Annotated in this window: 50 protein-coding genes, 5 pseudogenes and 4 riboswitches; of the genes and pseudogenes, 31 read left to right on the top strand and 24 right to left on the bottom strand. The window is 72.9% G+C overall.

The window, feature by feature from the left end:
* Positions 1–105: 105 nt before the first annotated feature.
* A complete protein-coding gene (locus tag ACWD4P_RS09605) occupies positions 106–948 on the top strand; it encodes a siderophore-interacting protein (RefSeq protein WP_449779203.1) in 843 nt (280 codons plus the stop codon).
* Positions 949–1,174: 226 nt separating this feature from the next.
* The gene (locus tag ACWD4P_RS09600; RefSeq protein ID WP_449779202.1) at positions 1,175–2,770 is read left to right on the top strand and encodes an AMP-binding protein; all 1,596 of its coding nucleotides are present in this window, start codon (positions 1,175–1,177) and stop codon (positions 2,768–2,770) included.
* A gap of 144 nt (positions 2,771–2,914) precedes the next feature.
* Here ACWD4P_RS09600 and ACWD4P_RS09595 read toward each other — a convergent pair whose 3' ends face one another.
* The gene (locus ACWD4P_RS09595) at positions 2,915–4,261 is read right to left on the bottom strand and encodes an MFS transporter (protein ID WP_449779201.1); all 1,347 of its coding nucleotides are present in this window, start codon (positions 4,259–4,261) and stop codon (positions 2,915–2,917) included.
* Between the two features lie 415 nt (positions 4,262–4,676).
* Between ACWD4P_RS09595 and ACWD4P_RS09590 the strand changes: the two genes are divergently transcribed.
* Complete coding sequence (locus ACWD4P_RS09590) at positions 4,677–5,549, top strand: helix-turn-helix domain-containing protein (RefSeq protein WP_449779200.1); 873 nt, start codon at positions 4,677–4,679, stop codon at positions 5,547–5,549.
* Positions 5,550–5,781: 232 nt separating this feature from the next.
* Entirely contained in the window at positions 5,782–6,297 is a 516-nt protein-coding gene (gene lspA / locus ACWD4P_RS09585) for a signal peptidase II (RefSeq protein WP_449779199.1), read from the top strand.
* A 181-nt stretch (positions 6,298–6,478) separates the two neighbouring features.
* On the opposite strand, the gene ACWD4P_RS09580 is transcribed toward lspA, so the two are convergent.
* The 3 genes from ACWD4P_RS09580 to ACWD4P_RS09570 are packed head-to-tail and all read right to left on the bottom strand — an operon-like array spanning position 6,479 to position 8,842.
* Entirely contained in the window at positions 6,479–6,874 is a 396-nt protein-coding gene (locus ACWD4P_RS09580; protein WP_449779198.1) for a GntR family transcriptional regulator, read from the bottom strand.
* 52 nt (positions 6,875–6,926) lie between these two features.
* The gene (locus ACWD4P_RS09575; protein WP_449779197.1) at positions 6,927–7,901 is read right to left on the bottom strand and encodes an ABC transporter permease subunit; all 975 of its coding nucleotides are present in this window, start codon (positions 7,899–7,901) and stop codon (positions 6,927–6,929) included.
* Positions 7,898–8,842 (bottom strand): ABC transporter ATP-binding protein, encoded by a 945-nt coding sequence (locus tag ACWD4P_RS09570; RefSeq protein WP_449779196.1) that lies wholly within the window; start codon positions 8,840–8,842, stop codon positions 7,898–7,900. The genes ACWD4P_RS09575 and ACWD4P_RS09570 overlap by 4 nt, the downstream gene beginning before the upstream one ends.
* Positions 8,843–9,212: 370 nt before the next feature.
* On the opposite strand from ACWD4P_RS09570, the gene ACWD4P_RS09565 reads away from it, so the two are divergent.
* The 4 genes from ACWD4P_RS09565 to ACWD4P_RS09550 all read left to right on the top strand — a co-directional run bounded on the left by ACWD4P_RS09565 (position 9,213) and on the right by ACWD4P_RS09550 (position 13,190).
* A complete protein-coding gene (locus ACWD4P_RS09565; RefSeq protein ID WP_449779195.1) occupies positions 9,213–9,446 on the top strand; it encodes a hypothetical protein in 234 nt (77 codons plus the stop codon).
* 190 nt (positions 9,447–9,636) lie between these two features.
* Complete coding sequence (locus ACWD4P_RS09560) at positions 9,637–12,228, top strand: DNRLRE domain-containing protein (RefSeq protein ID WP_359829263.1); 2,592 nt, start codon at positions 9,637–9,639, stop codon at positions 12,226–12,228.
* Positions 12,225–12,470: a hypothetical protein gene (locus ACWD4P_RS09555; RefSeq protein WP_359829264.1), complete on the top strand. Its 246-nt coding sequence runs from the start codon at positions 12,225–12,227 to the stop codon at positions 12,468–12,470. The genes ACWD4P_RS09560 and ACWD4P_RS09555 overlap by 4 nt, the downstream gene beginning before the upstream one ends.
* A gap of 171 nt (positions 12,471–12,641) precedes the next feature.
* Positions 12,642–13,190, top strand: coding sequence for a hypothetical protein (locus tag ACWD4P_RS09550; RefSeq protein WP_359828173.1), 549 nt, complete (start codon positions 12,642–12,644; stop codon positions 13,188–13,190).
* 197 nt (positions 13,191–13,387) lie between these two features.
* Here the strand turns inward: ACWD4P_RS09550 and ACWD4P_RS09545 are convergent, their stop codons facing one another.
* Positions 13,388–13,771: a hypothetical protein gene (locus tag ACWD4P_RS09545; RefSeq protein ID WP_449779194.1), complete on the bottom strand. Its 384-nt coding sequence runs from the start codon at positions 13,769–13,771 to the stop codon at positions 13,388–13,390.
* A 483-nt stretch (positions 13,772–14,254) separates the two neighbouring features.
* Between ACWD4P_RS09545 and ACWD4P_RS09540 the strand changes: the two genes are divergently transcribed.
* The 3 genes from ACWD4P_RS09540 to ACWD4P_RS09530 are packed head-to-tail and all read left to right on the top strand — an operon-like array spanning position 14,255 to position 17,963.
* Positions 14,255–14,854, top strand: coding sequence for a 2Fe-2S iron-sulfur cluster-binding protein (locus ACWD4P_RS09540; RefSeq protein WP_449779193.1), 600 nt, complete (start codon positions 14,255–14,257; stop codon positions 14,852–14,854).
* The gene (locus ACWD4P_RS09535) at positions 14,851–15,858 is read left to right on the top strand and encodes an FAD binding domain-containing protein (protein WP_359828176.1); all 1,008 of its coding nucleotides are present in this window, start codon (positions 14,851–14,853) and stop codon (positions 15,856–15,858) included. The genes ACWD4P_RS09540 and ACWD4P_RS09535 overlap by 4 nt, the downstream gene beginning before the upstream one ends.
* Positions 15,855–17,963, top strand: a complete 2,109-nt coding sequence (locus ACWD4P_RS09530) for a xanthine dehydrogenase family protein molybdopterin-binding subunit (RefSeq protein ID WP_449779192.1) — start codon at positions 15,855–15,857, stop codon at positions 17,961–17,963. Before ACWD4P_RS09535 ends, ACWD4P_RS09530 begins: the two co-directional genes overlap by 4 nt.
* Positions 17,964–18,056: 93 nt before the next feature.
* On the opposite strand, the pseudogene ACWD4P_RS09525 reads toward ACWD4P_RS09530, so the two are convergent.
* Positions 18,057–18,740, bottom strand: a pseudogene (locus ACWD4P_RS09525) (MmyB family transcriptional regulator); the annotation flags it as partial.
* Between ACWD4P_RS09525 and ACWD4P_RS09520 the strand changes: the two are divergent.
* Complete coding sequence (locus ACWD4P_RS09520) at positions 18,663–19,139, top strand: hypothetical protein (protein ID WP_359828179.1); 477 nt, start codon at positions 18,663–18,665, stop codon at positions 19,137–19,139. The pseudogene ACWD4P_RS09525 and the gene ACWD4P_RS09520 sit on opposite strands and share 78 nt — an antisense overlap.
* A 59-nt stretch (positions 19,140–19,198) precedes the next feature.
* Here the strand turns inward: ACWD4P_RS09520 and ACWD4P_RS09515 are convergent, their stop codons facing one another.
* Positions 19,199–19,375: a helix-turn-helix domain-containing protein gene (locus ACWD4P_RS09515; RefSeq protein ID WP_449779191.1), complete on the bottom strand. Its 177-nt coding sequence runs from the start codon at positions 19,373–19,375 to the stop codon at positions 19,199–19,201.
* 424 nt (positions 19,376–19,799) lie between these two features.
* Positions 19,800–19,983: riboswitch (cobalamin riboswitch) on the top strand.
* Between the two features lie 213 nt (positions 19,984–20,196).
* Here ACWD4P_RS09515 and ACWD4P_RS09510 point away from each other — a divergent pair.
* Genes ACWD4P_RS09510 through ACWD4P_RS09490 form a run of 5 tightly spaced genes read left to right on the top strand, consistent with a single transcriptional unit; the run spans position 20,197 to position 25,571 of the window.
* Positions 20,197–21,711 carry a CoA-acylating methylmalonate-semialdehyde dehydrogenase gene (locus ACWD4P_RS09510; RefSeq protein WP_449779190.1) on the top strand — a complete coding sequence of 505 codons (1,515 nt, stop codon included), beginning with the start codon at positions 20,197–20,199 and terminating at the stop codon, positions 21,709–21,711.
* Positions 21,708–22,856 (top strand): acyl-CoA dehydrogenase family protein, encoded by a 1,149-nt coding sequence (locus ACWD4P_RS09505; RefSeq protein ID WP_449779189.1) that lies wholly within the window; start codon positions 21,708–21,710, stop codon positions 22,854–22,856. Before ACWD4P_RS09510 ends, ACWD4P_RS09505 begins: the two co-directional genes overlap by 4 nt.
* Positions 22,856–23,920 carry an enoyl-CoA hydratase/isomerase family protein gene (locus tag ACWD4P_RS09500; RefSeq protein ID WP_449779188.1) on the top strand — a complete coding sequence of 355 codons (1,065 nt, stop codon included), beginning with the start codon at positions 22,856–22,858 and terminating at the stop codon, positions 23,918–23,920. Before ACWD4P_RS09505 ends, ACWD4P_RS09500 begins: the two co-directional genes overlap by 1 nt.
* Positions 23,917–24,801: a 3-hydroxyisobutyrate dehydrogenase gene (gene mmsB / locus ACWD4P_RS09495; protein ID WP_449779187.1), complete on the top strand. Its 885-nt coding sequence runs from the start codon at positions 23,917–23,919 to the stop codon at positions 24,799–24,801. Before ACWD4P_RS09500 ends, mmsB begins: the two co-directional genes overlap by 4 nt.
* Positions 24,798–25,571 carry an enoyl-CoA hydratase gene (locus ACWD4P_RS09490; protein WP_449779186.1) on the top strand — a complete coding sequence of 258 codons (774 nt, stop codon included), beginning with the start codon at positions 24,798–24,800 and terminating at the stop codon, positions 25,569–25,571. The genes mmsB and ACWD4P_RS09490 overlap by 4 nt, the downstream gene beginning before the upstream one ends.
* Before the next feature lie 183 nt (positions 25,572–25,754).
* Here ACWD4P_RS09490 and ACWD4P_RS09485 read toward each other — a convergent pair.
* Positions 25,755–26,273 (bottom strand): annotated as a pseudogene (locus tag ACWD4P_RS09485) (HoxN/HupN/NixA family nickel/cobalt transporter); the annotation flags it as partial.
* Positions 26,274–26,506: 233 nt separating this feature from the next.
* A riboswitch (cobalamin riboswitch) is annotated at positions 26,507–26,628 on the top strand.
* Between the two features lie 100 nt (positions 26,629–26,728).
* Between ACWD4P_RS09485 and ACWD4P_RS09480 the strand changes: the two are divergent.
* On the top strand, positions 26,729–27,796 hold the full coding sequence (locus ACWD4P_RS09480; protein WP_449779185.1) for a peptidase: 1,068 nt from the start codon (positions 26,729–26,731) through the stop codon (positions 27,794–27,796).
* Positions 27,797–27,825: 29 nt separating this feature from the next.
* Positions 27,826–28,314: a flagellar hook-length control protein FliK gene (locus tag ACWD4P_RS09475; protein ID WP_449779184.1), complete on the top strand. Its 489-nt coding sequence runs from the start codon at positions 27,826–27,828 to the stop codon at positions 28,312–28,314.
* 63 nt (positions 28,315–28,377) lie between these two features.
* Here the strand turns inward: ACWD4P_RS09475 and ACWD4P_RS09470 are convergent, their stop codons facing one another.
* Entirely contained in the window at positions 28,378–28,716 is a 339-nt protein-coding gene (locus ACWD4P_RS09470; protein ID WP_449779183.1) for a hypothetical protein, read from the bottom strand.
* Positions 28,717–28,769: 53 nt separating this feature from the next.
* Between ACWD4P_RS09470 and ACWD4P_RS09465 the strand changes: the two are divergent.
* A pseudogene (locus ACWD4P_RS09465) lies at positions 28,770–29,430 on the top strand (adenosylcobinamide amidohydrolase).
* Here ACWD4P_RS09465 and ACWD4P_RS09460 read toward each other — a convergent pair.
* Complete coding sequence (locus ACWD4P_RS09460) at positions 29,418–30,782, bottom strand: hypothetical protein (RefSeq protein WP_449779244.1); 1,365 nt, start codon at positions 30,780–30,782, stop codon at positions 29,418–29,420. The pseudogene ACWD4P_RS09465 and the gene ACWD4P_RS09460 overlap by 13 nt on opposite strands.
* Positions 30,783–30,958: 176 nt before the next feature.
* Positions 30,959–31,093, bottom strand: a riboswitch (cobalamin riboswitch).
* A 41-nt stretch (positions 31,094–31,134) separates the two neighbouring features.
* A riboswitch (cobalamin riboswitch) is annotated at positions 31,135–31,280 on the top strand.
* A 180-nt stretch (positions 31,281–31,460) separates the two neighbouring features.
* Here ACWD4P_RS09460 and ACWD4P_RS09455 point away from each other — a divergent pair.
* From ACWD4P_RS09455 to ACWD4P_RS09430, 6 genes are read left to right on the top strand one after another with little or no spacing between them, the layout of a single operon-like run.
* Positions 31,461–34,277: a prenyltransferase/squalene oxidase repeat-containing protein gene (locus ACWD4P_RS09455; protein ID WP_449779182.1), complete on the top strand. Its 2,817-nt coding sequence runs from the start codon at positions 31,461–31,463 to the stop codon at positions 34,275–34,277.
* On the top strand, positions 34,274–35,377 hold the full coding sequence (locus tag ACWD4P_RS09450) for a hypothetical protein (protein ID WP_449779181.1): 1,104 nt from the start codon (positions 34,274–34,276) through the stop codon (positions 35,375–35,377). The genes ACWD4P_RS09455 and ACWD4P_RS09450 overlap by 4 nt, the downstream gene beginning before the upstream one ends.
* Positions 35,378–35,387: 10 nt before the next feature.
* Entirely contained in the window at positions 35,388–36,575 is a 1,188-nt protein-coding gene (locus ACWD4P_RS09445; RefSeq protein WP_449779243.1) for a CbiQ family ECF transporter T component, read from the top strand.
* A 4-nt stretch (positions 36,576–36,579) separates the two neighbouring features.
* Entirely contained in the window at positions 36,580–38,223 is a 1,644-nt protein-coding gene (locus ACWD4P_RS09440; protein WP_449779180.1) for an ABC transporter ATP-binding protein, read from the top strand.
* Complete coding sequence (locus ACWD4P_RS09435) at positions 38,220–39,077, top strand: ECF transporter S component (RefSeq protein WP_449779179.1); 858 nt, start codon at positions 38,220–38,222, stop codon at positions 39,075–39,077. Before ACWD4P_RS09440 ends, ACWD4P_RS09435 begins: the two co-directional genes overlap by 4 nt.
* 18 nt (positions 39,078–39,095) lie before the next feature.
* The gene (locus tag ACWD4P_RS09430) at positions 39,096–39,413 is read left to right on the top strand and encodes a hypothetical protein (protein ID WP_449779178.1); all 318 of its coding nucleotides are present in this window, start codon (positions 39,096–39,098) and stop codon (positions 39,411–39,413) included.
* Between the two features lie 220 nt (positions 39,414–39,633).
* Here ACWD4P_RS09430 and ACWD4P_RS09425 read toward each other — a convergent pair whose 3' ends face one another.
* The 3 genes from ACWD4P_RS09425 to aceA all read right to left on the bottom strand — a co-directional run bounded on the left by ACWD4P_RS09425 (position 39,634) and on the right by aceA (position 43,539).
* Complete coding sequence (locus ACWD4P_RS09425; RefSeq protein ID WP_449779177.1) at positions 39,634–40,500, bottom strand: 3-hydroxybutyryl-CoA dehydrogenase; 867 nt, start codon at positions 40,498–40,500, stop codon at positions 39,634–39,636.
* 27 nt (positions 40,501–40,527) lie between these two features.
* Complete coding sequence (gene aceB, locus ACWD4P_RS09420; RefSeq protein WP_449779176.1) at positions 40,528–42,138, bottom strand: malate synthase A; 1,611 nt, start codon at positions 42,136–42,138, stop codon at positions 40,528–40,530.
* Positions 42,139–42,246: 108 nt separating this feature from the next.
* Positions 42,247–43,539, bottom strand: coding sequence for an isocitrate lyase (aceA, locus tag ACWD4P_RS09415; protein WP_449779175.1), 1,293 nt, complete (start codon positions 43,537–43,539; stop codon positions 42,247–42,249).
* 351 nt (positions 43,540–43,890) lie between these two features.
* Between aceA and ACWD4P_RS09410 the strand changes: the two are divergent.
* Positions 43,891–45,281 (top strand): annotated as a pseudogene (locus tag ACWD4P_RS09410) (short-chain fatty acyl-CoA regulator family protein).
* Between the two features lie 76 nt (positions 45,282–45,357).
* Here the strand turns inward: ACWD4P_RS09410 and ACWD4P_RS09405 are convergent.
* From ACWD4P_RS09405 to ACWD4P_RS09390, 4 genes and pseudogenes are all read right to left on the bottom strand, one after another.
* A pseudogene (locus ACWD4P_RS09405) lies at positions 45,358–45,657 on the bottom strand (lantibiotic dehydratase); the annotation flags it as partial.
* A gap of 3 nt (positions 45,658–45,660) precedes the next feature.
* Complete coding sequence (locus tag ACWD4P_RS09400; RefSeq protein ID WP_449779174.1) at positions 45,661–45,951, bottom strand: hypothetical protein; 291 nt, start codon at positions 45,949–45,951, stop codon at positions 45,661–45,663.
* Between the two features lie 87 nt (positions 45,952–46,038).
* Positions 46,039–46,209, bottom strand: a complete 171-nt coding sequence (locus ACWD4P_RS09395) for an FxLD family lanthipeptide (RefSeq protein ID WP_380729071.1) — start codon at positions 46,207–46,209, stop codon at positions 46,039–46,041.
* Positions 46,197–47,159, bottom strand: a complete 963-nt coding sequence (locus tag ACWD4P_RS09390) for a TauD/TfdA family dioxygenase (protein WP_449779173.1) — start codon at positions 47,157–47,159, stop codon at positions 46,197–46,199. Before ACWD4P_RS09390 ends, ACWD4P_RS09395 begins: the two co-directional genes overlap by 13 nt.
* A gap of 176 nt (positions 47,160–47,335) precedes the next feature.
* On the opposite strand from ACWD4P_RS09390, the gene ACWD4P_RS09385 reads away from it, so the two are divergent.
* The 3 genes from ACWD4P_RS09385 to ACWD4P_RS09375 all read left to right on the top strand — a co-directional run bounded on the left by ACWD4P_RS09385 (position 47,336) and on the right by ACWD4P_RS09375 (position 48,967).
* Complete coding sequence (locus tag ACWD4P_RS09385; protein ID WP_449779172.1) at positions 47,336–47,764, top strand: NUDIX hydrolase; 429 nt, start codon at positions 47,336–47,338, stop codon at positions 47,762–47,764.
* Between the two features lie 3 nt (positions 47,765–47,767).
* Complete coding sequence (locus ACWD4P_RS09380; protein WP_449779171.1) at positions 47,768–48,412, top strand: helix-turn-helix domain-containing protein; 645 nt, start codon at positions 47,768–47,770, stop codon at positions 48,410–48,412.
* A 258-nt stretch (positions 48,413–48,670) separates the two neighbouring features.
* Positions 48,671–48,967, top strand: a complete 297-nt coding sequence (locus ACWD4P_RS09375; protein WP_449779170.1) for a hypothetical protein — start codon at positions 48,671–48,673, stop codon at positions 48,965–48,967.
* Here the strand turns inward: ACWD4P_RS09375 and ACWD4P_RS09370 are convergent.
* The 3 genes from ACWD4P_RS09370 to ACWD4P_RS09360 form a co-directional block, all read right to left on the bottom strand.
* Positions 48,898–49,815, bottom strand: coding sequence for a glycoside hydrolase family 15 protein (locus ACWD4P_RS09370; RefSeq protein WP_449779169.1), 918 nt, complete (start codon positions 49,813–49,815; stop codon positions 48,898–48,900). The genes ACWD4P_RS09375 and ACWD4P_RS09370 overlap by 70 nt on opposite strands.
* Positions 49,816–49,918: 103 nt before the next feature.
* Positions 49,919–50,164: a trehalase-like domain-containing protein gene (locus ACWD4P_RS09365; RefSeq protein ID WP_449779168.1), complete on the bottom strand. Its 246-nt coding sequence runs from the start codon at positions 50,162–50,164 to the stop codon at positions 49,919–49,921.
* Between the two features lie 87 nt (positions 50,165–50,251).
* Positions 50,252–50,587 carry a hypothetical protein gene (locus ACWD4P_RS09360; RefSeq protein ID WP_449779167.1) on the bottom strand — a complete coding sequence of 112 codons (336 nt, stop codon included), beginning with the start codon at positions 50,585–50,587 and terminating at the stop codon, positions 50,252–50,254.
* A 228-nt stretch (positions 50,588–50,815) separates the two neighbouring features.
* Here ACWD4P_RS09360 and ACWD4P_RS09355 point away from each other — a divergent pair, with 228 nt between their 5' ends.
* A complete protein-coding gene (locus tag ACWD4P_RS09355) occupies positions 50,816–51,025 on the top strand; it encodes a hypothetical protein (RefSeq protein WP_449779166.1) in 210 nt (69 codons plus the stop codon).
* A 94-nt stretch (positions 51,026–51,119) separates the two neighbouring features.
* Here ACWD4P_RS09355 and ACWD4P_RS09350 read toward each other — a convergent pair whose 3' ends face one another.
* From ACWD4P_RS09350 to ACWD4P_RS09335, 4 genes are all read right to left on the bottom strand, one after another.
* A complete protein-coding gene (locus ACWD4P_RS09350) occupies positions 51,120–51,578 on the bottom strand; it encodes a DUF4279 domain-containing protein (protein ID WP_449779165.1) in 459 nt (152 codons plus the stop codon).
* A gap of 37 nt (positions 51,579–51,615) precedes the next feature.
* Positions 51,616–52,401 (bottom strand): IS21-like element helper ATPase IstB, encoded by a 786-nt coding sequence (istB, locus tag ACWD4P_RS09345; protein WP_449779164.1) that lies wholly within the window; start codon positions 52,399–52,401, stop codon positions 51,616–51,618.
* Positions 52,398–54,029, bottom strand: coding sequence for an IS21 family transposase (gene istA, locus ACWD4P_RS09340; RefSeq protein WP_449779163.1), 1,632 nt, complete (start codon positions 54,027–54,029; stop codon positions 52,398–52,400). Before istA ends, istB begins: the two co-directional genes overlap by 4 nt.
* 69 nt (positions 54,030–54,098) lie before the next feature.
* Positions 54,099–55,388: an MFS transporter gene (locus ACWD4P_RS09335; RefSeq protein ID WP_449779242.1), complete on the bottom strand. Its 1,290-nt coding sequence runs from the start codon at positions 55,386–55,388 to the stop codon at positions 54,099–54,101.
* Positions 55,389–55,442 lie beyond the last annotated feature (54 nt).

The following is a 55,442-nucleotide window of genomic DNA, read 5'->3' as shown; positions in this document are numbered from 1 at the left end:
CCGGCGCCGGCCGGCGGTGCGGGTCTCCCGCCCGGCCACCCGACCTGCTAACTTAGGTGAGCCTAACCAACTGATCGACCTGACAGCATGACCAGGGGGGACCCCATGACCGACCAGCCGATCCGCAGGACGCCGCGCGTCCGCGAGACGCGGGTTCTGCGCACCGAGCGGATCACGCCGCACATGGTGCGCCTGGTCCTCGGCGGCGAGGGGCTGGAGGACTTCGACGCCACGGAATTCACCGACCACTACGTCAAGGTGCTGTTCGCGCCCGCGGGCGTCGACTACGCGGAGCCGTTCGACCTGGCGCGGATCCGCGAGGAGTACCCGCGCGAGCAGTGGCCGGTCACCCGGACCTACACCGTGCGGGCCTGGGACCCGGCACTGCGCGAGCTGACCATCGACTTCGTGGTGCACGGTGACGAGGGTCTGGCCGGGCCGTGGGCGGCCCGGGCGCTGCCCGGTGAGACGGTGCGCATCCTGGGCCCCGGCGGCGGCTACGCCCCGGAGGCGGACGCCGACTGGCACCTGCTCGTCGGTGACGAGAGCGCGCTGCCGGCGATCGCGGTGGCCCTGGAGCGGATGCCGGCCGACGCCGTGGTGCACGCCTTCATCGAGGTCGCCGACGCCGCGGAGGAGCAGAAGATCGTCTCGCCCGCCCCCGTCGAACTCGTCTGGCTGCACCGCGGTGAGCGCCCGGTGGGCGAGGCCCTCGTCGAGGCGGTGCGCGGGCTGGAGTTCCCCGCCGGCACGGTGTCGGCCTTCGTCCACGGGGAGGCCGGCTTCGTCAAGGAGCTGCGGCGCCAACTGCGCGTGGAGCGCGGTGTTCCGCGCGAACGGCTGTCCATCTCCGGCTACTGGCGGTTCGGCCAGGACGACGATGCCTGGCGGGCGGTCAAGCGCGAGTGGAACGCCCAGGTGGAGGCCGAGCAGGAGCGGGTCGACTGACCCCGGATCCGGCGCGCGGGCTGTCGAGGAGACCGGCCGGATGCCGGCGGTCGGTTTCCTCGGGCTGGGCAGCGGGACACAGGTGGACAGCGGGACACGGGCGAGGACGTACTCGTTCCAGCGGTCTCGGCGTGGGTAGTTGACGGAGGACGGACATCCCTCCGTGCACGAGTCGTCCCGGACCCGGGGCGTCGCGTGCCTCCTCGCCACAAGGAGACCAGCAGCGATGAACACGTCCGAGGCGCGCCCGGCCGACCCCGCCGGCGACGGCGGCCCCACCGGTGACCCCGCGTTCCGCAACTACGTGGAGATCGTCCTCGACGGACTGGCGGACGAACCGGGGCAGGCCGTCCTGGTCAGCGGCGAACGACGGCTCGGCGCCGCGGAGTTCCGCTCCCTCGTCTACCGGCTCGCCCGTGCCCTGCGCGAGCGGGGCGTGGAGCGCGGCCGCACCGTGACCCTGCTGTGCGGCAACATCCCGGAGACCGTCGCGGTCCGCTACGCCGTCAACCTGCTGGGCGCGCACTTCAACCACCTGTACATCCGGCTGGGCGTCGACGTCCAGGCCCGGATCATGGCCGACGTCGAGACCTACGCCTTCATCGTCGACCCCCGCCTCGCCGAGCGCGCCGCGCTCCTCGCGGCCGCGGTGCCGGTCGAACACGTCCTGGTCCTCGGCGAAACCGGCGACGGGGAGGCAGAGTTGGGCGACGACCTGCTCGCCCTGGCCGCGTCCCGGTCGGACGAGCCGCTGGCCAGTGCCGCCCGGCCGGACGACCTGTGCTTCATCCGCCACTCCGGCGGCACCACCGGCCACCCCAAGGGCATCCGCAGCACCTTCGCCCGGATGCAGGGGAACTGGCTCCGCGCCGTGCTGACCGGTGAGCAGCGGCGGGACCTGGTGTGCACGCCGCTGTCGCACGCGGCCGGATTCGTCGCCGACGGCACCCTCGCCAACCGCGGCACGGTCGTGCTCCACTACGGCTTCGACCCCGGCGAGATCCTGGCCACCGTCGCCCGCGAGCGCATCACCGACCTGTTCCTGCTGCCCCCGCTGCTCTACCAGGTGCTGGACCACCCCGACGCCGGAACCACCGACCTCTCCAGCCTCCGGCAGATCACGTACGGGGGCACGCCCTCCTCGCCGGTGCGCATCGCCGAGGCGGTCCGCCGCTTCGGCCGGGTGTTCCAGCAGGCCTACGGCCAGTTCGAGGCCGGCATCGTCAGCGTGCTGTCCGCCGCCGAGCACGACCCCGACCGCCTCGACCTGCTGCGCACCGCCGGCCCGCTGGTCGACGGCGTCGAGGTGGAGATCCGCGACGAGGCCGACCGCGCGCTCCCGACCGGGGAGCTCGGCGAGATATGCGTCCGGTCCGAGTTCGCGATGGAGGGCTACTGGAAGAACCCGGAGCTGACCGCCGAGGTCCTGCGCGGCGGCTGGGTGCACACCGGCGACCTCGGCCGGCTCGACGAACACGGCTACCTCTCCGTCGTCGACCGGATCAAGGACATGATCGCCGTCGTCGGCGGCCACGTGTACACCACCGAACTCGAGGACTTCCTCCACACCCACCCCGGTGTACGGCACTGCGCCGTCTACGGGGTCCGCGGCGAGGGCGGCCACGAACGCGTCCACGCCACCGTGGTGCCCGGCCCCGGGGCGGACGTGACGGCGCAGGAGCTGCGGACGCTGGTCCGCGACGGCCGGGGCGAGATGTACGTGCCCGACGTCATCGACTTCGCCGACGTGCTGCCCCTCACCGACACCGGCAAGCCCGACAAGAAGGAACTCCGCCGCCTCGCCACCCCGGAGAGCTCATAGGCCTGTACGGACCGCACGGACCGCACGGACCGCCGGCTGTCCCGGCACGGCCCCGTACGGGAGCGGCGCGCGCTCGCGCCGTCCCCGTACGAGGCCGCCCCGCTTGCCGGGCGGGCGGGTGCGGAGGCTCCCCGCGCGGCGGTGTCAGGTGCCCCGCTTCGCGAGGCGGGCCGCGGCGGGGAGGCCGACGAGGAGCAGCAGTCCGGCCGCCGCGGCGTAGGCGAGGTGATGGCCGCGCAGCGGCAGGACGCCGTGCTCCGCCGCGCCGACGGCCTGGGCGACGCCGGCGAGAACGGTGGGGCCGATGCCGCTGCCGATCTGCAGGGCGGTGGCCGTGACGGCCGAAGCGGTGCCGTGGGCCTGGTCCGGCACGTCGCGCAGGCCGGTGACGGTGATGGCGGGGAAGGCCAGGCCCTGTCCGATGCCGGTGACGACCAGGCCGGCCAGGACCGGGCCGCCGTAGGGGCTGTGAGCCCCCGTCGCGCACCACATCAGCACGCCGCCGGCGGTGAGCAGGATGCCCGACGCCAGGAGCGGGCGTGGTCCGCGGGTCCGCATCAGCCGCCCGGAGACCAGCGCGGCGGCGGCGACGGCCAGGCTGACGGGAAGGACCGCGAGGCCCGAGGACGCCGGGGACATGCCGCGCACCTGTTGGAGGTAGAGCGGCAGCAGGAACAGCGAGCCGGTGACGCAGAAGTAGAACGCGCCGGCCACCGCCGCCGCGGTTCGCACGCCGCGCGTGCGCAGCAGGTCCCGGTCCAGCAGGACCGCGTCCCCGCCGCGGGTACGGCCGCGGCTCCACCACGCGTAGGCGGTGGCCGCGGCGGCCACCGGCATCGCGATCGCGAGCGGGCCGCCTCCGGGGCGGGAGCCCAGGTCCGCGCTGAAGACGGTCAGGACGATCGCCGCCACCAGCGCCGCGGCCCCCGCCAGGTCCAGGGGGCCCCGGCGCCGGTGTGCGCCCAGCGGCAGCCACCGCACAGCGGCCGCGGCGATGAGCGCCGCCGCCACGGCCTGCAGGGCGAACACCCAGCGCCACCCGAAGGCGCTGGTGACCACACCGCCGAGGACCAGGCCGGCTCCGTAGCAGCCCGCCTGCGCGGCGGAGAACACGCCCAACGCGCGCGAGCGCGCCGGTCCGCCGGGATACACCGAGGTCAGCAGGGCCGTGGCCGCGGGCATGGTGATCGCCGCCCCCGCTCCCTGCAGGACCCGTCCCACCACGACCACCCAGAACACCGGTGCCGTGAACGCCAGCACGGCGCCGGCCGCCACCAGCGCCAGGCCCCCGACGAGCACCCGCCGACGCCGAAGCCGGTCCGCCATGGCTCCGCCGCACAGCAGCAGGCCCGCGAACGCCAGCGCGTAACCGGTCACCGCCCAGGAGAGGTCCTGCGCCGACGTGCCGAACCGCGTGCCCACCGAGGGAAGCGCACTGTTGAGTACGGCGACACCACCGGCGTCCAGGCCCGCCGCCGCGCTCAGCACCACCAGGGGCGCGTACCGGACCGGCCCCGGGCCACCGGGCGCCGGACCATCGGGCCCCGGATCATCGGGCCGCGGCGCCCCGGGACGAGTGCGCACCGCCGGATCGCCGGACACCGCCGAGGACGAGGCGGGCGGGGGTGAAGCGGAGGAGGCTGAGGCGGGCGAGGGCGAAGCGGGCGAGGACGGTTCACTGGGACGTACGGGCATGTGCGGGCTCCAGGGACGACGGACGCGCGGACCCACCGACACGGCGGATCCGGCCCGTCGGTCACCAGGGCCGCCCGCGTCGTGCGGCACCAGCGGCAGCCAGTCTGAGCCGCAGCGCGCACCGCGACGAGACACCGCCGCGGGCAGGCACTCCCGGGGGTGGCCCTGCCAGGGCTACCCCCGGCCGCGGGAGGAGCCCGATACTCGACGCATGGCACCGTCAGCGGCACTCCCCGAACTGGCCCACTTCCTGCGCACGCGTCGGGCCCGAATGACCCCGGAAGCCGCCGGCCTGCCCCGAACCAGCACCCGCCGGCTGAACGGACTGCGCAGAGCCGAGGTCGCCACCCTCGCCGGCATCAGCCCCGAGTACTACACCCGGCTCGAACAGGGCCGTCAGCGCCGCCCTTCCCCCGACGTCCTGGACGCCCTCGCCGGCGCCCTGCAACTCGACGCGGACGCCCGCCGGCACCTCCACCGCCTCGCCACCGACAGCCCGGCACACCGAGCCGGCCCGGTCGTCCGCACGGCCCCGGGCGTCCCGGAAGCGACCCTGCGGCTACTCGACTCCCTCACCCCGTGGCCCGCCCACGTGGTCACCCCCATGCGCGACATCCTCGCCTGGAACGACGCCGAGGCCTGGCTGCTCCTCGACTACGCCGAACTCCCCTCCGCGCAGCGGAACTTCGCCTGGTTCGTCTTCTGCGACCCCCGGGCGCCCCGACTCCTCACGGACTGGGAGAAGACAGCGCGCGGCAACGTGCACCGCCTGCGCCACGCGCTGGCCGCCGACCCGCACGACGAACGCGGCAGCCGGCTGGTGGCCGACCTGACCGCGCACAGCAGCCGATTCGCCGAGTTCTGGGAAGAGCACGACGTCCGCGGACCGGCCACCGGAACCCACGGATTCCGCCATCCGCGGGCAGGACGGCTCGACCTCGACTACACCGCCTACGTCATCCCCGGCACCCACGACCTCGAACTCGTCGTCCTGACCGCGGACGAGGACTCGCCCACCCACAGGGCGCTGAAGCAGGCCGCGGCGGAACGCCGAGCCCGCGACCGGCATCCCCCACGGACCTGACCCGGAATCGGTCCCGCCCACGTGGACGACGCGGTCGCGCCGGGGCGGGTGCGTGCCGCCGAGATCCGCGACCTGTACGCCCCCGTGGCTCTGGTGCACCGGACATCCCGGCTTGGGGGGCGTTCGTACGCAAGCCGCCGGCACCTAGAATGCCGCCATGACTGGCTTACTGCGCCCACGGGTTGCGCGAGGAACTTCCCTGCCCGGTGGCGCGCCCCGACGACTGGGAACCATGGCAGCCGTAGCCCTCACGCTGCTGGCGTCGGATCTCATCACCAAACAGGTAGCGCTGACGCATTTCTCGGGGACCGATCCGACCGAGGCGTTCGGCGGGCTTCTGAAGTTCACGCTGGTGTTCAACTCGGGTGGGGCGTTCTCCGTCGGTGCGGGGGAGACCTGGTTCTTCACCACGGTGAAGTTCCTGGTCCTCATCCTCCTGCTGGTGATGGCGCCCCGCGTCCGCACCCCCGTCTGGGCGGTCTCCTTCGGACTGGTCATCGCCGGGGCGGCCGGAAACCTCGTCGACCGGCTGTCCCGAGGCCCCTCCCCGTGGGAGGGAAGGGTGGTGGACTGGATCCAGCTGCCGTACTGGCCGGTCTTCAATCTCGCCGACTGCGGCGTGGTGTGCGGCAGCGCCCTGGTGATGTGGACCTTGACACGGGGCATCCGCCTGGACGGCACGATCGAGCCCGAGGCGTCGACCGCGCCGGGGGGACCGGAGCAGGCCGCCGACGGGCGGGACCAGTAGGCCCGACGGCACGGACAAGGCGGGGTCAGGGGACGGTACCGGTTCCACGGTGCCGTCCCCGTCCGTGTACCGGGCAGGCGGCGGTTCAGCCGTCCCGGCGCGGCGGCCGTCGGAGGGAGCGCGGCCCGTGCGGCCGTGCCGGGTGCGGGCCGTCGTCGGCCGGGCCCGGTGGGAGCCGCCGTCAATCCTCCTGCCGGGACGCGAACGCCGCCGCGTGCGCCGCCAGGAAGAGCGCGGTGACCTCGTCCCCGTCGAGCCCTTGGGCTCTGGCCTCCTCCATCCACGCGGCCAGCGAGGCCCGCAGCTGGGAGGCGGGGCCCTCCTGGGCGGGTGCCAGGGTGCGGGTGATGAAGGTGCCGGCCCCTTGCCTGACCTCGGCCAGCCCCGCCCGTTCCAGCTCCCGGTACGCCTTGAGGGTCGTGTTCGGGTTGACCTTGGTGTCCGCCGCGACCTGAGCGGCCGTCGGCAGCCGGTCACCCTGCTCGAGGGCTCCCATCCGCAGCGCCTGTTCCACCTGTTGCACGATCTGGAGGTACGTGGCGACCCCGCTTCGCCGGTTGATGCGGAACACGACCATTCTTCTCACCTCCCGTTTCGTTCTGTCGGAACCATACGCACATCCCGTACGCCTACAGTTTCGCGGACGCCCGCCACAGCGTGAACACGGTGAGGACCGCGGTGGCCGCGAGCAGGAGGCCCGCGCCGGTCCACTGCATCGCCGGCATCTGGTCGAAGCCGAGGTACTCGATGACGTCGTTGACGATGCCGTGCTCGCGCAGGCAGGCGTCGGCCGAGGCCTCGGTCGATTTGGCGCAGGTTCCCCAGCCGTAGAGGTGGCCGTCGGCGGAGCCGATCCAACTGTCCAGTTCGTACGGGTCATTGAGCTGTTCGCGGATGCCGCCGCGGTACGGGTAGCTGAACGTCCGGGACGGTGCGAGGTGGGCGCGCAGCAGTCCCCAGGCGGTCTGGAAGGCCATGGCGAAGGCGAAGGTGATCGCCATCGCGGGGAGGACCCGGCGCAGCAACAGGCCTGTGGTGACGCCGGCGGCGGTGAGGAAGAGGCACAGGGCGGGGAGCATCGGGCCGGTGTGGTCGAAGACGGCTCCGTCGTACCACCGGCCCGGGAACACCGTGCGGTAGGGCTTCCACCACCAGGTGAAGAACGCCGAGAGCACCGCACCGGCCAGCAGTGCCGCGGCGTAGCACCAGGCGAGCTTGACGGTGAGCCACCGGCGGCGGGACACCGACTGGGTGGTGACCAGCTGCAGGGTGCCGCGTTCCTGGTCGCTCGCGATCAGCGGGGCGCCGAGGAAGACACCGAGGAGGACGGGCAGCATGCCCAGGGCGGTGATGGTGAGGCTGATGCGTTCCGAGCCGGGCACCGGCATCGGCGGCTGGTCGTCCGGCCAGCCGAGCGCGTCGAGGATCCCGGCCAGGTGGTGGCGCTGGTAGACGATCCAGGCGGAGCCGAGCACGACCGCGCCGGCCACGGTGAGCAGCGCCGCCCGGTGCTGGCGCACGACGAGCCAGTTCAGCCCGCCCAGCAGCCGGCGCCCGGGCGTGTGGGCGGCCGGGCGGGGCGTGTCGGTCAGGGTGGTGCTCATGCGGTGGGGTTCCCTTCGGCCTCGTGACGGGCGCCGGGTGTGTGGGGGGGAGGCGCGTCCGGCGAGCGCAGGTGTGCCAGCAGCACTTCCTCCAGGGTGGGTTCCGCCACGGCCCATTCGGGGCGCAGCGGGCCGTGAGGTCGGATCAGTGCCTGGAACTGCCGTCCCTGGACGCGGTGGTCGACGACGGTGTGCGGGGCCAGGGGAGCGAGTGGGTCGCCGTCGGCGACGCGTCCGGTCACCAGCAGGTGCGCCGGGACGATGGCGTCGGTGTCGCCTGCCAGCCGGACCCGCCCCTCGGCGAGGACCAGCAGGTGGTCGCACATGTCCTCCAGCTCGGACAGCAGGTGGGAGGACATCACGACGGTGATGCCGCGCTCGGCGGCCTCGGCCAGCATCAGGGAGCCGAGGTCGTGGCGGGCCAGTGGGTCGAGGTCGGCCATCGGTTCGTCGAGCAGGAGCAGGTCGGGCCGCTTGCCGAAGGCGAGGGCGAAGGCGACGCGGGTGTGCTGGCCGCCGGAGAGGGTGCCGATCCGGGCGTCCGTCGGTATCCGGCCGGCCTCGACGATCCGCTCGGCCGCGGCCATGTCCCAGGCGGGGTTGAGCTCGGCGCCCAGGCGCAGCGTCTCCGCCACGGTGAACCCCTTGAACAGCGGCTTGTCCTGGCCGAGGAACGCGGTCCGCGGCCTCGTCGCCGCATCTCCGGCCGGGACGCCGAAAATTCTCAACTCGCCTTCCGTCGACTGGATCTGCTGGGTGGCGAGGCCCAGGAGAGTGCTCTTCCCGGCACCGTTGGGGCCGACGAGCCCGCAGATCCGTCCGGCTGGCAGCCGGAACGAGCAGTCGCGCAGTGCCCAACCGCGGCGGTAGCGCTTGCCCAGGCCGCGGGCTTCCAGGGCCCAGGCGTCGGGCGAGCCGCTCGGAGCGAATGCGTCTGCCATGCACACACCCTCAATTCCACTAGTCAATTAATGGAATCATGGTCTTGCCGGTGGGAGAGTGTCAAGGCGGTCGCGAGGGACAGGAGGTGCACGGGGCCGCGGCGGGGGGAGAGGTGCGGGGGTGCGGGGGCTGCGTGGCCGTCTCGTTCCACAGCGTCGCGGGAGCGCTCGACGGCCGAGGCCGAGGCGGCGATGGGGGATGCATGGGTTCAGGCGCGGATCTCGTGAAGTCGATCGCGCTTCCGTGCGCGCGGTGACGCTCCGTCACCTCCAGGTGAATGCTTGGTCGCGTGTGAGGGGATGTTCCTTTCTGCTTCCGCATCTCGCAGGGGTGCGGGTCGAGTGCACGGATGTGCGGGACGGGCGGGTGATGATCGAGTTCGCCGAGCGGATTGGGGGGCTGACCTGCCGCTACGGCCGGCGGATGCCTGGCCTTCAGCGGATCCTCGCCGTCGAGCGGCCGCAGAGCCGGGCCGGGCCGTTGGTCCGCGTCCTGGCGGAGCTGTTCCGCTCGGCGCGACCCGCCGGAGGAGTCGGCGATCCGGCAATCCGGCGATCCGGTATGAGTGCGTGGTTCCCGTATTTCGAATCGGAGATCCTCTGACCTTTTGGCACATGTCAGAATCACTGTCAATAGCTTGAATTTGCCTGTTCTTTGTCATTCCTTTAATCTCTTGGCGCTATTGATCACGGGTCGCTCCCCTCGGGTGAGGGGAGCGACCCCGAGCGCAAGGACAGACATGTCGTCGATACGACGTAGGCATCGCCGAGCCGCCGCCGCGGGAGGTGTCTCGGTGCTGGCAGCACTCGCCGTGCTCGGTTCGTCCGTTCCGGCCCTGGCCGACGAGGGGGACGCGGCCGTGCGCGAGGCCGTCCTGGAGGCCACGCGCGTCAAGAACCCCGTGGGTGAACCCGTCACCGAGGCCGTCACCGCCGAGTCCGCCCTGCTCGCGGCGCAGGTGTTCGGCCGCCGGGTGGAGGTGCTGGACCGCAGGACCGAGACGTCCACCACGTGGGCCGACCCGGAGGGGACCCTGACCACGACGGTCAGCGCCGGCCCCGTACGGATGCTGCGGGACGGCCAGTGGGTCGACGTGGACGCCACCCTGCGGCGGCAGGCCGACGGCGGGATCGCCCCCGGGGCCCACCCGGGGGACCTGCGCCTGGCCGGCCCCGGCGGCGCCAGGGCCCTGTCGGCACCGGCGGCGGCCGACGCCCCGGCGTCCGCCGCACGCGACCTGGTCACCCTGGGCACCGGCGACCGGAAGATCGGCGTGCAGTGGAAGGGCGGCCTGCCGGCCCCCGTCCTGGACGGGACCAGGGCGACCTACCCGGACGCGCTGCCCGGCGCCGACCTGGTGGTGGAGGCCACCCGTACCGGCTTCGAGCAGTTCCTCACCCTCAAGCAGCGCCCCACGGGCGACGTCGCGCCGATGACGCTGCCCCTGAAGCTCCCCGGTCTGAAGGCGGAGCAGCGGGAGGACGGCTCGGTGGTCTTCAGCGACCGCGGGAGCGGCGAGCCGGTCGCCACCATGCCCGCGCCGGTGATGTGGGACGCCCAGGTCGACGAGCGCTCCGGCGAACGCAAGCGCAGCGCCCGCGTCCCGATGACGGTCACGCAGGACGGCGACACCGTCGAGCTGCGGCTCACCCCGGACCCCGGCTTCCTGGCGGACCCGGCGACCCAGTACCCGGTGACCATCGACCCGGCCACGGACACCCTCTCCGTCATGTTCGACACGTTCGTCCAGGGCGGCGACACCACGGACCAGTCGGCGTCCACCGACCTCAAGCTGGGCTGGCCCGGCGACTACGCCGGTTCCACCAAGCGCACCGCCCGCTCCTTCCTCACGTGGGAGACCGGACAGTTCGCCGACGCCCTCGTCACCGACGCCAAGCTGGAGCTGTACAACTACCACTCCTGGTCGTGCGACAAGCGAGGCTGGGAGGTCTGGGCGGCCGACGCCGCCGACACCTCCAGCCGCTGGACCAAGCAGCCCGCGCTGAAGCAGAAGTTCGCCACCTCCACCGAGACCCGCAGCACGGCCTGCGGCAACGCGGGCTGGGTCGGCGCGGACGTGACCTCGCTGGCCAAGACCTGGGCGAGCGCCAAGGCCGCGACCGGTTCGGTGGCGCTGAAGGCCGTGGACGAGAACGACACCTACGCCTGGAAGCGCTTCTACTCCTCGGAGGCCACCGAGGACAGGATCCCGAAGCTGACCGTCACCTTCAACTACCGCCCCAGGACCGGCAGCAACCTCCAGGCCGGCCCGCCCTTCCACAGCGAGGGCGGCGTCTACAAGGTCAACAGCCTCACCCCGACGCTGCGCTTCACCACCGAGGACGTCAACGAGGACGACAAGGTCCAGGGCACGTTCGAGGTCAAGGACAAGGCGACCGGCGAGGTCGTCACGCAGTTCAACTCCGGGTTCGTCCGGGCCGGCGGGACCGCGTCCGCCACCGTCCCGGCGGGCAAGCTCGTCAGCGGCCACGCGTACACCTTCCGGACGACCACCTTCGACGGGCAGCACTACGCCAACGGCTGGTCGGAGCCGGTGACGTTCACCGTCGACACCGCGTGGAAGCCGGGCGCGGCCGTCGACGCCCTCGGCGCGGCCAACGCCGTCCTGGACGCGGCCGACATCACCCCCGCCACCACCAGCGACAGCCGGTACGCGGCCATCGCCGAGACGGCGACCGGTACCGTCACCGTGCCCCGGGACCCAAAGGCCCCCACCGAGGTCAAGCCCGACGACATCGCCGCCGTCGGCATCGGCTCGGCCGCCCGGCAGCAGGGCGTGAACATCGGCGGCAGCGTGGTGTACGCCGACGCCGCCTCCGACGTGGACACCGTGGTCCAGCCCACCCTGGAGGGCGGCAGCCGCACCCTGCAGGTCATCAAGAACGCGAACGCGCCGCACGAGTACCGCGTCCCGGTGACCCTGCCCGCCGGCACCAGCCTGCGCCAGGAGCCCGACGGCTCCGTGGTGATCGTCCCGGCGAACCCGGACGAGCCGGTCGCGGCCATCCGGGCCCCGTGGGCGAAGGACGCCCACGGCAACGACGTCCCCACCTCCTACCGGCTGGAGGGCGACACCCTGGTGCAGCGGGTCGACTTCACCGCGAGCACGGCCTTCCCGGTCGTCGCCGACCCGTGGTGGAACCCGTGGAGCTGGAACTGGAAGCGCACGGGCAAGGTCGTGAAGAACGCGGCCAAGAAGTGCGGGATGGGGGCGCTGTCCGCCTACGTCCCCGTCCAGGCCCACCACGTGAGCGTCAACATCCAGCGTGCCCGCAACGGCCTGCGACTGGTCAAGTTCGCCGGCGGCCCCTGGGGCTACGTCACCATCGCCGGGGCCGGCTGCCTGATGGGCACGCTGTCGTGAGCGGCCGCGAGCGGGTGCGCCTGTCGGCCCTCCTGGGCATGACCGGCGAGCGCGGGCCGGCGGGCCCCCGGGCGGCGGCCGTGGACGTGGCGGTGGTCCTGGCCGCCCTGGTCGCCACCGCCCTCGTCTGCCGCGTGGCGGGCCTCGGTGCCTGGCCCGCGATCCTGCTCGGCGGCTGCGCGGGAGCGGCCACCACGCGCCTGGGCCTCGGCGCCCGCCTCGCACGCCGCAGACGGCACTGAGCGCGGGGTGGCGCCGGTCACCGACCGGCGCCACCCCGCGTGGCGAATCGCCCCGGCGAGGCGCGCCAACGACAGGGGGTGAAGGCCGGGTGGGCGTCGTCGCGCGCCCTTGACAGAGGGTCACGGGCTGAGAACCCTGGTGCTGTATTCCAGGGACATGAGGGACACGGCATGCCATGGTTTGACGAGAGCGGGCGCCACCGGGGTTTCCCGGCGGCGGTGTTGGCGGACGGCGGCGAGCCGGCGCCGTTGCCGGACGGGCGCACCACCTGGTGGCTCTACAACGGTGCCGACGGCCCTCGGGCCGCTGCGGTGCGCGGTGGTTGCAGTTGTGGCTGGCGGGGGGAGCGGGTGCACCCGTTGGACTTCGGTGACGACCAGGCGACCGAGGCGGTAGGTGAGGAGACCGGGCCGTTCGCGGACTGGGAGCGGCACGTCGATCTGGCCGAGGGTGTGGTGGAACACGAGGTCGAGGAACTGGTCGCGGCGCTGGTGAACCGGATCTGCGACCTCACGGACAGCAAGCCGTACGCCGCCGTCCGTGCGGCCGCCCGGTTCGAGCGCGCCGCGGGTGCGACCGCGCTGCTGGCCGGCCGCAAGGCCCGCAGCAACCTGATGACCTGGGAATACATCGGCCGCGCCTTCGGCTGCGGGCCGGCAGAGGCGATGGCGCGGTTCGGCGAGACGCTGCCCGACGTCGACCCGGGCGATGAGGCGTAGGTCGTCGGCCTTCACGTGTCGCGCGGGCGGCCGGAGCCGGGCTCCGACGGGTCGCCGACGAACTCCTGCTGGAGCACGGCGAGGACGGCTCCGCCGATGCCGTCCTCCCCTCGCCGGCCCCGGCGGTGCGGCCCGCGACGGTGAGATCGCTCACGACCGCGGTGCCGCAGCGCCGGCGAACCGTCCTGGACCGGGAGTCACTGGTCGGAGTAGCTGAGGTCCCCCACCGTCCAGCTGCTGATGTCGGCGATGGCGATGCGGTACATGCCCCCGGTGTGGGGTAGGCCGTAGCTGCCCTGCAGGATGCGGGCGACATGCAGATGCAGATGCGTCGGCCGCGCGACAGAGGGCGCCACGTCGTTGCCGTCGCCGGTGGCGGGTGCCGCGAACAGCGCGGCGAAGGGCTTCAAGTGCTCGGACGCGGCGAGCACTTCGGCCACCCGCTCGTTCCACAGGCTCTCCGGCGCAAGCCGACCGGTGATCACCGCCCCGGGGACGACCACGGTCAAAGGCATCTGGTTGCTGTGCTCGGACTCCACCATCGCGGCGATGTCGACGAGCAGCCCATCAGGGTTCGACATGAACCCGAGGATAGTCCCTGCCGCAAGTCGCCCGCGGCGTGCGCGTGGCGGGGGCGGCCGAACCCCGCTTTGATCAGCGGCCCCGAGCAGGGAAGGCTGCGGCCCGCATCCGGAAGCCCGTGGAGTGCACCGGGCCGTCGTCGTACCGCCCCTGTGCCGTACCGTCCCGGTGCCGGCGGGCTCCGGTTCCGAGCGCTGCGCGCCGACGGCCCCGGCAAGGGGCGACGGGTGTGCTCGGCCCGCCGGATACGGTCACAAGAGAGCAAGCACGGGCAGCTCACGGTCCGGACGGCGGCTCCCCGGGGGCGCCATCCGGACCCACCCGGCGACCCGCTCACCAGCCCGGCGAACCGCGGGACCCGGTCCGAGAGCCGCCCCGCCGCACCCCCGCGGCAGGCCTTCCGGACCGTCTGGCTGCCGCCACGGGTGTGACGGAGCGCCGCACGCCGTGTGGGCGCGGCCGGGCCGGGGGAGCCTCGTGCGGTGGAAAGGGACATCACCGTACGGGTCGACGGCACCGCGCACCGGCTGGTCGTCGACACGCGCACGACGCTGCTCGACGCGCTGCGGGAGCGGCTCGGTGTGACGAGCCCGAAGAAAGGGTGCGACCACGGACAGTGCGGTGCGTGCACGGTGCTGTCCGGAGGGCGCCGCGTACTGGGCTGCCTCACGCTCGCGGTCACCCAGGACGGCGCCGAGGTGGTCACCGCCCAGGGGCTCGCCGACGGCGGCCTGCACCCGGTGCAGCAGGCCTTCATCGACTGCGACGCGCTCCAGTGCGGCTACTGCACCCCCGGCCAGGTGGTCTCCGCGGTCGGGGCGCTGGAGGAGTTCGCGCAGGGCTGGCCGAGCGCCGTCACCCGGGGCGCCGGCGCACCCCGGCTGGACCGCGCCGAAGTGGCCGAGCGGATGAGCGGCAACCTGTGCCGCTGCGCCGCCTACGTCAACATCGTCACCGCCGTGCTGCAGGCGGCCGGGCAGCCCCCGACGGGGCAGCCCCCGACGGGGCAGTCCCCGACGGGACAGTCCCCGACGGGGCAGCCCCCGGCCCGTCCGGTCACCGGGCCGGGGGTGTCCGGATGAGACCGTTCGACCACCACCGCCCCGCGGACGCCGCGGCCGCCGTGCGCAGCGTCGCCGGCGATCCGGACGCGGTGTTCCTCGGCGGCGGGACGAACCTGGTGGACCACCTCAGGCTGGGCGTCGTGCGGCCCGCTCTGGTCGTCGATCTCGCCGGAGTCCTGCCTACCGGGGTCGAGGAACTCGGCGGGGGAGCCCTGAGGATCGGTGCGGGGACGACCAACAGCGCGCTCGCCGCGCACCCCCGGGTGCGCGAGTCGTTCCCGGTGCTGTCGCAGGCGCTCCTGTCGGGGGCGTCGGCGCAGCTGCGCAACATGGCCACCACCGGCGGCAATCCGCTGCAGCGCACCCGCTGCGCCTACTTCCAGGACGTCACCACCCCGTGCAACAAGCGGGAGCCGGGCACGGGCTGTTCCGCGATCGGCGGATGGACCCGCCACCACGCCGTCCTCGGCGCGTCCGAGCACTGCATCGCGGTCCATCCCTCCGACATGGCGGTGGCGCTGGCCGCGCTCGGGGCACGGGTACGGGTGCTCGGGCCGGGCGGTGAGCGCACCATCCCGTTCGTCGACCTGCACCGGCTGCCCGGCGACACCCCCGAGCGCGACACGGTGCTCGAACACGGTGAGCTGATCACGGCGATCGACCTGCCGGCGCAGCCGATCGCCCGCCGCTCGGCCTACCGCAAGGTGCGCGACCGGGCCTCGTACGCGTTCGCCCTGGTCAGCGTGGCCGCGGCACTCGACGTCCGGGACGGGGTGGTGGTGGACTCGCGGATCGCCTTCGGCGGCGTGGCGCACGCGCCGTGGCGTGCGTACCGGGCCGAGGAAGTGCTGCGGGGTGCCCCCGTTTCGGAAGACGCCTACCGGGCCGCCGCGGACGCCGAGCTCGCCGCCGCCCGGCCGGCCGAAGGGCTGGGCGGCGGCAACGCGTTCAAGATCCCGCTGCTGCGCCGCACCCTCGCCGCGACCCTGCGCGGTCTGGCCGGAGAGGACACTTCCCAATGACGTTCCCGGACGAGCCGGCCGCCGTCGGCCGCGACCTGCCCCGCCGGGACGGGGCCGTCAAGGTCCTGGGCACCGCCACCTACGCCCACGAGACCCCGTTGGCGGACGCCGCACATCTGCACGTCGTCCAGGCCGGCGTCGCCCGGGGGCGCGTGACGGAGCTGGACACCGCCGCGGCCGAGGCGCTCGACGGGGTGGCCGCGGTGCTCACCCACGACAACGCGGAGCGCCTGGCGTCCACCGAGGACCGGGAGCTGGCGGTCCTGCAGGACGCGGAGGTCGCCTTCCGGGGCCAGGTCGTCGCCCTCGTCGTCGCGGACAGCTCCGAGGTGGCGAGGCATGCGGCCGCGCTCGTCCGGGTCGGTTACGAGCAGCAGCCGCACGACGCCGAACTGCGGGCCGACCGCGAGGACCTGTACGCGCCGCGGAGGGTGAACCCGGACCACCCCACCGACACCGTCGAGGGCGACGTGGACGCCGCGATGGCGGCCGCGCGGGTGAGCGTCGACGAGACGTACAGCACCGCCAGGTGCCACAACAACCCGATGGAACCGCACGCCACGGCGGCCCTGTGGGATCCGGCGGGCGAGGGCTTCCTCACCCTGTGGGACTCCACCCAGGGGGTCCACCCGACGCGGTCCACCCTGGCGTCGGTGTTCGGCCTCGAGGAGGCCCGGGTCCGGGTGGTCTGCCCGTACGTCGGGGGCGGGTTCGGTTCCAAGGGGCAGCCGCACGTCAACGTGGTGCTCGCCGCGATGGCCGCGCGGGCGCTGCCCGGCCGGCCGGTCCGGCTGGCGCTGACCCGGCAGCAGATGTTCGCCCTGACCGGCTACCGCACCCCGACCATCCAGCGCTGCCGGCTCGCGGCCGACCGGGACGGCAGGCTCACCGCCGTCGCGGTCGACGTCGTCGAACAGACCTCGCGCATCAAGGAGTTCGCCGAGCAGACCGGCGTCCCCGCGCGCATGATGTACGCCTCGCCGAACCGGCGCACCACGCACCGGCTGGCCGCCCTCGACGTGCCGGCGCCGTCCTGGATGCGCGCCCCGGGCGAGTGCCCCGGGATGTTCGGCCCCGAGGTGGCGATGGACGAGCTGGCCGAGCGCCTCGGCATGGATCCGGTCGAGTTGCGGATCCGCAACGAGCCCGCCGTCGAACCCGGTTCGGGCAAGCCGTTCTCCAGCCGCGGCCTGGTCGGCTGCCTGCGGGAGGGCGCGGAGCGGTTCGGCTGGTCGCGGCGCGATCCCCGGCCGGGCGTGCGCCGCCGGGGCGACTGGCTGGTCGGCACGGGCGTGGCGGCCTCCACCTACCCGGTCAGCCGGATGCCGAAGTCGACGGCGACGATCCGGCGGGAGGGCGGGGGTTACGTGGCCGAGATCGGCGCGGCCGACCTCGGCACCGGCACCTGGACCACGCTCGCGCAGATCGCCGCGGACGCGCTCGGCGTGCCGGTGGCCCGGGTGGAGGTGCGGATCGGGGACACGGACTACCCGGTGGCGTCGGTGGCCGGGGGTTCCTCGGGCATGACGACGTGGGGATCTGCCGTGGTCGAGGCCGCGCGCGCCCTGCGCGACCGGTACGGGGCCGAGCCGCCGGACGGGGCGCAGGCCTCCGGCAGTGTCGGGCCGCCGGACGAGCGCTACGCGATGCACGCCTTCGGGGCGCAGTTCGCCGAGGCGCGCGTCCACGTGGACACCGGCGAGGTGCGGGTGCCGCGCCTGCTGGGAGTGTTCGCCGCGGGCCGGATCATCAACCCCCGCACGGCGCGCTCGCAGTTCGTCGGCGGGATGACGATGGGGCTGTCCATGGCCCTGCACGAGAACGGCGTGCTCGACCCGCGGACCGGCCACGTGGTCAACCACGACCTCGCCGAGTACCAGATCACGTCGAACGCGGACGTCGACCGCATCGAGGCGCACTGGCTCGCCGAGCACGATCCCCACGTCAACGCCATGGGCTCCAAGGGCATCGGGGAGATCGGCATCGTCGGGACGGCCGCCGCGGTGTCGAACGCCGTGTGGCACGCGTGCGGGGTGCGGGTGCGTGACCTGCCGATCACGCTGGACAAGGTCCTGGACGCCTTGGAGGAGCGGGCCGGGCGGTGACACCGCAGGACCGCGGAGCTCTCCGGGGCCCGCGGCGGGCCCGGCCGGCGGCCGACGGACGCCCGTGACCGGCGGTGGGCGGGCGTCGGTGAGTCAGTCGAGGGTCCGGGCGTCCACCGGGCGACGGGCGGCGCCGTGGTCCGCGGCCAGGCCCGCGAGCAGGCGCAGTCCGTCCTCGGTGGGGCTGCCGGGGGCCGCCGACAGCACGAGCAGTTCGATGCCCGGCTCGCCAGGCAGCGCGAAGTTCTCCTGGTGCAGTTCCAGCAGTCCGACCATGGGGTGCCGGTACGCCTTGCGTCCGTGGGTGCGGGCGCGCACCTCCGCGCGGGCCCAGAGGCGGCGGAAGCGCTCGCTGCCCATCGCCAACTCGCCGACGAGCGAGGCCAGGTGAGGGTCGTCGGGGTACTTTCCGGCGGCCAGGCGCAGGTGCCCGACCACGTCCAGGGTGCAGTTCTCCCAGTCCGCTTACAGGCCGTGCTCGGCCTCCTCCAGGATGATGTGCCGGGCGATGTTCAGGCCCGGCATCGGGCGGCCGAAGAGGAGTCCGGCGAGGCCGTTCCCGGCGAGGACGTCCAGGCGGTGGTTCATGATCAGCGCGGGAGCGCCGGCGACCAGGTCGAGGACGCGCAGCAGCTCCGGCCGGACCCGGGTGCCCGGCGTCGTCGCGCGGCGGCGGCGCTGCCGCGCGAGGCGGTGGAGGTGCCCGCGTTCGGTCGCGTCGAGGTCGAGGACGCGGGCGAGCGCGTCGAGGACCTGCTCGGACGGCTGGGTCGCGCGCCGCTCAAGCACCGCAAGAAGGGCGACTACCGGGGCGTCCCGCTGACGGTCCGGACGCGGCTCAGCCTGCTCTCGTACGCGGATATCTACGGCACCATCGACGGCTACTTGCTCCGCCACCCGCTGGACATCGCGAAGCCGTACCCGTCCTACTACCTGCAGAACCAGTGGGACCGGATCAAGCGGGCCGGCGAGACCGACATCCCCGAGGGGATGACGCTCTACGGCCTGAGGCACTTCTTCGCCTCGAACTGCCTCAGCCACAACATCCCGATCACCGACGTCGCCGAGTGGATGAGGCGCAAGAGCATCGATGTGACGTTCAAGATCTACCGCCACTTGATGCCCGGCTCCATCGGCCACGCCGCCCAGGTCCTCGACCTCGGCCTTGCGGCCTGAAACGCGTCGGGCGCCCTGCTCTGGTGTGGAGCAGGGCGCCCGAGGCGTCTCGGTCTGGCTCACCTGACGGACATCCGTTGCTGCTTCACCCAGGTCTGGACCTCTGTGACCTTGAACTGCAGCTTCGCGTTCCGTCCTTGTCCGAACCGGTACGGGACGAGGCCTACTTGAGGGGCTTCGCGATAGACCCACTGAACAGACATGTTCAGGAATTCCGCCGTCTCCTTGACGGTCATGAAACTGCGACGACACGGGCTCCTCCAGAGGAGTGGACGGTCGCACGGCTGCGTGCGGAGCCCAAGATTCCAGCGCGTCCGGTGGTTTGGCCGTACCGGTGCCTCGTGATACATCCGCAGGGCATCCTGGGACGTCGCTTCTTGTGTGGTCGGCAGGACTCCAGTCGCCGAACGGGCTCGTGTTGCCGCATCGGCCACTCCGATGATGAGCGCGTGGTCGTTCTACCGCCGACGGGCGGCCTGGCTGACGGCGGGCAGGTTGAATTTTCGCGCGGTGCGGGTGAAACCTCACCCGGCCTCGTGCACGCAGACCTGCCCCCCTTGGGCCTCTTGCAGACGGCTTGCAAAGGTAGTCGAGCCGGGCCCGGCGGGGTGGGATCCCGATGGCGCAACGCGCGCACAGAGCTCTGGACTTACTAGGACGTCCAACTATATGGTCGATGGTAGGTCCGCGGTGTCAGGGAAGCCGGTGTGAGTCCGGCACGGTCCCGCCACTGTGACCGGGGAGTTCGTCCTCGCAGATGACGGCCACTGGCAGCCAGCCGGGAAGGCCTGAGGGCGTGCGGTGATCCGGGAGTCAGGATACCGGCCGCGGGTGATCCGTGTTTTCCACGAGGATGGAGACGACACGCATGACTCCGGGCTGCTCCCGTTCCGCTGCTCCTGGTTGTCCTGTGCCGACGACTGCCGGGGCCCATCTGCTCTGACGGTTCGTCATGCCACCGCCACCGTGACGCCGCGGGGCCGCACCCCTGTGCGCCCGCCCGTCGGCGGCGGCCTCCATTCCTCCTCTCCCCGACCCAGTTGAGAGTAGGAACCCGATGGTCCGAGAACTCACCCACTTCGTCGCCGGCAAGCCCGTCGCCGGCAAGCCCGTCGCCGGCACCTCCGGTCGCTTTGGCGACGTGTACGACCCCAACACCGGGCGCGTCCAGGCCCGGGTGCCGCTGGCGAGCCGCGCCGAGGTCGAGGCGGTGATCGCCGACGCAGCGCAGGCGCAGCCCGCGTGGGCGGCCTGGAACCCGCAGCGGCGGGCGCGGGTGCTGCTGCGCTTCCTCCAACTCGTCGAGCAGGAGAAGGACGAGTTGGCCCGGCTGCTCTCCGCCGAGCACGGCAAGACCGTGGCCGATGCCCACGGGGACATCCAGCGCGGCCTGGAGGTGGTGGAGTTCGCCGCGGGGATCCCGCACCTGCTGAAGGGCGAGTTCAGCGACAACGCCGGCACCGGTATCGACGTCTACTCGATGCGTCAGCCGCTCGGCGTCGTCGCCGGCATCACGCCGTTCAACTTCCCCGCGATGATCCCGCTGTGGAAGGCCGCGCCCGCGCTGGCCTGCGGCAACGCCTTCGTCCTCAAGCCCTCTGAGCGGTGCCCGTCGGTGCCGCTGCGGCTGGCCGAGCTGTTCCTGGAGGCGGGGCTGCCGCCGGGCGTCCTGAACGTCGTGAACGGCGGCAAGGAGGCCGTGGACACCCTGCTGGAGGACCCGCGGGTGCAGGCCCTCGGCTTCGTCGGCTCCACGCCGATCGCCCAGTACGTGTACGCGACGGCCGCCGCGCACGGGAAGCGGGCGCAGTGCTTCGGCGGCGCGAAGAACCACATGATCGTGATGCCGGACGCCGACCTCGACCAAGCCGCGGACGCGCTGGTCGGCGCCGGCTACGGCTCGGCGGGGGAGCGCTGTATGGCGATCTCGGTGGCCGTCCCGGTGGGGGAGCGGACCGCGGACGCCCTGGTGGCGAAGCTGGTCGAGCTGATCGCCACGCTGAAGGTCGGGCGCTCGGACGACCCGGCGGCGGACTTCGGCCCGCTGGTGGGCCGTGACGCGCTGGAGCGGGTCCGCGGCTACCTGGACCTCGGAGCCGAGGAGGGCGCCGAACTCGTCGTGGACGGGCGTGACTTCCGGTTGGAGGGGCACGAGGACGGCTACTTCCTCGGCGCCTCCCTGTTCGACCGGGTGACGCCGGACATGCGGATCTACCGGGAGGAGATCTTCGGCCCCGTCCTCACGGTCGTGCGCGCCGCCGACTACGAGGAGGCGCTGCGGCTGCCCAGTGAGCACGAGTTCGGCAACGGTGTGGCCATCTACACCCGCGACGGCGACACCGCCCGGGACTTCGCCCGCCGGGTGACCACCGGCATGGTCGGCGTCAACGTGCCCATCCCGGTGCCGATCGCCTACCACACCTTCGGCGGATGGAAGCGCTCCGCGTTCGGCGACCTCAACCAGCACGGGCCGGACGCCATCCGCTTCTACACCCGCACCCGGACCGTCACCTCGCGCTGGCCCTCCGGGGTCAAGGAGGGCGCGATCTTCACCATGCCGACGATGGGATGAGCGCGATGCACGACCTCACCGAGGACCAGCGCGCCATCGCCGAGACGACCCGGGCCTTCGCCGAGGAGTACCTCGCGCCGCACGCCGTGGAGTGGGACCAGTCCAAGCACTTCCCGGTGGACGTGCTGCGCAAGGCCGCCGACCTCGGCCTGGCCGGCGTGTACGTCCAGGAGGGCATGGGCGGCTCCGAACTCTCCCGCCTGGATGGCGTGGTGGCCTTCGAGGCACTCGCCGGTGGCTGCCCGTCCATCGCCGCCTACCTGTCCATCCACAACATGGTCGCCTGGATGATCGACCGCTACGGCACGCAGGCGCAGCGCGCTCGCTGGCTACCCGCACTCTGCACGGCCGAGCACCTGGGCAGCTACTGCCTCACCGAGCCCGGTGCCGGCTCCGACGCCGCCGCGATCGCCACCCGGGCCGTGCGCGACGGCGACCACTGGGTGCTGGACGGCGTCAAGCAGTTCATCTCCGGCGCGGGCGCCTCGCAGGTCTATGTGGTGCTGGCCCGGACCGGTGCCCCCGGGCCGAAGGGGATCTCCGCGTTCGTCGTGGAGCGTGACGACCGGGGGGTCTCCTTCGGGCCGAACGAGAAGAAGATGGGCTGGAACGCCCAGCCGACCCGCCAGGTGGTGCTGGACGGCGTCCGGCTGCCCGCCGACCGCCTGCTCGGGGCCGAGGGCGAGGGCTTCCGGATCGCCATGAACGGGCTGAACGGCGGCCGGCTCGGGATCGCCGCCTGCTCCCTCGGCGGCGCGCAGGACGCGCTGGAGCGCGCCATCGCCCACCTCGCCGACCGTGAGGCGTTCGGCGCCCGGCTGCTGCACGCCCAGGCGCTGCAGTTCCGGCTCGCCGACATGGCCACCGAGCTGGAGGCCGCCCGCGCCCTGGTGTGGCGGGCCGCGGCCGCCCTGGACCGCGGCGACCGGCGGGCCCCGGAGCTGTGCGCGATGGCCAAGCGGTACGCCACCGACACCGGCTTCGAGGTCGCCAACGCCGCGCTTCAACTGCACGGCGGCTACGGCTACCTCGCCGACTATGGCATCGAGAAGATCGTCCGCGACCTGCGGGTGCACCAGATCCTGGAAGGGACCAACGAGATCATGCGCGTCATCGTCGCCCGCGGCCTGACCGGAGCCGCCTGATGGGTACGGATGAGGTCCTCCTCCAGCGCGAGGGCAGGGCGGGCCTGATCGTCCTCAACCGCCCCGCGGCCCTGAACGCCCTCACCCACGGCATGGTGCGGACGATCGCGGAGTCCCTGGACGCCTGGGAGCAGGACGAGCGGGTGGACACCGTCGTCGTCACGGGTGCCGGGGACCGCGCCTTCTGCGCGGGCGGCGACATCGTCGCCATCCACCGCGCCGCCACCGGCGGCGACCCGGGCGCCGTCGAGGAGTTCTGGCGCGACGAGTACCGCCTCAACGCCCGGATCGCACGCTACCCCAAGCCCTACGTCGCCGTGATGAGCGGCATCGTGATGGGAGGCGGGGTCGGCGTCTCCGCCCACGGAAACGTCCGGATCGTCACCGAGACCACCCGCATCGCCATGCCGGAGGCCGGCATCGGCTTCGTCCCGGACGTGGGCGGCACCTACCTGCTCGCCCTCGCACCGGGCGAGCTGGGCACCCACCTCGCCCTGACCGCGGGTTCCGTCGGGGCCGCCGACGCGCTGCTTTGCGGGCTCGCCGACCACTTCGTCCCTGCCGAGCGGCTGCCCGCCCTGCTGGACGACCTGGCCGAACTGCCCGTGCACGACGCCCTCGAACGGCACGTCGTACCCGCGCCGCCCGGTGTGCTGGACGCACAGCGGGTGTGGATCGACGCCTGCTACTCGGCGGGCACCGTGGAGGAGATCCTCGACCGCCTCCGGGACAGCAGCGAGCCCGAGGCCAAGAAGGCGGCCGATCGGATCGCCGCCAACTCCCCGACCGCCGTGAAGGCCACGCTGGCGGCCCTGCGCCGGGCCCGGGCCCTCGGCCCGCTGGAGGCCGTCCTCGACCAGGAGTACCGCACCTCCTGCGCGGCGCTCGCCACGGCGGACCTCGCCGAGGGCATTCGGGCCCAGGTGATCGACAAGGACCGCTCGCCGCAGTGGAGTCCGGCCACCCTGGGCGCCGTCGAACCCGCCGCCGTGGCCCGCTACTTCGCGCCGCGCGGCGCGGGGGAGCTCGGCCTCGCCGCCACCACACCCCTGGAGCGCTGGTGACGTACACCATCGGATTCATCGGACTGGGCAACATGGGCGGCCCGATGGCCGCCAACCTCGTCAAGGCCGGTCACCGGGTGATCGGTTACGACCTCGCAGCCGAGGCCCGGGACCAGGCCACGGCACAGGGAGTGATGATCGCGGACTCCGCTGCCGAAGCGGTCGGCGAGGCGGACGTGGTGCTGACCATGTTGCCGACCGGGCGCCATGTCCTGGACACCTACGGCGAGTTGACCGAGGCGGCGTCCGGCGCGCTGTTCGTCGACTGCTCCACCATCGCGGTCGGGGACGCCCGGGTGGCCGCCGACCTCGCCCGGGTCGCCGGGCACCGGGCGGTCGACGCCCCGGTCTCGGGTGGTGTGGCGGGCGCCGAAGGGGCAAGCCTGACCTTCATGGTCGGTGCCGAGGACGTCGACTTCGCCGAGGCCGAGCCGCTGCTCGCGGCGATGGGCCGCCGGGTCGTCCACTGCGGGGCGTCCGGAGCCGGACAGGCCGCCAAGATCTGCAACAACATGATCCTCGGCGTCTCCATGATCGCGGTCAGCGAGGCCTTCGTCCTCGGGGAGAGCCTCGGGCTCAGTCACCAGGCGCTGTTCGACGTCGCCTCCACGGCCTCCGGCCAGTGCTGGGCGCTGACCAGCAACTGCCCGGTGCCCGGTCCGGTTCCGACCAGCCCGGCCAACCGCGACTACGCGGCCGGGTTCGCGTCCGCGCTGATGGCCAAGGACCTCGGGCTGGCCGCCGACGCTGCTGCCGCCTCCGCCGTCCAGGCCGAACTGGGCGTCAGGGCCGCCGAGTTGTTCGCCACTTTCGCCCGGGGCGGGTCCGGCGCTCTGGACTTCTCGGCCATCATCACCACCCTCAGGAAGGACACCGCATGACGTTCGAGACGATCCTGGTCGAGCGCAAGGGTCGGGTCGGGCTGATCACGCTCGACCGCCCGAAGGCGCTGAACGCGCTGAACACCCTCCTGATGACCGAAGTCGTAGCGGCAGCAACGGACTTCGACCGGGACCCGGAGATCGGCTGTCTGGTGATCACGGGTTCGGACAAGGCCTTCGCAGCCGGTGCCGACATCAAGGAGATGCAGCCCCTGGACTTCGTGGACGCCTACCTCGGTGACTGGTTCGCTGCGTGGGACCGGTTCGCCGCGCTGCGCAAGCCGGTGGTGGCGGCCGTGGCCGGCTACGCGCTGGGCGGGGGCTGCGAGTTGGCGATGATGTGCGACGTCCTGCTGGCGGCGGACACCGCGAAGTTCGGGCAGCCGGAGATCAAGCTCGGCGTCATCCCCGGCATCGGCGGCTCGCAGCGGCTCACCCGGGCCGTCGGCAAGGCCAAGGCCATGGAGCTGTGCCTGACCGGCCGGATGATGGGCGCCGAGGAGGCCGAACGGGCCGGCCTCGTCTCCCGCATCGTCCCCGCCGACCAGCTGCAGACCGACGCTCTGGCCACCGCCGAGACGATCGCGGCGATGTCCACCCCGGCGGCGATCATGCTCAAGGAGGCCGTCAACCGCTCGTACGAGGCCACCCTCGCCGAGGGCGTCCGCTTCGAACGGCGGCTGTTCCACGCCACGTTCGCCACCGCCGACCAGAAGGAGGGCATGGCGGCCTTCGCCGAGAAGCGCCCGCCGACGTTCACCCACCGCTGAGGCGTCGCCGGGGGACGCGAGCCGTCCCCCGGCGGTCCTGCCCGTCCCCGAGGCACAGGACGACGGGCCGGTGGCTGTAGCCTGCGGCGACGGACTTGAGCTGGACCGTGCGGGCTCGGGTCGAGCATGTCGGGCGGACGTCGATGGACGTCTCGATGGTGGTCACGGCCGAGCGGTGGAGCCTCAGGGGGCCGTCACCAGGGTGGCGACGGCGCAGCTTGTCGTCGTTGCCGCCTGGCGCGGGAGCGGCGGGCCCGTCGCTCCCGCGCCGAGGCCGCGGAGGCGGCAGGCTGACGCGGGCCGTGCGGGCCGTGCGGGCCGGGGGCCGGTCCGGACGCCGTGCAGGAGCTGCGCGAGGACTTCGACGCCGCGGACGACGCGTGGGCCGGGCCGGTTGAAGTAGGACGGGCCGTCGAGGATCCATACCCGCCCGTTCCGGACGGCCGGCAGCTCGTCCCAGCCCGGCCGTCCGGTGAGCAGGTGGAACTCCCGCTCGGTGCGGTCCGGCGGGAAGCCGCAGGGCAGGACCAAGAGGTTGTAGTAGACCTTGCGGACCGGGTTGGAGAACGCCCAGTGGTAGGCGAAGTTCATGAAGGTCCCGTCGAGGGTGTCGAACAGGCTCATGCCGCAGGCGAAGAGCAGCGGCAGGCAGATGATGGCGTACCAGGGCAGGCCGGAGGCGGCGCCTGAGCCGGCCATCACCTCCGGGGGCCAGGATTGCCGGCCCGGTCCAGTCGGAGTCCGGGCCGCCCGGCCGTGGGGCGGATCAGCCCTGGGTGGTGGCGGCCGCGAAGCGGGCCGAGACGTTCTGCCAGTTGACGATGCCCCACAGGTGGGTCACGCAGTCCGGGCGATGTCGCGGAGGCGGCCGGGGGAAGCGGGATGTGACGCACGATCCCTTGACCGGATCTTTTCCGCTTCGCCATGATGAGCCGTCATGTTGTGACTCCGCCGATGGGGGAAGTCCGGTCCGAATCCGGCGCTGACCCGCAACGGTAGGCCGCCGACTCCACGTCGCGCGGCGAGCCCGAGTACCCGTCGGCGGAGGTGTGTCACCCCTCCTCCCGTCGTGGTCTGCGGGCCGGAGCTCCGAGGGCTGCCCGGCGTGCCGCCGATGCCCTCCGGGCCCCTGCGTCCAGGCCCGGAAAGGTACCACCATGCCCGCGCTCCGTCGCACCCTCGGTCTGCTCGCGATACCCGCCCTCGCTCTCGCCACCGCCCTTCCGGCGGCCTCGGCCGCCCACGCCGACACGACCTCCTCCTGGACCGTCCGCCCCGACGCCGCCGCGGGCGGCTGGCTGGCCCGTCAGCTCGTCGACGGCGACCACTTCGAGTCCGTCTTCAACGGGACGGCCTACCCCGACCAGGGCCTGACGATCGACGCCGTGCTGGCCTTCGCCGCCTCGCACAGCTCGGACGAGGCCGCCGCCAGGGCCACCGCCTGGCTGGCCAGGCCCGAGATCATCGGCGGTTACCTCGGCGACGGCACCACCGAGGCCTACGCCGGCGCCACCGCCAAGCTGCTGCTTGCCACCGAGGTCCGCAGCGCGAATCCGGCCTCTTTCGGTGGCGTCGACCTACCGGCCCGGCTGCGCTCGCTCCAGACCACCGAGGGGCGCTTCTCCGACCGCTCGCAGTGGGGCGACTACAGCAACGCCTTCGGCCAGTCGCTCGCCCTGATCGCCCTGCACCGCACCCCCGGAGGCGCCCCGGCGGCTGCCGTCGACTTCCTCGCGAACAGCCAGTGCGCGGACGGCGGTTACCCGGTCTCCTTCGGCCAGGCGACCTGCACCGCCGACCCGGACGCCACCGCGCTGGCCGTCCAGGCGCTCGCCGCCACCGGCCGCACCGCCAAGGCGAACGCGGGCCTCGGCTGGCTGACCGCGCACCAGAACGCCGACGGCGGCTTCGCGGCCGCCGGGGCGACCGCCTCCAACGCCAACACCACCGGCCTGGTTACCCAGGCGCTGGTGGCCGGCGGGCGCTTCGGCGCCGGCCTCAAGGGCTGGAGCCGGCTGGTGAAGTTCCAGCAGGGCTGCTCGGCCGACCCGGCGGTGCGCGGCGCGGTCGCCTACGACGAGACGGGGTTCAACGCGGGCAACGGCGCCCGCGCCACCGCACAGGCCGTCCTCGGCCTCGCGGGCACCCCGCTGGCCACCCTCTCCGCAGCCGGGGCCCGCCCCGACGCCCCCTCCCTGGCCTGCCCGTCGCCGACCGTCCGCTGAACGAACCTGACACCACTGGGAGTTCCCCGATGACCGACACCCTCACCCCGGTCCGCCCCGTCCGCCCGGTCCGCCGCACGCTCGGTTCGATCGCCGCCGCCGCGGCCCTCACCGCCGGCCTGCTCGGCGTCTCCGCTGCCCAGGCGCCGCAGGCCCAGGCCGCCGCCTGCAGCGGGACCACCGGCGTCACCGTCGTGGTCGACTTCACCGCCGTCGGCGGCGGCATCCAGACCGGCTGCGCGCTCGGCGACCCGGCCAGCGGCCTGACCGCGCTGACCGGTGCCGGATTCTCGTACGCCTTCCACCCGCGCTACCCGGGCTTCGTCTGCACCATCAACGCCTTGCCGACGACCTGCACCAACCCCACCGGCAGCGCCTACTGGTCGTACTGGCACGCCCAGCACGGCGGCCCCTGGTCGTACAGCAGCCTGGGCGCCGGCAGCTACAACCCGGCACCCGGAGACGTCGAGGGCTGGTCCTTCGGCGCGGGCGCCCAGCCCGGCATCACCGCGCCCTGACCTGCCTGCTTGTCCACGCCTCGACGCCCCGGCCTCCCCGACGGGGGAGGCCGGGGCACGGGGTCAGGCGTGGGGTGCCCTCCGGCGCCGGGCGAGGTGGTCGTAATGCAGCACGCTGCCGACGGCCGCGGCCGTGAACAGCAGGGTGTTGGCCACGATGCCCGCGGTGGCCGGCCACGCGGGGTCGCTGCCGTCAGGGAGCAGGGTGTTGGCGACCAGAGTGCCGATGCCGGTCAGCAGCCCGCGCGCGAGGTACACGGCCAGGAACGCCAGGAGCCCGGCGGGCAGGGTCAGGACGATCGCGGCGAGGTAGAAGCGTCCGTTCTCGGTCAGCCCGCCCAGGCCCGCCAGCAGGCCGACCACGGCCACGTAGCAGCCTGCCACCCATCGGGAAGCACTCATCAGAACCCGTCCCCCTGCTCCGTGAAGCCGACGGGTGATCGCTTGCCGAGGCCGTGATCTTCCTCGGCGCGGCCGCTCACCAGACCGTGTGGGGGAGCCGTCGTCGAGGCGGTCCCGGCGCCCGGCGGTTGCTCTCCAGCACCGTCCTCGGCGGTGGCCTCGGCGAACGGGAGTGGGTGGTGAACGCACAGGTCAGGCCGGGGTACAGCCGGATGGACCCGGAGCGGCACCTGGCGGAGCTGGCTGCCGCGGAGCGGCTGCGGGGCGCCGGGGCGGGGCTGATGACCGCCGCCCAGGTGGACGACTTCACCTGGGGGTGCGACGGCGGGGCCTCGGCGGTGGTCACGACGGGGATCGGCGTGCCGATCTGGGCCGCCGGGCCCGAAACCGCCCCGGCCCATGCGTACGTGCCGGGCACCGTCAACATCCTCGTCGTCGTCCCGGCGACGGTGTCCGACGCGGGCCTGGTGAACCTGCTCGCCACGGCCACGGAGGCGAAGGTCCAGGCACACCGGCGCGGGGGAGGATGCGGAGCCGTTCGGCGGCCCGCGCTCGCTGTGGGGTGCACGGGTGGCGCGCGCGGTCCACGCGGCGGTGCGCGCGGGGGCCGAGAGGGACCGCGCGCGCCGGGCGCGGGGGCCCGCACCCGAGCACGCACGGCCGACGCAGGACTGCCGCCGCAGCTTCGTCCTGTCGGTGGATCAGCTGCCGTAGCGCAGCGAGACGGTGTCGCCGAGGTGGACGGTGGTGGCCCGGGTAGCGGTGGTGGGGGTGGCGCCGTCCAGGCCGACCTTCCAGGTGGAGGAGCCGCTGTTCGCGGTGCCGTTGAGCGCGGTGACGGTGCCGCCTCCGGTGGCCGGGGTGACGGAGGTGACGCAGCCGCTCGGAGTGGCGGTGGCTGCCGCGTCGAGGACGTCGCCGAGGGTCGTGGTGGTGCCGGTGGGGGCGAGGGTGACGGCGCAGACCTTGAGGCTGCCGGTGCCGTCGTCGACGACCAGGGCGAGCTTCGCGACGGTACCCGTGGTGAAGTCGGTGGTGGCGGACCAGGCGGGTTCGCCCGCGGTGGTCGGCGCCGGCGGGGTGGCGGTGAACCCGGCGCCGGCGACGGCGCGCAGGCCGTCGACGGAGGCGTACGGCGACGGGGAGGTGTCGGTGGGCAGGTACTTGAAGCCGCCGCCGGGCTTGAACTGCTGGGCGATGAGGAAGTCGAGCGGGGTCTTGCCGGTGCCGCTGGTGAAGTCGGTGCCCTGGGGGTTGATTCCGCAGGCGTTGAGGCCGGACACGGCCCAGCCGTTGGAGTCGGTGTTGACGCCGAACATGGCGTTGAAGGCGCCGGAGGAGGCGAGCTTGCCCTTGAGGAAGTTCTTCGCGGCCACGATCGCGGCGTCGGTGTTCGGGACGCCGCCGACACACAGCGAGGCCATGGCGGCGCCGGTCATGTCGATGTCGCTGCCCTGGGCGAGCGCGGTCGGGTCGCCGGCGGCCTTGCTGTAGTTCCAGCCGCCGTCGTTGTGCTGGTTGGCGCGCACGGTCGCGACCGAGGCGTTCAGCAGGGACTGCGGGACGCGTTGTCCGCCGCTCTGGGTCTTGGCACCGCCGAGGGCGAGCAGACCGAAGACGGTCCCGTTGAAGTTCGCGGACGGGCCGTAGTAGCCGGGTTCGGCGGTCTGCCAGTAGGCGGCGAGGTCGGCCACGAGGTTGCGGCCCGGGCCGATCCGTGCAGGGTCGATGCCGGCCGCGTAGGAGTTGAGGATGCCGCGTTCGTAGTCCGTCACCACGGGCGAGGCGCTGGGCCAAGTGGGGGCGGCGAGCTGGTTGCGGTAGACGAGGCGGGCGTTCTTGCTGGTGTCACCGCCGGGGGTCACGTCCGCGGAGGCGGTCCCGGCGGCGGCGAGCGCGCTGAAGGCCCACTCGTTGGAGAGCCCGCCGCCGGTGACGTAGCTGCCGTCGGCGGCCTGGAGGGACTTGAGGTACGTCACGCCGGTGCTCTTGGAGGTGGCTATCTGACTCGGCGAGGCGGTGGCGTGCGCAGGGACGGCCGACAGGAGGAGGGCGCCGGCGGCCATGGAGACGGTCGCCGCGGAGGCGAGACGTGAGGAGATGAGGCGCGAGTGCGCGGGAACGGACACGGAACGGGCTCCTTGGGGTGACGGGCGCGCCGGTCCTGCCCCGGGCGCCGGCACTCGTTCGGGGAGCGCGCGGTGGGGGCGGCGGCCGCCCGGATCGCGTGGGCTGGCTGGTGCTGGTGCTGCACGACCGCGCGGGCATTCGGGCTCGGGACCGGTGCAACCACCGCCCCACACCGCTGCGCGTCAGCTCCGGATTCGCACCGGATTCCCCCGCTCGGCCACCGCGGACGTTACCGCACCCGTGAACGGATCTACGAGGTGGTGAAAGTGACATGACGACTCGTTGACGACGACTTCGAGCGCGTGGTGTGATGAACCGCTTTTTCATCCTCGGCAGTCAGGGGAAGCCGGTCCGATTCCGGCGCTGACCCGCAACCGTAGACCCGCCCGCAAGGGCCGGTGAGCCGGAATGCCTGCGCCGGGGCCTTGTTCAGGAGTACATGCGTCGTCGTGGACTACGACGCGGTCACGACGGTCCCCGTACCGGGGAGAGCCGTCGGCTGCGCCGTGGGACCCCGACGACCGATCGGGGAGTCGCCGGTGAGGGTCAGCAGCAGTCCTACGCGTCACAGAAGCAGAGAGCTGGGCTCGCTTCTGGTCACCACGGCCGTCGCAGTGGCCGCCTGCGGAACGGTCCTGCTGGGCCACCCCGGCAGCGCGGCAGCCGACCCGATCGAGCAGTGCACGGCGACGACGGGCGCGATCGTCGCCGTCGACTTCGGCCACTGGGGCGGCGGGGTCGTCCGCGGCTGCGACGCCCACCCGACGACCGGGATGAACCTGCTGCACAACGCTGGTTTCACCACGACCGGGACCGAGCACGACGGGCCCGCCTTCATCTGCCGGCTCGGCACCGGGACCTTCAACGGCGGCGTCCAGTACCCCACTCCGGCCGAGGAACCGTGCGTCAACACCCCGCAGGCCACCGCGTACTGGTCGTACTGGATCGCCGCACCCGGCCAACAGACCTGGTCCTACAGTCAGTTCGGCGCCGGCACGCAGCAGCCCAAGCCCGGCGAGGTCGAGGCCTGGGTGTACGGCGGCACCGACATCGGCGGCACCAGCGGGGCACCGAGCTTCACCCCGGACTCGGTCCGCTCCAAGAACGGTGGCTCCTCGGCGTCCCCTTCGCCTTCCTCCTCCCCCTCGGCTACCCCGACCCCGACCGCGAGCCCCACCGGGCCCTCCGCAACCGGCAACCCGGCCGCGGCCGCGGCCTGGCTGGCCGGTCAACTCGTCGGCAGCGACCACATGGAGAACTGGGCCGCCCCGGGGCCGGACTACCCCCGGACCGCCCTCACCGCCGTCGCGCTCGCCGCCGCCGGGACGCAGGACCCGGCGCTGCGCAAGGTCGTCGGCTTCCTCGTCGACCACACCGACGCGTTCCTGTACCCCGACGGCCCCACCGGCGCGCCCGACACGAGGGCCGCCGCCCTGCTGGCTCTCGTCGCGGAGAGCACCGGCCGCGACCCGCGCACCTTCGGCGGGCGGGACCTGCTCGCCGCGCTCACCGACCACGTCTGCACGGCAGCCGGGGAGAACGGCAAGTGCACCGCCGCCGGGGACTTCCTCGGTGCGGCCTCGCCCTGGGTCCAGTCCCTGGGCGTCATCGCACTCCAGCGCGCCGGCGTCACGCCGCCCGCCCCGGCACTCGCCCGCTTCACGGCCTTCCAGTGCGCCGACGGCGGCATGGCCGGCTCGATGATCGTCGCCGGTGACCACTGCGAATCCGACCCGCTCACCACCGCGGCCGCCGCCCTCGCCCTGCGCACGGCCCCCGGCTACGAGGCAACCGCCAAGAAGGCCACCGACCAGCTCGCGGCGAGCCAGCAGCCCGACGGCTCCCTCCTCCCGTACGCCGGCGCACCCGGCGACACCACCAGCACCGCGAGCGCCGCCCAGGCCTTCCAGGCCACCGGCCAGGGCGCCCGCTGGGCCGCCGCCACCGCCTGGCTCGCCGCCCGCCAGAACAAGGACGGCGGCTTCGGCCCCGACGCGTTCACGCCGGACCCGGACGCCGCCGCCACCGAACAGGCCATCCTGGCCCTGACCGGAACCGACCTCACCAGCGTCCGGCACAACCCCGACGGCGCCACCCCGACGCCCACCCCGCCCGTCGGCAGGAAGCCCGACGCCGCCAAGGGCAGCGCCTACCTCACCGACCCGGCACGGCTGATCGGCGGCCACTACTACGAGGGCTTCCCGGCCTTCGCCGACTTCGGCCTCACCATCGACGGCGCCTACGCCCTCGCCGCCACCGGCACCGACGACGCCGCGCTGCGCCGGATCGTCGACTTCCTGGACCAGCAGGGCAAGGACGCGAGCGATCGTACCGTCAACGACTGGACCGCCATCGGAACCGAGTACGCCGGCGGTGGCTCGATCGGCAAGGAAGCGCTGCTCGCCGAGGTCGTCGGCCGGGACCCGCGGAACTTCGGCGGCCACGACCTGATCGCCGCCCTCGCGGCGATGGTGTGCACCAAGGCCGACGCGAACACCGGCTGCGACGCCCCGGGCAACTACGCCTACGCCACCTCGGTCTTCTCCCAGGCGCTCGCCGTCATGGCTCAGCTCCGGGCCGGTGAGTCGGCCGGCGCGGCCCCCGCCATCGCCTACCTGAAGGGCCTCCAGCACGCGGACGGCTCCTGGCCGAGCCTGATCCCCGCCACCGGCGACTCCGACGTGGACAGCACCGCGATGGCGGTCATGGCCCTGGCCCTGGTCCCGGGCGAGGACGCCGCGCAGGCGGTCGACAAGGGGCTCGGCTGGCTCGCCGCGCGGCAGCTGCCGGACGGGGGCTTCCCCGGCGCGGCCGGTGACTCGACCAACTCGGCCGCCCTGGCCGTACAGGGCATGACGCTGCGCAAGAACACCTACGACGGTCAGATCGACAAGGCACTCGACTTCCTCGCCGGGCAGCAGAACGGCGACGGCGGGTTCAACGTCGCCTCCGGCGGACAGCAGGGTTCGGACGTCCGGGCCTCCACGCAGGTGCTGGGCGGTGCTACCGGGATCTCCTTCGGGACGCTGACCCGCTCCCTCGGAGGTACGCCGACGCCGACCCCCACGGGGACTCCGACGCAGATGCCCACGGGGACGCCGACCGGCACGCCTACGGGCACCGCGAGCGCAACCGGCACGCCGACCCCGACGGGCACCGGCACGCCGTCGGCGACGACGTCCCCCACCTCCGTCGCGTCCGATCCCGGTGACGGCTCGACCACCCGTCCGTCCGACGCCCCGCTCGTCGGTGAACCGGTCGGCGGTGGCGTGCCTGCCGGGGCCGGGCAGTCCGGTACCGGCGGCCTCGCGGCGACGGGGAGCGAAGCACTGGCACTGACCGGGGCGGCCGGTCTGCTGACCGTGCTCGGCGCTGTGGCCGTCCTGGCCGCCCGCCGTCGTACCGCCTCCGGTTCGGGGCGTCACCGGTGATCCGGCGCTTCGGCCGGCTGATCGGTGCCGCCGCCGCGACCCTGGCCGTGGCGTTCGGCGGTGTCGCCGTGGGCACCGCCCCCGCCGCCGCCGCACCGCTGCCGATGGACCAGTGCACCACCACCTCCGGCGTGGTCCTCGCCGTGGACTTCGGCAAGTGGGGCGGTCCGCTGCTGCGGTCCTGCGGGACCACCCCGACCACCGGGTACACCCTGCTCAACCAGGGCGGCTGGAAGACCACCGGGACGGGGCACGACGGCCCGGCGTTCATCTGCCGGATCGGCTACAGCGGGTTCCAGGGCGGGAAGCAGTTCCCGACCCCGGACCAGGAGAAGTGCGTCCTGACGCCTCCGGCCACGGCCTACTGGTCGTACTGGCACGCGGATCCGGGCCAGAACACCTGGTCGTACAGCCAGTTGGGCGCGATGCTCTACCAGCCGAAGCCGGGCAGCGTCGACCTGTGGATCTTCGGCGGCACCAACGTCGAGGGCACCGAGGGCCGTCCGGCCTTCTCGCCGGACAGCGTCCGGGCGCACGACTCCAGCCCCGGCGGGCAGCCGGCCGACCCCGGCCAGGGCACCACGGGCGGCTCCGGCAGCGGATCGACGGGCAGCGGCGGCGGCGGGACGACCGGCGGCGGTTCCGGTACCGGATCGAGCGGCACCACCGGCGGGTCGGGTACCACCGGCGGGTCCGGAACCGGCCGGGCTCCGGCGCCCGCCAAGCCCCCGGCGGGCGGAGCACGTCCGCCCGCTCCCGGTACGCCCCCGGGGAGCGGCAGCCCCGCTACCCCCGAGGACGGCATCACGCCGCCGGGTGCCCCCGAGCCGACGCCGGTACCCGCGACCCCGGTACCGGTCGAGCCGCCCACCGCGGCATCGACGGACACCCCGAGCGACCGGCCGACGGAGCAGCCCGCCGTGGCCGCGCCGACGCCCACCCCCGCCGTACCCGGCGGGGCGGTCAACGCCGACCCGGTGGCCGACGCCCCGCACGACTCCGGCTCGATGTTCCCCGCCGTGCTCGGGTCCGTCCTCGTCGTGGCGCTGGGCGTGGCCACCGTGGTCGCCGCGCGGCAGCGCCGTCGACGGACCGAGTGATCGGATGACCATGCTCGACAAGGCCGTCGCCGACTCCTCCCCGCTCGCCCCCGGGCGGGCGGCGGGGAACGGTCGCGCCCCGCGCAACCTCCACCCGCTGGCCTGGTGGGCCTGGGCACTCGCCCTGGCGACGGCGGCCAGCCGCACCACCAACCCGCTGCTGCTCCTGCTCGTCCTCGCCGTGCTCGGCTACGTGGTGACGGCCCGTCGCAGCGAGGCCCCGTGGGCGCGCGGGTTCACCTACTACCTGTGGCTGGCCCTGACGGTGGTGGCGATCCGGGTGGTCTTCCGGTGCGTCTTCGCCACCGGGATCACCCCGCACGACCACCTGCTCTTCTCCCTGCCGCACATCCCCACCCCCGACTGGTACGCGGGCATCCGGATCGGCGGCCCGGTCTCGCTGGAGGCCACGCTCTCCGCGGCCTTCGACGGGCTGCGGCTGGCCTGCCTGATCTGCTGCATCGGCGCCGCGAACACCCTCGCGAACCCCAAGCGGGCCCTGCGGGTGCTGCCGGGTGCCCTGTACGAGCTGGGCGTCGCGGTGACGGTGTCGCTCAGTGTCGCGCCGCAGCTGGTGCAGAGCGTCCAACGCGTCGCCCGGGCCCGGCGGTTGCGCGCTGGGCAACGCAAGGGCGTTCGCGCGCTGCGCAGCATCGTGGTGCCGGTCCTGGAGGACGCGCTGGAGCGTTCGCTCAGCCTGGCCGCCGCGATGGACTCGCGCGGCTACGGGCGCTCCGGCACCGCCTCGCGCCGCTCCCGCCGGCTCACCGGCGCGCTGATGCTGCTCGGCATGTGCGGCCTGTGCGCCGGGGTGTACGGGCTGCTGGACGGCACGGCGCCGGCCGCGCTCGGTCTGCCCGCCTTCCTCGCGGGCGCCGTGCTGTGCGTGGCCGGCCTCCTGCTCGGCGGGCGGCGCGTCCGGCGCACCACCTACCGCCCGGACCGCTGGCGGGCCGCCGAGTGGGCGGTCGCCGGGTGCGGGGTGACCGCCGCAGTACTGCTGTTCGCCACCGTCGGCTACGACGCCACCGACCTGAACCCGTCCCTGTACCCGCTGACCTGGCCGACGCTGCCGCTCGTCCCGGTGCTCGCCCTGCTTGTGGCGGGCGCTGCGGGGATCGTCTCCCCACCGCCGGGCCGAACGCCCGCAGCCTCCGCCCTCCTCCCACCAGTACCGACCGCTCGCACACCGAGGTGACCACGTGATCCGATTCGACCAGGTCGGCGTGGTGTACGACGGCGCGACGACGCCCGTCCTGCGCGACGTCGACCTGCACATCCCGGAGGGCGAGCTCTGCCTGGTGGTCGGCCGCACCGGCGCCGGCAAGTCCACTCTGCTCGGCGCCGTCAACGGCCTCGTGCCGCACTTCACCGGCGGCACCCTGCGCGGCCGCGTCACCGTGGACGGACGCGACACCGCCCACCACCCGCCGCGCGAACTCGCCGACGTGGTCGGCGTGGTCGGGCAGGACCCGCTGGCCGGCTTCACCACCGACACGGTGGAAGAGGAACTGGCTTACGTCATGGAGCAGTTGGCGATCCCGCCGGAGACCATGCGCAAGCGCGTCGAGGAGACCCTCGACCTGCTCGGTCTGGCCGAGCTGCGCCACCGTGCCCTGCACGAGCTCTCCGGCGGGCAGCAGCAGCGTGTCGCCATCGGCTCGGTGCTCACCGCGCACCCGCGCGTGCTGGTGCTGGACGAGCCGACCTCCGCGCTCGACCCGACCGCCGCCGAGGAGGTGCTGGCCGCGATCACCCGGCTGGTGCACGACCTCGGCGTCACCGTGCTGCTCGCTGAGCACCGGCTGGAACGCGTCGTCCAGTACGCCGACAGCGTCGCCTACCTGCCCGGCGACGGGACGGTCGTGCACGGGCCGCCCGCCGAGGTCTTCCGGGAAACCGCGATCGCACCGCCCGTCGTCGGCCTCGGCCGACTGGCCGGCTGGCAGCCGCTGCCGCTGTCCGTCCGGGACGCCCGCCGCGCCGCCGTGTCCCTGCGCGAGCGGCTCACCGATGTGCCCGTTCCTCCGCCACGCCGGGCAGCGGTGGTGGGGGAACGGGTGCTGGACGCCCGGGGGGTGGTCGTCCGGTACGGTCCGGTGGCCGCCGTCCGGGAGGTCGACCTGGCGCTGCGCGCCGGCGAGGTCACCGCGCTGATGGGCCGCAACGGCTCCGGCAAGTCCTCGCTGCTGTGGGCCCTGCAGGGCTCCGGGCCCCGGCAGGGCGGCAGCGTGAAGGTCACCGGCACCGGGGGAGGGAAAGCCGAGGACCCCAAGCGCCTGACCGCGGCCCGGGCCCGCCGGCTGGTCGGGCTCGTCCCGCAGACCCCGACCGACCTGCTGTACCTGGAGACCGTCGCCCAGGAGCTCGCGCAGAGCGACCTCGAAGCCGATCACGCCGACGGGCCGACCGCCCGGCAGATCCTCGACCGCCTCGCCCCCGGGATCCCGGACGGCACCCACCCCCGGGACCTCTCCGAGGGCCAGAAGCTGGCCCTGGTGCTGGCGATCCAGCTGGCCGCCGCACCAAGGGTCGTGCTGCTGGACGAGCCCACCCGGGGGCTCGACTACCAGGCGAAGGAGGCGCTCACCGGCATCGTGGACACTCTCGCCGCAGAGGGGCGCACCGTCGTGGTCTCCACCCACGACGTCGAGTTCGTCGCCTCCGCCGCCGACCGGGTGGTGGTGATGGCCGAGGGCGAGGTGGTCGCCGACGGCCCCACCGCCGAGGTGATCGTCGCTTCACCGACCTTCGCCCCGCAGACCGCCAAGATCCTCGCCCCGCGCGCCTACCTGACGGTCAACCAGGTCGCCGGGGTGCTGGAGACCGCGGAGGCGGCCCGGTGACCGCCGTCCGGATCCCCGGCCGGGCCCGGGTCGTGGTCGCCCTGGCGGCCTTCATCGGTCTGGTCGCCTTCACCTGGCCGTTCGTCGTCGCGCCGGGGAAGTTCGGCTCCTCCTACGCCCCGCCGCTGATCTTCGGCGCCCTGCTCGTCCTGGTCCTCGCCGTCGTCATCGCCGAGATCTCGGCCGGCGGCATCGACGCCAAGGCCCTCGCCATGCTCGGCGTCCTGTCCGCCGTCAACGCCGGACTCCGCCCCCTGGGCGCCGGTACCGCCGGAGTGGAGACGGTCTTCTTCGTCCTCGTCCTGGCCGGCCGGATCTTCGGCCCCGGCTTCGGCTTCACCCTCGGCTGCACCTCGCTCTTCGCCTCCGCCCTGCTCACCGGCGGCGTCGGCCCCTGGATGCCTTACCAGATGTTCGGCTGCGCCTTCGTCGGCATGCTCGCCGGACTGCTGCCGAAGGCCCGGCCCCGCCTGGAGCTGCCGATGTTGGCTGCCTACGGCGCGTTCTCCGGCTACTTGTTCGGCTTCCTGCTCAACCTCTCCTTCTGGCCGTTCTCCACCGACCCGAACAGCTCCATCGCCTACCTCCCCGGGCTCCCCTTCACCGAACAGTGGCACCGCTACCTGCTGTTCGACCTCGCCACCTCGCTCGGCTGGGACACCGGCCGCGCCGTCACCACCTTCACCGCCGTCCTCGTCGTCGGCCCGGCCGTCCTCACGGTCTTCCGCCGTGCCGCCCGCCGTGCCAACTTCGAACCCACGGTGCGTTTCGAGGCCCCGGACGGCACCGGCACCGGCACCGGCACCGCGCCGGTGCCCCCTGCCATGCGGTCGGCGGAGACGGCGCCCTCGTGAACCGGAAAGGTCAATGCCATGCCCAAACCCGGGAAGCCCCGAACGGTGACGATGGACGGAGCCCGGTTCGTCCTCCTCACCCCGGAGCAGTACGCCGGACTGGAATCCTCACGCCGCCAGCTCGGCGTACAGCAAGCCCAGGTCGCCCGGATGAAGCTGGACCTGCGGCGCGGGCGGGAGCTGCTGCGCGAGGCTGAACGGGTGCTGGCCGACCTTCCCGCGAAGCACGCCGAGAGTTCGATCGGTCGGTTGGGGCCCGAGCGCGGACTTCCGGAACTGCTCGCCGACATCCGCGCAGTCCTGCCAGCGCGAGCCGACCCCGACCGGACGCCCTGATCGGCATCCGGACAGTGCTCGCGTCGGCATCGGGCTCTTCACCCGGGTGGCACGGGGATTCAAGCTTGTTCACGCGTGTGCGGCGGCCGGGCCGATGCCGCGGAGCGGAGCGGGGCTGTCCGGAGCCTGTCCGACGATTCGCCATCAGACGGAACGCAATGTCCCGCCGACGCTCCAACCCTCCGCGACAGAGGTAGGGGCGCCGACGGGACACGTGTGGTCACACCGTCCGGTGCGGGTGGAATCCGCGGCCGCTCTTGCGGCCGAGGAGGCCGGCCTCGACCATCCGGGAGAGCAGCGGCGGGGGTGCGTAGAGCGGTTCCTTGTACTCGTCGTACATCGAGCGGGCGATGGCCTCGACGGTGTCCAGGCCGATGAGGTCGGCGAGGGCGAGCGGGCCCATGGGGTGGGCGCAGCCGTGGACCATGCCGGCGTCGATGTCCTCGGGGGTGGCGTGGCCGGCCTCGGCCATCCGGATCGCGGAGAGCAGGTAGGGCACGAGCAGCGCGTTGACGACGAAGCCGGCCCGGTCGCGGGAGTGCACGACGTGCTTGCCGAGGACGTCCCGGGCGAAGGCCCCGACCCGGTCGACGACGGCGGGGGCGGTGTGCAGCGAGGTGACCAGCTCGACCAGCGGCATCACCGGCGCCGGGTTGAAGAAGTGCAGGCCCAGGACGTGGGAGGCCCGGCCGGTGGTGATGCCGAGCCGGGTGACCGGGACGGCCGAGGTGTTGGTGGCCAGGACGGCGTCCTCGGCGAACAGCACCTTGTCCAGCGTGGTGAGCACGTCGGCCTTGACCCGCTCGTCCTCGACGACGGCCTCGACGACGAGTTGGCGGTCGGCCAGGGCGTCCAGGTCGTCGGCGAACAGCAGGTGCGCCCAGGCGTCGGTGCGCTGCTCCTCGCTGATCCGTCCGCGCTCGACGGCGCGGTGCAGGGAACGGTCGATCCGGCTTCGCGCTGCCCGCAGCGCCGCCGAGCCGTTCTCGCAGACGATGGTGTCGAGTCCGGCGCGGGCGAAGACCTCGGCGATGCCGGAGCCCATCTGCCCGGCGCCGACGACGGCGACACGGCGGATGTCGTTCATGGTGCGCTCCCTCCGTGGTCGGGCGGCTCAGGCCGCGGTGCGGACGCGTACGAGGTGGCGGGCGTAGGCCTCGGTGGTGAGGAAGGCGGGCAGCTCCGCGCCGAGGGAGGTCTCCTCCAGGATCCGCACCGCGTCGTCCACGAGGACCGGGTCGGCGCCCTCGCCGCGCAGGGTGGCGCGTTCCCGGTCGATCAGCCGCCGCACCAGGCCCGGAGTGACGAGCGACCCGCCGGTCAGTCGGGTGCAGTGGTGCTGCCACTGCCAGATCTGGCAGCGGGCGATCTCGGCGGTGGCGACGTCCTCCATCAGCCCGAAGACGGCGACGGCGCCGGAGCCGTTCAGCCAGGCCACCAGGTAGCGCAGGGCGACGGCGACGTTGGAGCGCACGCCCTGCTCGGTCGGCAGGCCGGCGGTCAGCCGGTGGACGCCCAGCAGGTCGGCGGCGGTGACCTCGACGTCCTCGCGGGAGCGGTCGAGTTGGTTCGGGCGGTTGCCGAGGACGGCGTCGAAGGCGGCGCGGCAGGTGTCGACGAGGCCGGGGTGGGCGACCCAGGAGCCGTCGAAGCCGTCGCCGGCCTCCCGCTCCTTGTCGGCGCGGACCTTCGTCAGTGCGACGGCGTTGGCCTCCGGGTCGCGCTGAGGGATCGCGGCGGCCATGCCGCCGATGGCGTGGGCGCCGCGGCGGTGACAGGTGCGCACCAGCAGGTCGGTGTAGGCGCGCATGAAGGGCTGGGTCATGGTGAGGGTGGCGCGGTCGGGCAGGACGTAGCGCGGGCCGTGGTTGGCGAAGTTCTTGATCAGGCTGAACAGGTAGTCCCAGCGTCCGGCGTTGAGTCCGGCGGCGTGCTCGCGAAGTTCGTAGAGGATCTCGTCCATCTCGAAGGCGGCGGTGATGGTCTCGATCAGCACGGTGGCGCGGATGGTGCCGTGCGGGATGCCCAGTTCGGCCTGGGCGACGGTGAAGACCTCGTTCCAGAGCCGGGCTTCGAGGTGGTTCTCCAGCTTGGGGAGGTAGAAGTAGGGGCCGGAGCCGGCCTCGATCTGCGACCGGCCACAGTGGAAGAGGTAGAGGCCGAAGTCGACCAGGGCGCCGACGGCGGCGCGGCCGTCGATCAGCAGGTGCTGTTCGTCGAGGTGCCAGCCGCGGGGGCGGACCACGATGGTGGCGGGGGTGTTCCCGATGTAGTAGCGCTTGCCGTCCGGGGTGGTGTCGTCGATCCGGCGTTCGGTCGCGTCGAGCAGGTTGAGCTGGCCGGTGACGAGGTTGTGCCAGGTGGGGGCAGTGGCGTCCTCGAAGTCCGCGAGCCACACCTTCGCGCCGGAGTTGAGCGCGTTGACGGTCATCCGGCGCTCGGGCGGCCCGGTGATCTCCACCCGGCGGTCGTGCAGGCCGGGGCCGGCGCCGGCCACGCGCCAGGTGGTGTCCTCCCGGACGGCGCGGGTCTCCGGGAGGAAGTCCAGTGTGCCGGCTGCGGCGAGAGCCTTGCCGCGGCGGCGGCGCTCGGCCAGGAGTTCGGTGCGGCGTTCCGCGAAGGCCTCGTGCAGGCGGGCCACGAAATCCAGGGCGGCAGGGGTGAGGATCTCGTCGAAGCGGTCCTCGGGTTCGCCGAGGATCTCGATGCGGCTGGTCTGGCTCATCCGGTTCTCCAAGGGGCGGGCGGGAGGCGCCCGGGGCCTCGTCCCTCAACGAGGCCCCGGGCGGCGGGGTGGAAGGCGGCTCGTCCCCAACGAGACCGCCGGGGTGGCTCAGTGGAACTGCTCGGCCTCGGTGGAGCCGGTCAGCGCCAGGGTCTCGGCGTTCGGGTTGAGCGCGGTGGAGACCAGGTCGAAGTAGCCGGTGCCGACCTCGCGCTGGTGCTTCACGGCCGTGTAGCCGTCCGGCACCGCGGCGAACTCGGCCTCCTGGAGGTCGACGTAGGCCGTCATGCCGTGCTCGGCGTAGCCGCGGGCCAGCTGGAACATCGAGTGGTTGAGCGCGTGGAAGCCGGCCAGCGTGATGAACTGGAAGCGGTAGCCCATCGCGCCCAGCTCCCGCTGGAACTTGGCGATCTGGTCGTCGTCCAGGGCGGCCTTCCAGTTGAAGGACGGCGAGCAGTTGTAGGCGAGCATCTTGTCCGGATACTCGGCCTTGAGCGCCTCGGCGAACTCGCGGGCCTGGGCGAGGTCCGGGGTGCCGGTCTCCACCCAGATCAGGTCCGCATACGGGGCGAAGGCGAGGCCGCGGGAGATCACCGGCGCCATGCCGGGCTCGACCCGGTAGAAGCCCTCGGCGGTGCGCTCGCCGGTGCAGAACCGAGCGTCGCGCTCGTCGACGTCGCTGGTCAGCAGGTTGGCGGCGAGGGCGTCGGTGCGGGCCACGATCAGGGTCGGCACGTCGTCGATGTCGGCCGCCAGCCGGGCGGAGTTGAGGGTGCGCACGTGCTGGGCGGTGGGCACGAGCACCTTGCCGCCGAGGTGGCCGCACTTCTTCTCGGAGGCCAGCTGGTCCTCGTAGTGGATGCCCGCCGCGCCGGCCGCGATCATGCTCTTGGTGAGCTCGAAGGCGTTCAGCGGGCCGCCGAAGCCGGCCTCGGCGTCGGCCACGATCGGCACCAGCCAGTCCGGCCCGTCGTTGCCCTCGGCGGCGTCGATCCCGTCGGCGCGCAGCAGCGCGTTGTTGATCCTGCGCACCACCTGGGGGACCGAGTTGGCGGGGTAGAGGCTCTGGTCGGGATAGGTCTGCCCGGCCTGGTTGGCGTCGGCCGCGACCTGCCAGCCCGACAGGTAGATGGCCTGCAGCCCGGCCTTCACCATCTGCACGGCCTGCCCGCCGGTCAGCGCGCCGAGCGCGTGGATGTAGTCCTGCTCGTGCAGCTGCCGCCACAGCCGCTCGGCGCCGCGCCGGGCCAGGGTGTGCTCCTCGCGCACCGTGCCCGACAGCCGGACCACGTCGGCCGCCGTGTAACTGCGCTCGATGCCCGCCCACCGGGGATCGGACGCCCACCGGGCGGCCAGCGCCGCCGCGCGCTGCTCCTGCTGCTGCCGAACCGACTGAGTCATGGTGATCCACTCCAGGGATGCTTTGCGAAGGATGTGAGCTGCCTCTCACCGCAGGGCGAGCGGGCGGCCGGTCGACGCCGGGCGGCGGTGCGACACCGCGGGACGTGGTCGCCCGGGCAGCTCGGACCAAGGCTGTTGACCTGGGTCTTCGCGGTTGCCGTGTGTGCCTCCCGGCCGCACCACCGACTCTGGCAGCTCGCCCGGCCCCCGTCACCGATGGACCGCTGCCAACTTCTGCGAACGACCGGCCGCGAATCTGCGAAGGCTGCGAAGGTCTCCCCTGCGCTCTCCGGCTACGCTGCCCCACCACGTGGTCAGCACGTCGACCCACAGAAAGCGGGGAGTGACACGATGGGGAAGGCCTTCGCCGGCGCCCGGCTGCGCCGCCTGCGTGAGGAGCGCGGACTCAGCCAGGCCGCCCTCGCCAGGCTGCTCGAGCTCTCACCCAGCTGGAACACGACGCCCGCCCGCTCACGGTCCCCGTGCTGCTGCGCCTCACCGAGGCCTTCGGGGTGGAGGCCGGTTACTTCGCCCCGCCGGACAGCGCCCGGCTCACCGCCGAACTGCGCGACGCCCTCGGCGAGGAGCTGACGGCCGGCCGGATCGGCACCGGTGAGCTCGACGAACTGGCCACCCGCCTGCCCGCGGTTGCCCGGCTGCTGACGGACCTGGCCCGCGGTCGCCGGGACGCGGCCGAGCAACTCGCCGTCCTCGCCGGGGAGCGCGGTCCCGGGGTGGACGCCCGCACCCCGCACGAACAGGTCCGCGAGTTCTTCTACCGTCGCCGGAACTACCTCCACGAACTCGACACCGCAGCAGAGGAGTTGGCTGGGACGATCAAGCTGAAGCGCGGCGGGGTCCGGGAGGCCCTGGTCGAACGGCTCGCCACCACGCACCAGGTCCGGATCGCCACCGTAGGCGAACAGCTGCACCAGTACGACGAGCGGACGCGGACCCTGCGCCTGTCCGACCGGCTGCGCCCCGGTCAGCAGGCCTTCCGGATGGCCACCCAACTGGCCTACCTGGAACACGACTGCCTACTGTCCGAACTCGCCGCGCAGGACAGCCCGGAGGGATCCACCGCCTTCTCGCTGACGCGGATCGGCCTCGCCAACTACTTCGCCGCCGCCCTCGTCCTGCCCTATCGGGCGTTCCACGCGCAGGCGGAGTCCGCCCGCTACGACATCGAGCACCTCGCCGACCACTTCGGCGTCGGCTACGAGACCGTCTGCCACCGGCTCAGTACGCTCCAGCGCTCCGGCCTGCGCGGGGTGCCGTTCTCCTTCGTGCGCGTCGACCGGGCCGGGAACGTCTCCAAGCGACAGTCCGCCACGGCCTTCCACTTCTCCCGCACCGGCGGCACCTGCCCGCTGTGGAACGTCTACGACGCCTTTGCCGCGCCCGGCAAGGTCCACGTCCAGGTCGCCGCCATGCCGGACGGTCGCCGCTACCTGTGGACCGCCCGCGCCGTCACCCGCTCCCCGGGCGGTTGGGGCCGCCCGGGGAAGACCTTCGCCATCGGCCTCGGGTGCGAACTCCGCCATGCGGAAAGGCTTGTGTATTCGACGGGCCTCGACCTCGCCGACGAGGCCGCCGCGACCCCGATCGGCCTCGGCTGCAAGGTCTGCGAACGGCCGGCCTGCCCGCAGCGCTCCGCCCCGCCGATCGGCCGCCCGCTCGCCGTCGACGAGCACACCAGCACCTTCGTCCCGTACGCCGCGCTGCCGGATCCCCAGGGTTGAGGGCCCGGAGCGGTATTCCGGTGGACCATCGGCCTCGCGCTGTCCGCGAGGCCGATCCCGGTGCGGCGAAGGGGCGGGTGCGGCGCAGGGTCGTCTCGGCCGCGGCAGTGATGCCATCGGCCCGGGGGACCGGTCGGTGGGGGACGACGAGGCGATCGCCCCGCATCTGAACGGTGTTGTTCGCCGTCACGTCCAAGAGTGCCAGCACGGTGGGGAGGCACTCCAGGAGGCCGACAGCCTGGGCGATCAGGGACTCCGCGGCACTGGTGACAACGTGGTGTTCGTCGCCCCACCGCACGACGCAGGACGGCCCGAACGATGCCGCCTGCACACCCGCGAAGCGCCCGAACGGGGTGGCGCGGCCGGCCGCGCGCAGGACCTAGCGGGCGGTGGAGAGCGCGGCACGCCGAACTTCGCGCGGGTTGGGCTGGGGACCGCCGATCAGCTGGGCGATGCGATCGGCGAGGGCCGGGCTGGCCAGTTCGAGGGCCTGGGCGAGGTGGGCGTCGGCCCACAGGGCCCGCAGCCAGTGTGCCTGTTGGAGGGCTGCGGCGGGTCCGGTGGCTGAGAGGTCGGGCCACGCCGGCGCTGGCAGGTCGGGACGGGCGACGGCGCGTACGAGAGCCGCGTCGGCGGCGCGGTAGACGGTTTTGGGAGCGGGTGTGCGCATCGCTGCGGACCTCGGGGCTCGGAGACGGAGGCGGGGAGGGGGCGGGTGGTTCCCCGGGAGCAGGTCCCGGGGAACCACCCGGGAGGGTCAGTGCACGCCGGTGGTGCAGGCGCCGCAGGTGGAGCCGCAGCCGTCGTCGGTGAGGACCTGCAGGCTGGCCGCGTCGGCGGTCTCGACGGTGCGCACGTCGAGGTCGAACTCGTCGCCGCTGACGACGGCCGTGGTGGCCTTGGTCTCGGCCGGGATCATCTGAGCCATGGTGGCTCCTCCTTGAGGGTTCCCCTTGCGGGACCTGGAGCCGGGGCGCGGGTGCGCCCCGCGTCACCAGGAGTCGGTGGGGCGGCTTGCCGCGGGTCGAGGGACGGCTGCCCTCCGAGGGCGAGCGAGCCCGCGGAAACTTCTGCGGGGTCCTCGTGAGGGGCGCGGAGGCTGGTAGGGCAGCGGGAGTGGGGGAATCCGGGCCCGAGACCGAGTGCAGGGGCCGGATCGCCCAGCGCCCGCAGTATCAGCCGCTCACCCGAGAAGCCGGTGCGGCCGTGCAGCAGACGATGGTTGTCCAGTACGACACCCTGCCCGGGGGCCAGCCGAAGCCGCTGGGTGTTGCGATCGATGGCCTGGCGCAGGGCGGGCAGGTGGGCCTGGGCGTCGGGCGAGAACCGGGCCAGGTCGTCCTGGCGCAACCACAACTGCCACCGCCCGGCGGGCAACTGCTGGAACACCGGGGCGAAGCGGCCACTCGACCCGCCGAAGTAGGCGGCCCGTTCCGCGGAGAATGCCTCGATGGCGGCAGGGTGCTGCACGGCCAGCTCGGCGAGGACGGCCCGGCCGTCCACCAGCAGGGTCTCACCGCCGCTGTCGCCGGCCCGCGCGCACGCCAGCAGGAGCAGACGCGGCGGATCCGGATGCTGCGTGCACTCGGTGTGCAGAGCCAGCGCGCCGCGCCCCAGGCCCGCGAAGCCCGGCCGCCCGCTGCGGCGGCCGGTGTCGCGGATCACGGTGAGACCGTCCGGGTCAGCATCCCGGTGCTGCCGCAACGAGGACATCAACCGGCCGGCCGCGAGAAGGACGTCGTCCCGCCCGCCCAACCTGGCGAGCCTCAGCAGGCCGTCCTCGCGCAACGCCTCACCCGCCTGCCGGCGCACCGCTCCTTCCAGCCCGCCCGCGGTGAACTTGTCGCTGCTGATGCCACTGGTGTCGAATGACGGCATGGTGAGACTCCTCGTGGGACCGAGCGGATGGGAGGCGACGCACTCTCCAGGCCCCGGCCACCGGATGGAAAGTGACAGATTGTCAAAGCGTGGTCACCGGGCTGCGGGGCATCGCGCCGGTTCACAACTGCTACCTTCGACACGCCCGTGACCGCCCACGCGCTCCGGAAGAAGCGATGAGCGAGACAGAACAGCCCTACGTGCCAAAGGCCTTCCCGATCTCCATCAAGGGCGTCGTGCTCGACCCGCAGCAGCGGGTGCTGCTGCTGAAGAACGAGCGCCAGGAGTGGAAGCTGCCCGGCGGGAGGCTGGAGGGCACCGAAACCCCCGAAGAACGGGTCGCCACCGAGATCCAGGAGGAGAGCGGCTGGACGGCCACCGCCGGCCCCCTGCTGGACGTGTGGATGTACGAGCCGATCCTCGGTCGCCAGGTCTTCATCGTCACCTACGGCTGCACCGCCACCGACGCGGACCAGGCCCCGGTCGTCAGCCACGAGCACAAGGAAGCAGGCCTCTTCCACCGAGACGAGGTGCCCGGCCTGGCCATGCCGCAGGGCTACAAGGACTCCATCGCCCGCTGGTACGAACTGCACCACCAGGCCTGACCGGTGACCCGGATCGACCCCTTCGGCGGCATCCGCTGGCACTGGACCACCCCCAGAGCACAGGACATCCTGCGCCGCAGAGCCCTGCCCGAGATCTTCCAGCTCTACCGAGAACTCCACGGGCTCCCGCAACAGGAACTCGCCGACCTCCTCGGCTACTCCACCAGCTACGTCGCCCGCATCGAAACCGGCTCGCGCACCATCACCGACATCGGAGCCCTGCGCCACATCGCCGAACGCCTCGGCCTCCCGCCGCACTGCCTCGGCATCACCGACGAAGCGGACGGAGACCACCAACTCGTGATCCAGCTCGCCGAATCCGTGCTGCGCCTGGCTGAGATCGCCCGCCAGGCCGGCCAGGCCACCGTTGCGGTCGCCGAGCTGTGGCCGCTGGTCGCCCGCCTGGAGGCCCGAGCCGCCGACGGACACGCCGACCTCGACACCCTGAGGCTGCTCGCCCGAGCTCGGGTCGGCCTCGGCGTCGCCCTCGGCCACGTCCTGCCGGAGGAGCGCCTGGCCAGCGCCGCCCGTTGTACGGGCAAGGGCCTGAACGTCGCCCGGCGCCTGGGGGATCCCGGCCTGCATGCCAATGCCCTGCGCCACCACGGCAACGAGCTGCGCAAGGCCGGACTGCGCCTGCGCGCTTGACCGGCTCGGGCAGGCCCGAGACGCCGCTCGTACCCCCACCGAACGAGCCGAGGCGGTCGTCCTGCTCGCCCGCGCGGCCGGAGCCGCCGGGAACACCGCCGTCTTCGACTTCGCGATCGAGGAGGGTCGCCGACTTCTCGACGAGGCGGCGCCCACTGCCCTTTCGCGATCGAGGAGGGTCGCCGACTTCTCGACGAGGCGGCGCCCACTGCCCTCTTCTCCGACTTCACCCTCCACGAGGTCCGTCTCCGGGGTCTCATGAGCACGGGCCGTGTCGCGGAGGCCGTCCGACAGCTCGACCGTGCGCCGGTTGCCGGTCTGGCAGCGACCTCCCAGTGGCGGATCATCGCGGCGATCACCGCCGGGGAGGTGCTGCTGAAGAAGGGGGACCCGACCGGAGCGGCGCAGCAACTCGGCACGGCGGTCGACGGGGCGACCCTCCATCATCTGCCGCACCAGCTCCAGCGCGTCGTGCGGGCCGGCCGTCACCTGCCCGAGGTCCGGGACCGTGCGAGCAACGCCCTGGCACGGCTGCGGGCCGAGATAGCGGCCTGATTTCCGGCCTGAGGGTGAGGCGGTGACGAACATGGCGGATTCACATTCCGTGAGCTCTGGACTGAACCATCCGGGGCGGTGGGGCGGGCGCCGGCGGTCTCGGCGGCCAGCAGGGTGTCCGCGACGTACCCGAAGACGTCGAGGTGGAGCTGGCCGGCCGCGCCGTTGCCGATCCGTACCGGGCGGGAGCCCTCGTAACCGGGTAGGTGGTCCAGAACGGTCTCGGTGAGACCGCTGCTGCCGTCGAGCCGGTACATGATCCGTGCGGTGGTGGGGTCGTCGGTCGTGTTGACCAGCCACGTCCGCCAGGCACGCACCTGCTCCAGGAAGCGGCCGGCACGCAGCAGTTCCCGGACGGTGAGCGCGGAGTCGCGCAGCCACGCGTAGCGGTAGTCCCAGTTGCGTTCGCCGCCGATCTGCTCCGGCAGCGAGGTGGTGGGGGCGGCGATGACCGCGCTGGTCGGCCGGTGGATGAGGGATCCGAGAACGGCCACGGAGCCGAGGACGGCGTCGCGGTAGGGTCCGGTGTAGGTGACACGGGCGTTCCAGTCGGCCCACTCCTGAAGCGTGTCGGCGAGGGCCTGGTCGGCGTCGGGTACGGGCGGGACCGGGTCGCCGACGTTCTGCCAGGTCAAGGCGTAGACGGCCTGTTGTCCCTCGGTCGGGACGATCTCGGAAGCGGCGGCTCCACGCCGTCGGGACCGGTGGGAGGGGCCGTCCAGCCACAGGATCGCGCCCCGGTGCTCGGCGGTGAAGCGTCGGGCGCCGTCGGGGCCGGTGACCTCGCGCAGGGCGGCGTGGGTACGGCCGTAGTCGGGGGCGGCGACGATGCGGGAGGTGATGCTCACCCGACCGCGCAGACACCTGGCGATGCGGATCACTTGGGAGGGGCGCTCGGGCTTCTGACGCGGGCATGAACTCGGTGACCTGCACGGTGCCCTCGGGGAGCTCTCAGCCCTCGTCCAGGACCAGGCCGCCGTTTCGGTAGGCGCGGTGAGTGACGGGGAGGGGCTGAGCGGAGGTGGGGGAGAGCGACCAGTAGCCGTGGCGCCGGTCGCCGAGGAGGCTGGCGAACACCGTCGGCGAGTCGAACTCCGGCAGGCACAACCACGGGATCGAGCCGTGGAGGTCGACAAGGGCTGCGGAGCGGCCGTTGCCGATCGGGGCGTAGCCCTCGATCGGGAGGGGAACGGGCATGCGAAATCCTGGTGTTGGTGGAGAGGGAGGTGGTCAGGGGCGGGCGGGGTGTGCGTGATGGGCTGCCTCAGTAGCCGAAGGCCGGGTTCACGCCACCGGCCATGTCGGCTCCAGGTAGTGGGTGGAGCCGGCCGGGGCCAGGGTGACGATCCCGGTGATCACGGCGACGGCCGCGGCGTGGGTGCGGCTGCCGCGTCGTGAGAGCGCACGGACGACTCGTCCCTCGACCGCTCGGGCGGTGCGCAGGCTCAGTCCGACGCCGTTCGCCCCGGCCTCGCTCAGCGTCCCGGTACACATCAGGGCGGCCACGGCCCGCCCCGCCTGATCCAGTTCGGGCAGGTGCGCGGGCAACTCGGTGCGTAGCCGCTCCGTGCTGATCGCCTCCGCCGTGATCAGGCGGACGACGAGGTGGGCGTCGTCCACGGCGGCGGCGCGTCGGCGTAGGTCGGCCAGGCGGGACTGGACGAGGTAATCCCCGGCACCGCGAGACCCTGCGACGTCGGGCGGGCTCTCGGCTACCTGATGCGACGCAGACATGGGCGCGTTCGCGCCCGCCTGCCTGGATATAGAGGAGCCGAAGCCGCGCAGATTGTCGGCTGGCTGGCCACAGCGCTTCTTGTAGTACGAGAAGCTGCCCGTCTCATCCGGTTCATGGTGAACCGTATCCCGCGCCTTTCCGAGATGGCGATCGTCGCGCTGGAGAGCATCGGCCGTGTGCGTGATGCGTGGGTCCGCGTGCAGGAGCGCGGCGCCAAGTGCACGTGCGGAGACTTCGTCGCGCTGTCAGGCCGCCTGCGGGCTCGGCCGAGCTGCTGCTGCGTGGCGTTAACGGTTTGGCATGGCCTCACTTTTCCGGTCTGAATTGGGCCCGGCTTGCTGCGATGGGCCCTTGTGTTCCGGCCCGGAGTGGCCCCGCTTCCGGTCTGTGGTGGCCCCGCGTTGATGGGCGGCGGTGTCAGTCGTCGCTGCGCGTCATGTCATATTCGCCGACATCCAGATCTGCGCCGGTTGCGGCCAGGAAGTCCACCACCGCGCGGTCCAGGCGCCAGCCGAACAGGTTCGTGTCGTCCGGCGAGCCGGAGGGCTGCTCGTCACGCCGGTTGAACCAGCGGTGGACCTGCAGAATCGTGCCCCCGGGGCCCTCCTCGGTTGCGAGACGGGTCGTCAGATCGGTGAGCGCCTCCATGCGGGGCCTGAGCCTGCTGATCACCTGGCCGATCTGCTCATCGACTGGCAGGCCGGGCTCGCGGCAGACAACCTTCCAGACGTGACAGAACGGGATGGTGTGAGGTGAGGCGGCTATGCTCCCCCGCACCGTGACCTCGTCCGGTTCCACGCCAAGCAGCTGGGTGATCTCGTCGGCAGTGATGCCCACGCTGGCGATCGCAAAGTAGACGTACTGAGTCAACGACACCCGCGGAGAGTACCGACGCAGCCGCACGGCCGCTCGATTATTTCCTCGTCTGCTGCCTGGCTTTGGTCTGTGCGAGGCGGTAGGACTCGGTGCCGGTCTCGATGATGGTGCCGTTGAAGGTGAGCCGGTCGACGATCGCCGCGCAGAGTCGGGGATCGGTGAAGGTCCTGGTCCAGCCTCCGAACGATTCGTTCGAGGCGATCGCAACACTGTTCTTCTCCTCCCTTTCCGTCAGAACCTGGAACAGCATCTCGGCGCCGCGGCGGTCCAGTTCGAGATAGCCCAGCTCATCGATGCAGAGGAGATCGACGCGGCCGTAGCGGGCGATGGTCTTGGTCAGCTGCTTCTCGTCGGCTGCTTCGACGAGCTCGTTGACCAGGCGGGCGGCGAGCGCGTAGCGGACCCGGAAGCCGGCCATCGCGGCGGCGGAGCCGAGGGCGATCAGCAGGTGGGTCTTGCCGGTGCCGGAGTCGCCGATCAGGCAGAGCGGCTCGCACTTCTTGACCCACTCGCAGGTGGCGAGGTTATTGACCAGGGCGGGTGTGACGTTCGGGTTGGCCGAGTAGTCGAAGTCAGACAGCCACTTCGAACGCGGGAAGCCGGCCGCGCGGATGCGCCGCTCGGAGCGGCGTCGGTCGCGGTCCTCGCACTCGGCCATCAGCAGTTCGGCGAGGAAGCCGCGGTAGGAGAGGTGCTCTCGTTCGGCGCGGTTGACGGTGTCGGCGAACTGGGCCCGCATGGTCGGCAGCCGCAGGACGCGGCAGGCGGTGTCGATGGCGGCGTCGGAGGCGGGCTCGGTCAGGGTGTGGTGCGGGCCGGTCATCGCGGGTCCCTTCCGGGTCGGTGGTGCAGGAGCTGGTCCCAGCGCTCAAGCGCTGGCAGGGGACGCTGGTCGGGTGGCAGGTGGGCGGTTCTTCGTTCGGTCAGGCTCGGCAGCGGCAACTCGGGTGGGGCGACCGGTTCGGGCAGCGGGACGGTGACGGTGACCGTCGGCGAGCGACCCTCGGTCTCGGCGGCCTTGCGCGCCTCCAGCGCGACGACGTCAGCGGTGCAGGCCCCGGCCGCGAGGGCGGCGGTGATGCCGGCGACGATGTCGCGGTGTTGCAGGTGCCGGTGCAGCAGCAGGACGTGGACCAGGGCCTTCGTGCCGTCGCTCTCGCCGAGGGCGTGCTTGGCCGCGGACCAGAACGCCTCGTGGGCGGGGGTGAAGGTGCCCACGCGGCGGGCCTGGTCGAGTGCCTCGGAGCCGGCCAAGGCTCCCGGCTTGGCCAGCAGGACCTCCAGGAAGTGGTCCAGGACCAGCCGCTCGGCGCCCTTCGTGGTCAGGCGTGGGTGGCGGGCGATCTCGGTGCGGCCATGGAAGACGACGACCTCGTTCGAGCGGAGCAGGACGTGAACGGTGCGGCCGATGTAGCGGACCGGAACCGAGTAGCGGCAGACGCGGACGGCGACCATGCCGTAGCGGTCGACGCGCGGGCTGAAGGCGAGCCCGGTCTCGAAGGCATCGCCGGGGAGGGGCAGCAGGAGCGGGGCCTCGTGGGCGAAGTCCTGGCCGATGGTGCGGATCCGCATCCCGATCCGCCGGTTCCCTTCGGCCTGTTCGAACGCGGCGAAGGTGTCGTTGAGCTCGTCGAGGGAGTCGACGCATGGGACGGGGGTGAGATAGTTGCGCCGCCAGTAGCCGACCTGGCCCTCGACTCCGCCCTTCTCGTGGGCGCCGCGAAGTCCCGGCTCGCAGTAGAACGGGGTGATCGAGTAGTGCAGGCGGAAGTCGTGCCAGCGCGGATGCTCCTCCCGCGACCTGCTCTTGCGGATCACCCTGGTCACGGCGGGCGAGAGGTTGTCATACCGTATCTGGCCTGCGGGTATGCCGCCCAGGGTGCGGAACGCGTGGACGTGGCCGTCGAGGAAGGCCTCCTGCCCGCACGAGGTGGTGATCCGGTGGACGGCCTTGCCGGAGTAGGCGAGCCGGAACGCGAACAAGTAGCACTTGGTGCGCTCGCCGGCCAGGTCGACCCAGGCCTCCCCGAAGTCGACCTCCGCGTCCATGCCGGGCTGGTTGTGCCGGATCACGAACCCCGCCGCGGGTGCCGCCCCAGCGGCCTCCGAGATCTCCTGCCGGCGCCGGTGGACGTAGTCCCACACGGTCGAGTAGGCAATCTCCGCCCCGAGCTCCTGCCGAAGCCGGGCCAGGATCCGCTGCACGGTGTGCCGCTGCTTCGGCGGAGCCTCCAGATCGTCCAGTAGCCACTGGTCGATCGTCTTCTTGAACGGCTCCAGCCGCGGCGAATGCCTTCGCGGTGTCCGCCGTGGCGGCGGCACCGCCGAGCACAGGGCCTCCCGCACCAGCCGCCGGTGGACGCCGTACTTCCGCGCGAGGGCGCGGACCGACAGCCCCTCCCGCCACGAGTCGCGGCGGATCAGCAGGAACAGCTCTTCCTTCGAGGACACCACTCGGTATCGCCCCCTCACGGAGACCTGCACCGAGCGTCCCAGCCGCCCGTCGGGAGTGGGGCCAATTCAAGCCGGAACAACCCCCGAACGCTCCCACGCGCCCCGCGAGTGGGGCCAACTCGGGCCGAAAAAGTGGGGCCATATCAGACCGTTAACGCCAGCTGCGACAGCCGCAGCAGTTGCCGCGATGACGGCCAGGGCGAGGAAGAGTGCCGGGTGTCCGCCGCCGAGTGCCGGGGTGAGCGCTGTGGTTGCCCAGGGAGCCAGGGCGCCGGCGATGGTGGCCGGCGCGGCGAGAAGGGCGCTGAGTCGGCCGTACGAGGCGGTTCCCCAGCGGTCGGAGACGGCGGTGGCCTGGAGCAGGGTGAGGTTGCCGCGGACGGTGCCGGCGAGGATCGCGATGGCGAGGAGCAGTACGGTCGGGCCGGGAACTGCCGCGAGGAGTGTGGTTGTGGCTCCTCCGGCGCCGATGAGGGCGACCGTGCGGGTGGTGACGCCGGTGCGGCGGGCGAGGGTGCCGTAGAGGGTTCGGCCAAGGGTCTGGCCGAGGCCGCCGAGCCCGAGCGCCCAGGCGGCGGCGGTTGAGCTGACGCCGCGCTCCATGAGGAGCGGGACCAGGTTGAACACCACGCCGTACATCGCGAAGCCGGAGAGCGTGAACGCTACGGCGACGAGCAGGAATTGGCGAGAGCGGGCCGGATCGTCCGACGGCGGAGCAAGGCGAACTGTGGCCTTGGGCGTTTCGGTGGGAGGCCAGGGATGGCGCAGCGCCAGGAAGTGGAGCGGCACGGTGACGGTGGCCAGCACGGCCGCCAGGACGAGGTAGGTGGTGCGCCAGCTGAAGTGGTCGGCGAGGGCGGCGGTGACGGGTGCGAAGACGGTGGAGGCGAGGCCGCCGGCCAGCGTGACGGTGGTGAGCGCACGGATGTGGTCGGGCTGGTGCCAGCGGGTCAGGGCGGCGAAGGCGGGCTGGTAGAAGGTGGCGGCCATCGCGGCGCCGGCGAGGAGCCAACTGGCGAAGAACAGCGGCAGGTTCGGGGCGGCCGCGATGCCGACGAGGGCAACGGTCCCGACGACGGAGCCTGAGGTCATCACCTTGCGGGGCCCGCGCCGGTCGATGATCCGGCCGACCGTGAGGCCGACGAGGGCGGAGACCAACAGAGCGGCTGTGAACGCGGCGGTCGTCTGCGCGGTGCTCCAACCGGTGTCGGCGGTGATGTGCGGGTTGAGGACGGGGAAGGCGTAGTAGACGATTCCCCAGCTGGTGATCTGGGTGACGCACAGGGCGGGCAGGGCGGCGCGGGGCCGCGACCGGGCCACCGACAGGACGGACTCCTCCCCGCCGAGCGTGAACAGCACCACCCGCAGCGGAAGTTCGGACGAGAGGTCGAACGGCGTGAACGCGGCCCG

This window comes from Kitasatospora sp. NPDC002543 (assembly GCF_053594915.1).
The sequence above is the reverse complement of the archived record's forward strand: the minus strand, read 5'-3'. Positions and strand labels throughout refer to the sequence as shown.

What these genes read in the sequence shown, in the direction of transcription:
- ACWD4P_RS09605 (WP_449779203.1), top strand. Translation starts at nt 106, where the DNA reads ATGACCGACCAGCCGATCCGCAGGACGCCGCGCGTCCGCGAGACGCGG.
- ACWD4P_RS09600 (WP_449779202.1), top strand. Translation starts at nt 1,175, where the DNA reads ATGAACACGTCCGAGGCGCGCCCGGCCGACCCCGCCGGCGACGGCGGC.
- ACWD4P_RS09590 (WP_449779200.1), top strand. Translation starts at nt 4,677, where the DNA reads ATGGCACCGTCAGCGGCACTCCCCGAACTGGCCCACTTCCTGCGCACG.
- lspA (WP_449779199.1), top strand. Translation starts at nt 5,782, where the DNA reads ATGGCAGCCGTAGCCCTCACGCTGCTGGCGTCGGATCTCATCACCAAA.
- ACWD4P_RS09580 (WP_449779198.1), bottom strand. Translation starts at nt 6,874, where the DNA reads ATGGTCGTGTTCCGCATCAACCGGCGAAGCGGGGTCGCCACGTACCTC.
- ACWD4P_RS09575 (WP_449779197.1), bottom strand. Translation starts at nt 7,901, where the DNA reads ATGAGCACCACCCTGACCGACACGCCCCGCCCGGCCGCCCACACGCCC.
- ACWD4P_RS09570 (WP_449779196.1), bottom strand. Translation starts at nt 8,842, where the DNA reads ATGGCAGACGCATTCGCTCCGAGCGGCTCGCCCGACGCCTGGGCCCTG.
- ACWD4P_RS09565 (WP_449779195.1), top strand. Translation starts at nt 9,213, where the DNA reads ATGATCGAGTTCGCCGAGCGGATTGGGGGGCTGACCTGCCGCTACGGC.
- ACWD4P_RS09550 (WP_359828173.1), top strand. Translation starts at nt 12,642, where the DNA reads ATGCCATGGTTTGACGAGAGCGGGCGCCACCGGGGTTTCCCGGCGGCG.
- ACWD4P_RS09545 (WP_449779194.1), bottom strand. Translation starts at nt 13,771, where the DNA reads ATGTCGAACCCTGATGGGCTGCTCGTCGACATCGCCGCGATGGTGGAG.
- ACWD4P_RS09535 (WP_359828176.1), top strand. Translation starts at nt 14,851, where the DNA reads ATGAGACCGTTCGACCACCACCGCCCCGCGGACGCCGCGGCCGCCGTG.
- ACWD4P_RS09530 (WP_449779192.1), top strand. Translation starts at nt 15,855, where the DNA reads ATGACGTTCCCGGACGAGCCGGCCGCCGTCGGCCGCGACCTGCCCCGC.
- ACWD4P_RS09515 (WP_449779191.1), bottom strand. Translation starts at nt 19,375, where the DNA reads ATGACCGTCAAGGAGACGGCGGAATTCCTGAACATGTCTGTTCAGTGG.
- ACWD4P_RS09510 (WP_449779190.1), top strand. Translation starts at nt 20,197, where the DNA reads ATGGTCCGAGAACTCACCCACTTCGTCGCCGGCAAGCCCGTCGCCGGC.
- ACWD4P_RS09505 (WP_449779189.1), top strand. Translation starts at nt 21,708, where the DNA reads ATGAGCGCGATGCACGACCTCACCGAGGACCAGCGCGCCATCGCCGAG.
- ACWD4P_RS09500 (WP_449779188.1), top strand. Translation starts at nt 22,856, where the DNA reads ATGGGTACGGATGAGGTCCTCCTCCAGCGCGAGGGCAGGGCGGGCCTG.
- ACWD4P_RS09490 (WP_449779186.1), top strand. Translation starts at nt 24,798, where the DNA reads ATGACGTTCGAGACGATCCTGGTCGAGCGCAAGGGTCGGGTCGGGCTG.
- ACWD4P_RS09480 (WP_449779185.1), top strand. Translation starts at nt 26,729, where the DNA reads ATGCCCGCGCTCCGTCGCACCCTCGGTCTGCTCGCGATACCCGCCCTC.
- ACWD4P_RS09475 (WP_449779184.1), top strand. Translation starts at nt 27,826, where the DNA reads ATGACCGACACCCTCACCCCGGTCCGCCCCGTCCGCCCGGTCCGCCGC.
- ACWD4P_RS09470 (WP_449779183.1), bottom strand. Translation starts at nt 28,716, where the DNA reads ATGAGTGCTTCCCGATGGGTGGCAGGCTGCTACGTGGCCGTGGTCGGC.
- ACWD4P_RS09460 (WP_449779244.1), bottom strand. Translation starts at nt 30,782, where the DNA reads ATGGCCGCCGGCGCCCTCCTCCTGTCGGCCGTCCCTGCGCACGCCACC.
- ACWD4P_RS09445 (WP_449779243.1), top strand. Translation starts at nt 35,388, where the DNA reads ATGCTCGACAAGGCCGTCGCCGACTCCTCCCCGCTCGCCCCCGGGCGG.
- ACWD4P_RS09430 (WP_449779178.1), top strand. Translation starts at nt 39,096, where the DNA reads ATGCCCAAACCCGGGAAGCCCCGAACGGTGACGATGGACGGAGCCCGG.
- ACWD4P_RS09425 (WP_449779177.1), bottom strand. Translation starts at nt 40,500, where the DNA reads ATGAACGACATCCGCCGTGTCGCCGTCGTCGGCGCCGGGCAGATGGGC.
- aceB (WP_449779176.1), bottom strand. Translation starts at nt 42,138, where the DNA reads ATGAGCCAGACCAGCCGCATCGAGATCCTCGGCGAACCCGAGGACCGC.
- aceA (WP_449779175.1), bottom strand. Translation starts at nt 43,539, where the DNA reads ATGACTCAGTCGGTTCGGCAGCAGCAGGAGCAGCGCGCGGCGGCGCTG.
- ACWD4P_RS09400 (WP_449779174.1), bottom strand. Translation starts at nt 45,951, where the DNA reads ATGCGCACACCCGCTCCCAAAACCGTCTACCGCGCCGCCGACGCGGCT.
- ACWD4P_RS09395 (WP_380729071.1), bottom strand. Translation starts at nt 46,209, where the DNA reads ATGGCTCAGATGATCCCGGCCGAGACCAAGGCCACCACGGCCGTCGTC.
- ACWD4P_RS09390 (WP_449779173.1), bottom strand. Translation starts at nt 47,159, where the DNA reads ATGCCGTCATTCGACACCAGTGGCATCAGCAGCGACAAGTTCACCGCG.
- ACWD4P_RS09385 (WP_449779172.1), top strand. Translation starts at nt 47,336, where the DNA reads ATGAGCGAGACAGAACAGCCCTACGTGCCAAAGGCCTTCCCGATCTCC.
- ACWD4P_RS09375 (WP_449779170.1), top strand. Translation starts at nt 48,671, where the DNA reads ATGAGCACGGGCCGTGTCGCGGAGGCCGTCCGACAGCTCGACCGTGCG.
- ACWD4P_RS09365 (WP_449779168.1), bottom strand. Translation starts at nt 50,164, where the DNA reads ATGCCCGTTCCCCTCCCGATCGAGGGCTACGCCCCGATCGGCAACGGC.
- ACWD4P_RS09355 (WP_449779166.1), top strand. Translation starts at nt 50,816, where the DNA reads ATGGTGAACCGTATCCCGCGCCTTTCCGAGATGGCGATCGTCGCGCTG.
- istB (WP_449779164.1), bottom strand. Translation starts at nt 52,401, where the DNA reads ATGACCGGCCCGCACCACACCCTGACCGAGCCCGCCTCCGACGCCGCC.